This is a genomic window from Ruminococcus sp. YE71, from assembly GCF_900119155.1.
GTDB lineage: Bacteria > Bacillota > Clostridia > Oscillospirales > Ruminococcaceae > YE71.
The window spans coordinates 205565-263235 of record NZ_FPIR01000004.1 but is presented as its reverse complement, the minus strand read 5'-3'; the positions used below and the strand labels follow the sequence as shown (position 1 = coordinate 263235).

Annotated in this window: 51 protein-coding genes (1 of these 51 cut by a window edge); 15 read left to right on the top strand and 36 right to left on the bottom strand. The window is 53.9% G+C overall.

From position 1 onward, the window contains the following. Positions 1-1018 carry the 3' portion of a translational GTPase TypA gene (gene typA, locus BT142_RS05755; protein ID WP_072417253.1) on the top strand. Its footprint begins 800 nt before the window's first position, so only the last 1018 of its 1818 coding nucleotides appear in the window; its start codon lies off the left edge, out of view; its stop codon occupies positions 1016-1018. 701 nt (positions 1019-1719) lie between these two features. On the opposite strand, the gene ileS is transcribed toward typA, so the two are convergent. The 16 genes from ileS to BT142_RS05675 all read right to left on the bottom strand — a co-directional run bounded on the left by ileS (position 1720) and on the right by BT142_RS05675 (position 27186). Next, the gene (gene ileS, locus BT142_RS05750; RefSeq protein ID WP_072417252.1) at positions 1720-4866 is read right to left on the bottom strand and encodes an isoleucine--tRNA ligase; all 3147 of its coding nucleotides are present in this window, start codon (positions 4864-4866) and stop codon (positions 1720-1722) included. Positions 4867-4913: 47 nt separating this feature from the next. Then, positions 4914-5354 (bottom strand): DUF3592 domain-containing protein, encoded by a 441-nt coding sequence (locus BT142_RS05745; protein ID WP_072417251.1) that lies wholly within the window; start codon positions 5352-5354, stop codon positions 4914-4916. A 339-nt stretch (positions 5355-5693) separates the two neighbouring features. After that, positions 5694-6275: a M15 family metallopeptidase gene (locus tag BT142_RS05740; RefSeq protein WP_072417250.1), complete on the bottom strand. Its 582-nt coding sequence runs from the start codon at positions 6273-6275 to the stop codon at positions 5694-5696. Between the two features lie 355 nt (positions 6276-6630). After that, the gene (gene pulA, locus BT142_RS05735) at positions 6631-8583 is read right to left on the bottom strand and encodes a type I pullulanase (protein WP_072417249.1); all 1953 of its coding nucleotides are present in this window, start codon (positions 8581-8583) and stop codon (positions 6631-6633) included. A gap of 27 nt (positions 8584-8610) precedes the next feature. Beyond that, the gene (locus BT142_RS05730; RefSeq protein ID WP_072417248.1) at positions 8611-9483 is read right to left on the bottom strand and encodes a phosphatidylserine decarboxylase; all 873 of its coding nucleotides are present in this window, start codon (positions 9481-9483) and stop codon (positions 8611-8613) included. A 141-nt stretch (positions 9484-9624) separates the two neighbouring features. Further along, positions 9625-10248 carry a CDP-alcohol phosphatidyltransferase family protein gene (locus BT142_RS05725; protein WP_072417247.1) on the bottom strand — a complete coding sequence of 208 codons (624 nt, stop codon included), beginning with the start codon at positions 10246-10248 and terminating at the stop codon, positions 9625-9627. A 29-nt stretch (positions 10249-10277) separates the two neighbouring features. After that, the gene (locus tag BT142_RS05720; RefSeq protein ID WP_072417246.1) at positions 10278-11222 is read right to left on the bottom strand and encodes an MraY family glycosyltransferase; all 945 of its coding nucleotides are present in this window, start codon (positions 11220-11222) and stop codon (positions 10278-10280) included. Positions 11223-11498: 276 nt separating this feature from the next. Continuing rightward, positions 11499-12395, bottom strand: a complete 897-nt coding sequence (prmC, locus tag BT142_RS05715; protein ID WP_072417245.1) for a peptide chain release factor N(5)-glutamine methyltransferase — start codon at positions 12393-12395, stop codon at positions 11499-11501. Beyond that, positions 12389-13348 carry a DUF1385 domain-containing protein gene (locus BT142_RS05710; protein ID WP_072417244.1) on the bottom strand — a complete coding sequence of 320 codons (960 nt, stop codon included), beginning with the start codon at positions 13346-13348 and terminating at the stop codon, positions 12389-12391. Before BT142_RS05710 ends, prmC begins: the two co-directional genes overlap by 7 nt. 624 nt (positions 13349-13972) lie before the next feature. Then, entirely contained in the window at positions 13973-15415 is a 1443-nt protein-coding gene (gene glgA, locus BT142_RS05705) for a glycogen synthase GlgA (RefSeq protein WP_072417243.1), read from the bottom strand. Between the two features lie 691 nt (positions 15416-16106). Next, a complete protein-coding gene (locus BT142_RS05700; RefSeq protein WP_139182185.1) occupies positions 16107-17654 on the bottom strand; it encodes a sensor domain-containing diguanylate cyclase in 1548 nt (515 codons plus the stop codon). A 59-nt stretch (positions 17655-17713) separates the two neighbouring features. Then, positions 17714-19213 (bottom strand): polyphosphate:AMP phosphotransferase, encoded by a 1500-nt coding sequence (gene pap / locus BT142_RS05695; RefSeq protein WP_072417241.1) that lies wholly within the window; start codon positions 19211-19213, stop codon positions 17714-17716. A 51-nt stretch (positions 19214-19264) separates the two neighbouring features. Further along, positions 19265-20836, bottom strand: a complete 1572-nt coding sequence (locus BT142_RS05690; protein ID WP_175545483.1) for a sensor domain-containing diguanylate cyclase — start codon at positions 20834-20836, stop codon at positions 19265-19267. Between the two features lie 479 nt (positions 20837-21315). Then, positions 21316-24585: a fibronectin type III domain-containing protein gene (locus BT142_RS05685; protein ID WP_139182184.1), complete on the bottom strand. Its 3270-nt coding sequence runs from the start codon at positions 24583-24585 to the stop codon at positions 21316-21318. A 218-nt stretch (positions 24586-24803) separates the two neighbouring features. Beyond that, positions 24804-25622: a hypothetical protein gene (locus BT142_RS05680; RefSeq protein WP_072417238.1), complete on the bottom strand. Its 819-nt coding sequence runs from the start codon at positions 25620-25622 to the stop codon at positions 24804-24806. 538 nt (positions 25623-26160) lie between these two features. Beyond that, a complete protein-coding gene (locus BT142_RS05675; protein ID WP_072417237.1) occupies positions 26161-27186 on the bottom strand; it encodes a glycoside hydrolase family 5 protein in 1026 nt (341 codons plus the stop codon). A 273-nt stretch (positions 27187-27459) separates the two neighbouring features. On the opposite strand from BT142_RS05675, the gene BT142_RS18990 reads away from it, so the two are divergent. Then, complete coding sequence (locus BT142_RS18990; protein WP_175444891.1) at positions 27460-27630, top strand: hypothetical protein; 171 nt, start codon at positions 27460-27462, stop codon at positions 27628-27630. Between the two features lie 124 nt (positions 27631-27754). Here the strand turns inward: BT142_RS18990 and BT142_RS05670 are convergent, their stop codons facing one another. Continuing rightward, positions 27755-28726 carry a sensor domain-containing diguanylate cyclase gene (locus BT142_RS05670; RefSeq protein WP_072417236.1) on the bottom strand — a complete coding sequence of 324 codons (972 nt, stop codon included), beginning with the start codon at positions 28724-28726 and terminating at the stop codon, positions 27755-27757. Between the two features lie 225 nt (positions 28727-28951). On the opposite strand from BT142_RS05670, the gene BT142_RS05665 reads away from it, so the two are divergent. The 4 genes from BT142_RS05665 to BT142_RS05645 are packed head-to-tail and all read left to right on the top strand — an operon-like array spanning position 28952 to position 32671. Beyond that, positions 28952-30217: a GDSL-type esterase/lipase family protein gene (locus tag BT142_RS05665; RefSeq protein WP_072417235.1), complete on the top strand. Its 1266-nt coding sequence runs from the start codon at positions 28952-28954 to the stop codon at positions 30215-30217. 12 nt (positions 30218-30229) lie between these two features. Continuing rightward, positions 30230-31375, top strand: a complete 1146-nt coding sequence (locus tag BT142_RS05655) for an alpha/beta fold hydrolase (protein ID WP_084659339.1) — start codon at positions 30230-30232, stop codon at positions 31373-31375. 38 nt (positions 31376-31413) lie between these two features. Beyond that, positions 31414-31881 (top strand): GNAT family N-acetyltransferase, encoded by a 468-nt coding sequence (locus BT142_RS05650; RefSeq protein ID WP_072417234.1) that lies wholly within the window; start codon positions 31414-31416, stop codon positions 31879-31881. Between the two features lie 4 nt (positions 31882-31885). Further along, positions 31886-32671, top strand: a complete 786-nt coding sequence (locus tag BT142_RS05645) for a nucleoside phosphorylase (protein WP_072417233.1) — start codon at positions 31886-31888, stop codon at positions 32669-32671. Between the two features lie 384 nt (positions 32672-33055). Here the strand turns inward: BT142_RS05645 and nrdD are convergent, their stop codons facing one another. The 19 genes from nrdD to ruvC form a co-directional block, all read right to left on the bottom strand. Next, on the bottom strand, positions 33056-33325 hold the full coding sequence (gene nrdD, locus BT142_RS05640) for an anaerobic ribonucleoside-triphosphate reductase (RefSeq protein ID WP_072417232.1): 270 nt from the start codon (positions 33323-33325) through the stop codon (positions 33056-33058). 234 nt (positions 33326-33559) lie between these two features. Continuing rightward, positions 33560-34777 (bottom strand): DUF5711 family protein, encoded by a 1218-nt coding sequence (locus BT142_RS05635; protein ID WP_072417231.1) that lies wholly within the window; start codon positions 34775-34777, stop codon positions 33560-33562. Beyond that, on the bottom strand, positions 34774-35547 hold the full coding sequence (gene truA / locus BT142_RS05630; RefSeq protein ID WP_072417230.1) for a tRNA pseudouridine(38-40) synthase TruA: 774 nt from the start codon (positions 35545-35547) through the stop codon (positions 34774-34776). Before truA ends, BT142_RS05635 begins: the two co-directional genes overlap by 4 nt. 93 nt (positions 35548-35640) lie before the next feature. Further along, positions 35641-36447 (bottom strand): energy-coupling factor transporter transmembrane component T family protein, encoded by an 807-nt coding sequence (locus BT142_RS05625; RefSeq protein ID WP_072417229.1) that lies wholly within the window; start codon positions 36445-36447, stop codon positions 35641-35643. A 57-nt stretch (positions 36448-36504) separates the two neighbouring features. Next, positions 36505-37365 carry an energy-coupling factor transporter ATPase gene (locus BT142_RS05620; RefSeq protein WP_072417228.1) on the bottom strand — a complete coding sequence of 287 codons (861 nt, stop codon included), beginning with the start codon at positions 37363-37365 and terminating at the stop codon, positions 36505-36507. 55 nt (positions 37366-37420) lie between these two features. Next, entirely contained in the window at positions 37421-38206 is a 786-nt protein-coding gene (locus BT142_RS05615; RefSeq protein WP_072417227.1) for a hypothetical protein, read from the bottom strand. Positions 38207-38210: 4 nt separating this feature from the next. Continuing rightward, positions 38211-39071, bottom strand: coding sequence for an energy-coupling factor transporter ATPase (locus BT142_RS05610; protein WP_072417226.1), 861 nt, complete (start codon positions 39069-39071; stop codon positions 38211-38213). After that, the gene (locus BT142_RS05605) at positions 39071-39319 is read right to left on the bottom strand and encodes a hypothetical protein (protein WP_072417225.1); all 249 of its coding nucleotides are present in this window, start codon (positions 39317-39319) and stop codon (positions 39071-39073) included. Before BT142_RS05605 ends, BT142_RS05610 begins: the two co-directional genes overlap by 1 nt. A 122-nt stretch (positions 39320-39441) precedes the next feature. Next, the gene (locus BT142_RS05600; RefSeq protein WP_072417224.1) at positions 39442-40314 is read right to left on the bottom strand and encodes a class I SAM-dependent methyltransferase; all 873 of its coding nucleotides are present in this window, start codon (positions 40312-40314) and stop codon (positions 39442-39444) included. A gap of 38 nt (positions 40315-40352) precedes the next feature. Further along, positions 40353-40931: a hypothetical protein gene (locus BT142_RS05595; protein ID WP_072417223.1), complete on the bottom strand. Its 579-nt coding sequence runs from the start codon at positions 40929-40931 to the stop codon at positions 40353-40355. Next, the gene (locus tag BT142_RS05590) at positions 40928-41548 is read right to left on the bottom strand and encodes a hypothetical protein (RefSeq protein ID WP_072417222.1); all 621 of its coding nucleotides are present in this window, start codon (positions 41546-41548) and stop codon (positions 40928-40930) included. The genes BT142_RS05595 and BT142_RS05590 overlap by 4 nt, the downstream gene beginning before the upstream one ends. Beyond that, positions 41545-41982, bottom strand: a complete 438-nt coding sequence (locus tag BT142_RS05585) for an HD domain-containing protein (protein ID WP_072417221.1) — start codon at positions 41980-41982, stop codon at positions 41545-41547. Before BT142_RS05585 ends, BT142_RS05590 begins: the two co-directional genes overlap by 4 nt. After that, a complete protein-coding gene (locus BT142_RS05580) occupies positions 41979-42473 on the bottom strand; it encodes an NAD(+) diphosphatase (RefSeq protein WP_072417220.1) in 495 nt (164 codons plus the stop codon). The genes BT142_RS05585 and BT142_RS05580 overlap by 4 nt, the downstream gene beginning before the upstream one ends. 33 nt (positions 42474-42506) lie before the next feature. After that, on the bottom strand, positions 42507-43850 hold the full coding sequence (glmM, locus tag BT142_RS05575) for a phosphoglucosamine mutase (protein WP_072417219.1): 1344 nt from the start codon (positions 43848-43850) through the stop codon (positions 42507-42509). Between the two features lie 26 nt (positions 43851-43876). Continuing rightward, the gene (locus BT142_RS05570; RefSeq protein WP_242871925.1) at positions 43877-44365 is read right to left on the bottom strand and encodes a GNAT family N-acetyltransferase; all 489 of its coding nucleotides are present in this window, start codon (positions 44363-44365) and stop codon (positions 43877-43879) included. Between the two features lie 22 nt (positions 44366-44387). After that, on the bottom strand, positions 44388-45428 hold the full coding sequence (gene ruvB, locus BT142_RS05565) for a Holliday junction branch migration DNA helicase RuvB (protein ID WP_072417218.1): 1041 nt from the start codon (positions 45426-45428) through the stop codon (positions 44388-44390). Between the two features lie 15 nt (positions 45429-45443). Then, positions 45444-46532, bottom strand: a complete 1089-nt coding sequence (locus tag BT142_RS05560; RefSeq protein ID WP_072417217.1) for an alpha/beta hydrolase — start codon at positions 46530-46532, stop codon at positions 45444-45446. 59 nt (positions 46533-46591) lie between these two features. Then, a complete protein-coding gene (ruvA, locus tag BT142_RS05555; RefSeq protein ID WP_072417216.1) occupies positions 46592-47191 on the bottom strand; it encodes a Holliday junction branch migration protein RuvA in 600 nt (199 codons plus the stop codon). A gap of 11 nt (positions 47192-47202) precedes the next feature. Continuing rightward, entirely contained in the window at positions 47203-47709 is a 507-nt protein-coding gene (gene ruvC / locus BT142_RS05550; RefSeq protein ID WP_072417215.1) for a crossover junction endodeoxyribonuclease RuvC, read from the bottom strand. Positions 47710-48315: 606 nt separating this feature from the next. On the opposite strand from ruvC, the gene BT142_RS05545 reads away from it, so the two are divergent. The 9 genes from BT142_RS05545 to BT142_RS05505 all read left to right on the top strand — a co-directional run bounded on the left by BT142_RS05545 (position 48316) and on the right by BT142_RS05505 (position 57597). Beyond that, positions 48316-49617, top strand: coding sequence for a hypothetical protein (locus tag BT142_RS05545; RefSeq protein WP_072417214.1), 1302 nt, complete (start codon positions 48316-48318; stop codon positions 49615-49617). A gap of 78 nt (positions 49618-49695) precedes the next feature. Next, on the top strand, positions 49696-50394 hold the full coding sequence (locus tag BT142_RS05540; protein WP_072417213.1) for a response regulator transcription factor: 699 nt from the start codon (positions 49696-49698) through the stop codon (positions 50392-50394). Between the two features lie 36 nt (positions 50395-50430). Continuing rightward, positions 50431-51984 (top strand): sensor histidine kinase, encoded by a 1554-nt coding sequence (locus BT142_RS05535; protein WP_242940023.1) that lies wholly within the window; start codon positions 50431-50433, stop codon positions 51982-51984. A 4-nt stretch (positions 51985-51988) separates the two neighbouring features. Further along, the gene (locus tag BT142_RS05530) at positions 51989-52483 is read left to right on the top strand and encodes a DUF3592 domain-containing protein (RefSeq protein ID WP_072417212.1); all 495 of its coding nucleotides are present in this window, start codon (positions 51989-51991) and stop codon (positions 52481-52483) included. Between the two features lie 12 nt (positions 52484-52495). Further along, positions 52496-52966, top strand: coding sequence for a DUF3592 domain-containing protein (locus BT142_RS05525; protein ID WP_072417211.1), 471 nt, complete (start codon positions 52496-52498; stop codon positions 52964-52966). Positions 52967-53123: 157 nt separating this feature from the next. After that, positions 53124-53966 (top strand): CheR family methyltransferase, encoded by an 843-nt coding sequence (locus BT142_RS05520; protein WP_084659338.1) that lies wholly within the window; start codon positions 53124-53126, stop codon positions 53964-53966. After that, positions 53963-54979 (top strand): chemotaxis protein CheB, encoded by a 1017-nt coding sequence (locus BT142_RS05515; RefSeq protein WP_072417210.1) that lies wholly within the window; start codon positions 53963-53965, stop codon positions 54977-54979. The genes BT142_RS05520 and BT142_RS05515 overlap by 4 nt, the downstream gene beginning before the upstream one ends. 3 nt (positions 54980-54982) lie before the next feature. Next, positions 54983-55420 (top strand): chemotaxis protein CheW, encoded by a 438-nt coding sequence (locus tag BT142_RS05510; protein WP_072417209.1) that lies wholly within the window; start codon positions 54983-54985, stop codon positions 55418-55420. A gap of 563 nt (positions 55421-55983) precedes the next feature. Beyond that, positions 55984-57597 (top strand): ABC-F family ATP-binding cassette domain-containing protein, encoded by a 1614-nt coding sequence (locus tag BT142_RS05505; RefSeq protein ID WP_072417208.1) that lies wholly within the window; start codon positions 55984-55986, stop codon positions 57595-57597. The last annotated feature ends 74 nt before the right edge of the window (positions 57598-57671 follow it).

The window sequence follows — 57671 nt, the reverse complement described above, 5'->3', positions numbered from 1 at the left end:
CTGCGACAGCGCAAAGGCGGGCGACATCGTCTGCATCAGCGGTCTGGAGAACATCACTATCGGTGATACCATCTGCGCATTCGGTCACTTCGAGCCGCTGCCCTTCGTGAAGATCAGCGAGCCGACCGTTGAAATGACCTTCTCGGTAAACGACTCGCCTTTCGCAGGCAGAGAGGGCAAGTTCGTCACCTCCCGTCAGCTGAGAGACAGACTCTTCAAGGAGCTTCTCAAGGACGTTTCGCTGAGAGTTTCCGAGACCGACACTACCGACAGCTTCCGCGTTGCGGGCAGAGGCGAGATGCATCTGTCCATCCTCATCGAGAATATGCGCCGTGAGGGTTACGAGCTTGCGGTATCGACCCCGAGAGTTCTGTACAAGGAAGTCGAGGGCAAGCTCTGCGAGCCTATCGAGCGTCTGGTTATCGACGTTCCCGAGAACTGTGTCGGCTCTGTAATGGAGAAGCTGGGATCGCGCAAGGGCGAGCTCCAGCAGATGACTCCTGTAGGCAGCCGCATGAGAATAGAGTTCCTTATCCCTTCGAGAGGTCTGTTCGGTTACAGGTCTGAGTTCCTGACCGACACCAAGGGCGAGGGCATCATGTCCAGCGTGTTCCACAGCTACCAGCCGCACAAGGGCGACATTGAGCGTCGTTCGAGCGGTTCGCTGGTCGCTTTCGAGACTGGCGAAGCTGTTACCTATGGTCTGTACAATGCGCAGGAGCGCGGCGAGCTGTTCATCGGCGCAGGCACACCTGTTTACGAGGGAATGATCGTGGGCGCATCGCCGAAGTCGGATGATCTTGTGGTAAATGTCTGCAAGAAGAAGCATTTGACCAACACTCGTGCGAGCGGTTCGGATGACGCGCTGAGGCTTATCCCGCCGAGAAATCTGAGTCTTGAGGATTGTCTGGAGTTCCTTGCGGATGATGAGCTGCTTGAAGTAACACCGAAGAGCATGAGAATCAGAAAGCGCACCCTTTCCAACTCACTGAGAATGAAGGAAAGAGCAAAGATGTAATAAAAAAAGAACAACCAAACGAAGCGGGTTCGCCAGAGACTAAAAAGTTTAGGAGGGGTCTGGGGAGACCCTTTTCAAAGGGTCCCCCAGCAGGGGCTCGGGGACAGCGTCACCGCCCCGAGAGGTCGCTTTGAAGAAAAGAGCGCCAACATCCCTCACCAAACATAAAATCGGCAAATCCCGAAAACCCGTCACGAAAGACATCAAAAGAAAAGCCCCCACAATCTATCAAGAACAACCCGATTTGCCGATTTTTTTTTCGCGAGAGAGCGTAAGCGATTCGAGTGAAACACCCCATCGCACCGAAGGTGCGACAAGAAATCACGAGGGACAATGTAAAAAACACTAGGTTTGTGCAGGGCTGGTGAATCGCTGACGCGATTTGGGGACTTTGCCAAAAATCACTTCGCTCTTTTGGCAAAATAAAATCGGCAAATCGAGGGTTCTTGTTATGTTGGTTTGGTTTTTCATTTTGCGCCTTTTTGGACGTTATTCTTGGGATTTGCCGATTTTATGCTTGGTGGGGACGTTTGCGTGTTTTTTTTCAGAGCGACCTCTCGGGGCGGGGACACCGTCCCCGAGCCCCTGCCGGGGGACCCTTTGAAAAGGGTCTCCCCAGACCCCTCCTAAACTTTTTTCTGCCCTGGCGAACACGCTTCGTTTGAAAAAGAAGCCCCGAAGTTTTGCTTCGGGGCTTCTTATTATAGCTTCTTAACTGCTATTGTTACCTTTTCACCGTTGATGTCCCACTCCTTGCCGCCGTCGGCAGTGTAGGTCATCTCCTCGGCAAGAACATCATGACAGATGCTCTCCTTATTGCGCTCGCAAAGCGCGGCCAGCTTCTCGCTTCCCGCAATGGCAACACTGATGTGATCCATTACCTCAAAACCGCTCTCCTTACGCATCGTCTGGATCTTCGAGATGATCTCGCGCACAAAACCTTCCTCGATCAGCTCTTCGGTCAGGTTCGTGTCCAGAACTACCGTCACACCATTGTCGGTCAGACTGTAGAATCCTTCCTTCTGCTCGGTCTCGATCAGCAGATCTTCCTTCGCAAGCGCGATCTCGCCCGAAGAAATGTTCAGCTTCAGACTGCCTGTGCTCTCAAGCTCGGCATAAGCCGCACTGCCGTCAAGCTCCGAAAGCAGCGTCCTGATCTCGTTCAGATAACGTCCGTACTTCGGTCCCAGTGTCTTCAGCTGCGGCTTGAACTTGTAGCTTACGAAGCCCGCAGTGTCGTCCCTGAACTCAACGCCCTTGAGGTTCAGCTCGTCGCGGATGATGTCCACATAGAAGCTGTCAAGAACGTGGTCTGCCTTCACGTACATAACGCTAAGTGGCTGACGGTTCTTTCTGTTGGAGCCGTTTCTTGCCGAACGTCCCAGAACAACGATGTCGAGAACTTCGTCCATGTCGCTTTCGAGCTTCGCGTCGATGTGCGCTTCCTCGGAAGTCGGGTAATCGCACAGGTGGATGCTCTCGGGAGCGGTGGGGTCAACACTTCTCACGATGTTCTGATAGATCTCCTCGGTGATGAACGGAACCATCGGAGCCGCACACTTGCAGACGTTCACAAGCGCAGTCCACAGTGTCATGTAAGCGTTGATCTTGTCCTGAGTCATCTCGGGCGACCAGTAACGCTCTCTGCCGCGGCGGACGTACCAGTTCGAGAGGTCGTCCACGAAGTCCTGCATAGCCTTTGCAGCTTCGGGGATGCGGTAGTTTGCAAGGTTGTCGTCGGCAAGGCGGATCATGGTGTTCATCTTCGAGAGGATCCACTTGTCCATTACCGACAGCTTGTCGTAGTCGAGTGTGTACTTTGTCGGGTCGAAACCGTCGATGTCGGCGTAGAGCACATAGAATGCGTAGGTGTTCCACAGGGTGCCCATGAACTTGCGCTGACCTTCGGTAACGATCTTGCCGTTGAACTTGTTCGGCAGCCAGGGCGCGGAGTTGGTGTAGAAGTACCATCTGATAGCGTCCGAACCGTAGGTCGAGAGCGCCTCGAACGGGTCAACTGCGTTGCCCTTGGACTTGGACATCTTCTGACCGTTCTCGTCCTGAACGAGACCCAGCACGATAACGTTCTTGTAAGGTGCCTTGTCGAACAGCAGGGTGCTTATCGCCATCAGCGAGTAGAACCAGCCTCTTGTCTGGTCAACAGCCTCGGAAATGAAGTCAGCCGGGAACTGGCTCTCGAAGAGTTCCTTGTTCTCGAACGGATAGTGGTGCTGTGCGAAGGGCATAGCGCCCGAGTCGAACCAGCAGTCGATAACCTCGGGAACGCGCTTCATCTGCTTGCCGCAGTCGGGGCACTTGATGGTGACAGCGTCGATGTACGGGCGGTGCAGCTCGATATCGTCGGGGCAGTTGTCGGACATGGACTTCAGCTCCTCGATGGAGCCGATGGAATGACGGCAGCCGCACTCGCACTCCCAGATGTTGAGCGGAGTACCCCAGTAACGGTTACGGGAGATGCCCCAGTCCTGAACGTTTTTCAGCCAGTCGCCGAAGCGTCCCTCACCGATGCTGGGCGGTATCCAGTTAACGGTAGCGTTGTTTGCGATGAGTCTGTCCTTAACGTCGGTCATCTTGATGAACCAGGTGTCTCTCGCGTAGTATATCAGCGGAGAATTACATCTCCAGCAGTGAGGATATTCATGCTCGAACTTCGGGGCGGAGAAGAGCTTGCCTTCCTTGTCGAGGTCTTTGAGCACCTCGGGGTCAGCCTTCTTCACGAACAGACCTGCATAGGGGGTCTCCTCGGTCATGCAGCCCTTGCCGTCAACGAACTGAACGAAGGGCAGGTCGTACTTTCTGCCGACATTTGCGTCGTCCTCACCGAATGCAGGTGCGATGTGAACGATACCCGTACCGTCGGACATGGTAACGTAGGTGTCGCAAACGATGTAGTGACCCTTCTTGCCCTGCTTTGCAACGAAGTCGCCTGTGCATTTGAACAGCGGCTCATACTCCATGCGCTCAAGGTCGGTGCCCTTATAGGTCTCGATGACCTCATATGCGGGCTTGCCGTCCTCGGCGAGCGGAGACAGAACAGCGTCCAGCAGAGCCTCAGCCATGATGTATACCTTGCCGTCAGCAGCCTTTACGCGGCAGTAAGTCTCGTTCGGGTTAACGCAGAGCGCAACGTTCGAGGGAAGAGTCCACGGTGTGGTCGTCCATGCGAGGAAGTAAGCGTTCTCCTCGCCCACGATCTTGAAGCGAACGACAGCCGAGCGCTCCTTAACGAGCTTGTAGCCCTGTGCAACTTCGTGAGAGGAAAGGGGAGTTCCGCATCTCGGGCAGTAGGGCACGATCTTGAAGCCCTTGTACAGCAGACCCTTGTCGTAGATCTGCTTTAAAGCCCACCATTCCGACTCGATGAAGCTGTTGTGATAGGTAACGTAGGGGTTCTCCATATCAGCCCAGAAGCCGACAGTACCCGAGAAATCCTCCCACATACCCTTGTATTTCCATACCGATTCCTTGCACTTTGTGATGAACGGCTCAAGACCGTACTCCTCGATCTGCTCCTTGCCGTCGAGACCGAGCATCTTCTCGACCTCCAGCTCAACGGGCAGTCCGTGAGTATCCCAGCCCGCCTTTCTCGGCACCATAGCGCCTTTCATGGTGTGGTATCTGGGTATCATGTCCTTGATCGCACGGGTCAGAACGTGTCCGATGTGCGGCTTGCCGTTAGCAGTCGGGGGGCCGTCGTAGAAAACGTAGCTCTCACCCTGCTTTCTGGTCTCGATGCTCTTTTCAAAGATCTTATTCTCGTCCCAGAACTTCTCGACCTGCTTTTCTCTCTCAACGAAGTTGAGATTCGTATCGACTTTCTTGTACAAAGCGATCATTCCTTTCGGTATATATAGATTATAATTGTTCCCTTGATTTATCCCAGCCTGTTCAGCAGGACAGCCGAAGCTATCGTCCCCGCGATGAAGAACCCTGCCATTATCCAGAGTATAGTTGTCGCGAGAGTGAATGCGCGGCTCTTTACCAGCACGAATCTCGTGGGGTCTGCGGAGCTGACCTTTATCGGCACTTTCTGCCCGACCTCAAAGGTCTTTTCGGTCATACCCACATGGCTCTTGTGGACGAACTTATGTCCGCCGCAGCTGTAAGTGAAGGTCGGCACCCACATCCTCGTCTGAGGACCTACATGAGGTTTTGCCTCCATCGACTGAAGATCCATACTTGTGACCTCAGCGTCGGTCTCGTAATCATATTCTTCGAGCTTTTTCCTGCGGCTGACGGTCATAAGCGTCGGCACCAGCACCAGCACCAGATCGACCGTAGACATTAAAAGCAAAATAATAGCATTGATCGGCATATCGTTTCTCCAAAATCGAAAATCTAAAAAAGCCCCCGTCCTCGTAAAAAGGACGGGAGCGTAAAATAATGCTCTCGTTATACCACCGTTTTACAATGTACCGACATACACGCTCCCGATAACGCAGGAAATGCGGCGCAGCCTACTTTCTTTCGGTGCGCAGCTCGGGAGTGATCTTCGAGAAGCTCCTACTCACGCCGCGCTCACACTCTCCGCAGCTCGCTGTAGCTTTCAAAAGCAGCCTACTCTCTCCGTCATAGCCATTATACCATATACCACAATTATATCACCGACATTTCAGTTTGTCAAGCGATACCGAAAAAAATTCACATTCTCCCGTTATATCCTGCGGACAGCCCTGACAATCCGCGCCTCGGGCTTGTAGAAGTGCTGGTAGTCAACATCGTCCGTCCAGTCGCCGCCCCACTTCCAGCCGTACTTCGCGAAGGTCTTGAATGCAAGGTCGTCGTGGTCAATCTTGAAGGGGAACGGCTTCGTGCGGTCGGCGTAAGGCTCGCCGTTCGGCGGCATTATCACCCCTTTCTGGATGTAGGGGTTGTACAGCGGATTGATGTCCACCGCCCGACCCAGCGCATGAAGCGACAGCGTATCGGTGTTCGCAACGGTGCGGTAGTTGAAGCACGAACTGATATTTCCCGCCATAAGCCTGTCGTCATCGCCGTCAAACTCGCTCGAAAGCGCTATCCGCTCTATCGGATAAGCCGCCTGCGCAAGCTCCCTGAAAATGAGCGTCAGCTCCGCAGCAAGCGACTTCGCACATATCATCCTGCCTTCGTGCGCCGCCCCGTCAAACCCGACGTACGTCACGTTTATCAGCCTGAGCCCCGCCGGCGAAACCTTCGCCCCACGAGGCAGCGCCGCCAGCGCCTCGTCTTCGATCCTCTCAATCTCAAAAGCCATATCTAAAACTCCAGATCTAAACGTAATTTTGGGGGAGAAAATTGGGGGAGACCCTTTTGAAAAAGGGTCTTCCCCCAAACCCCCTCACTAAAACTTTTAATACTTTTTGGCTTGTGGTGCTTCTGCCTTACTTTGTATAGGTCGGGAAGATTGTAGTTCTTCTACTATATAGCACGTCCCTTGCCAAAAAGACGTTCAATGGTGGGTAACGCACAATTTGAGCGTATTTTCAGTTGGCATCTCATGTCACAACAAACGTCCAACATATTAAAAGTCTTTGGAAGGGGGCTGGGGGAGAATCTTTCTTCTAGCCGTAGGCGGCCGTGCGAAGCTAAGGCGGGTTTCCCCGGAAAAATCAAAGCCGTTTGTAGACAGCGCAGCTGATGGGCGGGACGTGGACGCCGCCCTCGAAGCGTTTGTATTCGGGCTTGCCGTCTTCGCCGAGGCGTTTGTAGAAGCGTCCGTGGGGCAGGTTCACGTAGCGTTCTTCGCGGCGGTGGTTGAACACCACGAAGTAACATTCTTCGGTGCCGATGAGCTCGAACGCGATTATGTCGGTGTTGTTGTGGAAGTGCAGGTGAGCGTCGAGTTCCTCGCAGGTGCGCAGCCTGAACAGCGGCGACGAGCGGCGGAGTGCGATGAGCGCCCTGTACCACAGGAACACGTCGTAGTTTTTCTTCTTTTCCTCCCAGCGCACCATGTTGGTCTCGTCGGGGGCGTTGTAGCTGTTTTCATCGAAGGTGTTGAACTCGTTGCGTTCCACGCCTTCGGGGAGTATCTTCGGTTTCGAGCGCAGGAAATCCTGACCCAGCTGAATGAACGGCACGCCCTGTGAGAGAATCACGATAGCCGCCGCCAGCTTATCCATCTTTCGTCGTTCTTCGGGGGTGCGGTCGGCGGCGCTGATGGAGAGCTTGTCCCAGAGGGTGTTGTTGTCGTGAGCTTCGCAGTAGTTTATCGCCTGTGCGGGTGTGAACGCCCAGCAAAGGTCGTCGGCTATGCCCTGCAAAGCGCGGTAGCGGCTGTTTGCGGCGATACCTCTCTTCACCGAGATTATCGCGTGGTCGCTGCCGCTGACGAAGCCCGTGGAGCGCAGCTCAAAAGTGCTGCCCTTGATGCCGTCGCGGAGGTTGTCGTTGAAAAGTCCCACGCGTCCGAAGCTGTAGCTGTTCCACTTGTACGCGAGCCTGTCGGTGGGGTAAGGCGATTCGCCGCCCGTCCAGCCCTCGCCGTACATCAGCAGGGGCGGATATATCTTGTCCAGCTCGTCGCGGATGATGTTGACCGTGTCGATGTCATGCAGACCCATCAGATCGAAGCGGAAGCCGTCTATTTTGTACTCGGTCGCCCAGAATTTCAGCGCGTCGATCATATACTTGCGGTACATGGCGTGGTCGGAAGCAGTCTCGTTTCCGCATCCCGAACCGTTCGAGAACACGCCGTCGCGGTTCAGACGGTGGTAGTAGTAAGGCACGGTCTTGTGGAACGCGCTGTCCTCGGTGAAGTAGGTGTGGTTGAACACCACGTCGAGGATGACGCCGATGCCTGCCTTATGCAGAGCCGTCACCAGCTCGCGGAATTCGAGGATGCGCTTTTCGCCCTCTTCCGCGTCGGAACAGTAGTAGCCTTCAAGGCACATATAGTTCTTCGGGTCGTAGCCCCAGTTGTACTTGCCTGCGTAGGGCTTCGACTCGTCAACGGTGGCGTAGTCGTTGACAGGCTGGAGCTGAACGTGCGTAACTCCGAGTTCTTTGAGGTGGTCGAGACAGGTCTTTATGTCCTCGTATCTCGTCCCCTCGACGGTAAATCCCTCGAAGCGTCCGCGCTTTTCAAAAGGCACACCGCTGTTTTCGGAGATGGAGAAGTCGCGGACATGACATTCGTAGATAACGGCGTCCACCGCGTTCTCACAGACGGGACGGGGAGTCTCGTTCCAGTCCTTCGGTTCAAGCTCCGAAAAATCGGGGATGAAACCTCTGTCGCCGTTGACACCGCAGCCCTTTGCGTAGATGTCGATGGTCTCCACGTACTCCCTGTGCTCGTATTCGAGGGTGTAGGTGTAGTAATACCCGTAGCAGGTGTGCATGAGCTCCACCGACCACACGCCCCTGTCCTGTCTGCGCATGACCAGTGTCTCTATCTTGTTATTGCCTGTGCCGCCTGTGTAGAGGTTGAGGTACACTCCCGTGCAGAACGGCGCCCACACGCGGAAAGTCGTTATCTCGCCTATGGTAACTGCGCCGAGGTCGTCGCCGTAATATGCATTTTCCCTGTCGAACCGACCGAAGTCGGATATGTATCGCTTCATCTTTTTCTTTCCTTTTTTATCGGGATTTCATGGTTCCTGTTTGCAGACCGCGATGGCTTCGCCGAGTTTCAGCTTCATCTCGCAGCCGTTCTTCGTGGCGTCAAGTATGTCCTCGCAGACCTTTACCTTCCCGCCCAGCAGCAGTATTATCGTCGAACCGCCGAACTCGAACCTGCCCTTCTCCCTGCCCTTCGACACGGGTGAAGCGCCCTGCTCGTAGTTGGTTATCCTGCCGACCATCGTGGCGCCGACTTCTATCATCGCCACGTCCCCGAACACTTCACTGCGGATCAGGCAGTACTCGCGGGAATTCTCCTTGTAAACGGGCACGCACTCGTTTATCAGCGGTCTCACCGCGTGGAGCGAGCCTTCTATCTTTCGCTGACGGCTCTTGAGTCCCGAACACGGATAGATGTAGCGGTGATAGTCGTCGGGAGTGAGGCGGATGATGACAGCCGTCCCCCCTGCGAACCTGTCCGCGAGCTTGCGGTCGCGCAGCAGCGAATGCACACTGTAAACGCTGTTCTTCACCACGAACATATCTGATTTCGCTATCTCGTAAGCCGTGACCTTGCCGTCCGACGGGCAGACCAGAACGCTCGGGTCGGAGTCGATGAGCCTTCTGCCTCTCTTTATCTTTCTCGTGAAAAAGTCGTTGAAACTCTTGTATTCGGCCGTTTCGTAGTCGAACAGGTCGATGCCGTTCTTCTCCGCATAGTAGTCAACAGCCGCCGCCGAGATGCCCGTGCTGAGCGCCCATCCGCCGATCTTGCTGACTATCGGGTTGGTGACAGCCTTCATAACGGCTCTGCCGCAAGCCGAGCCGTACATCTTCCCGAGCTTGTCCTGCAACTTGTCGGCGCTGTCGTATTCGTTGCCCTGTCTGTCGATTATACGCATAAGTAGACCTCCTGTTGTGGTGTACTGCGGGTATTCTTGGGGGAGACCCCTTCACTAAATCTTTTAATACTTTTTGGCAAGGGGAGAACCTTTCTTCAGAAAGGTTTCCCACAGGAAAGACTCCCCCGGTGATCAAAGCGCTCAGTGATGGAACTTGATGTAGCTGAGGACGATGAGGGCTGCCATCATGAACATGAGCACTATGGTTTTTACCGAGAATTTTTTTACGTTTATGTTCAGGACGAACAGAACCGAAATAATTATCATGAGGAGCTGGAAAACGTATGGGAATGCCTCACGGGGGATGTTTTGTCTGCCGAGGTAGAGGAGGGGCAGGAACATGGCGACAGTTGTAACGGGGAGACCCTGATATTTGTCGCGGGGTTCTGCGCAGACGCGCTGGCGTTCCTCTTCGGTAACGTTGAAGTAGCCGAGTCTGATGACCGCGGCCTGTACGATCATATACGATGAAATAAGACCGAGACCGTGATTAAAGCCGTAGCTGTATCCGATGATCGCGGGGAACACGCCGAAGCACACCAGGTCGCAGAGCGAGTCTATCTGTATGCCGAAAACTTTTTCATCGGGGGTGCGGTTTTTCATGGCGCGGGCTATTTTTCCGTCGAACATATCGCACACGCCCGACACCAGCAGGCAAATGAAAGCGAGCGACGGATGATGCTCGAAAATGCAGGTGATGCCGAACACCGACGAAAATAATCCGACATATGTCAGCACGACCGACCAGTTATAAAATCCTATCATTTTGTTTACGACCTCTTCTTTTCGTTATATCAGATGAAATAAACTGCCGCGAGACCTATCGCGAGCTGGATTATAGTAAAGCGGATGACGACCTGAGTGTCGCTCACGCCGAGATTTTTCCGCCAGTGGTCATGGATAGGAGTGCGGATGCCGTCCATGAAATCGGTGACTTTCAGGAAGCGTCTTACCGAGAGTTTCAGCAGTCCGAGTCCGCCGTCCACGATTATCACGCTGGAGAAGAAGATGAACAGGAACGGGTCGCCGCTGTTGAGTGCGAGCAGAGCCAGGTATACGCCCAGCGCTCTCGAACCCGCGTCGCCCATGAGTATCTTGCTGGGCGAGCAGTTGTACCACAGGTACGCGAGGAGCACCATAAGGAGCACGTCCGACTGCAAGCGCATGGAGTTTGACAGTCCGTGCAGCATGAACAGCGCAACGGATGAAGCCGTGAGCATTCCGCAGAGGCCGTCAACGCCGTCACAGCAGTTGGTGACGTTGATGCTTGCCCACACGAGCACCATGCAGAGCACCGCGAACACTGCCGCAGGCACATGGAAGCTGTTTCCGAACATCGTGATATTAGTCGAGTGATGGCACATGAAGTTCGCGGTAACGCCGATGGTTATCACCAGGTCGAGCAGACCTTTTTTCAGTTCGCCCCAGGGGTTCTTTGCCGCGTCGTCGAAGAAGCCTGTCAGCATGGCGGCGTAAATCAGCACCATATTGATGGCAGTCTCGGCATTGAACGGCACGAACAGCGCCGCGCACAGCACGAAGGATGTGAACATGATGATACCCGCGCCTCTCGGCTTGCCCTCGCTGAGCTTGCCGTTGACAGCGAATTCTCTGCCCTGGTCTTTCGGCAGAAATCTCATGCCGTATTTAAAAGCGAAGAACGGCAGCAGGAAACTGACGCCGAACAACAGTATCGAATAGACCCTTGAACTTGAACCTGAAATTAAAGAATAAAGCATATAGGCACTTTCCCGTCTTTTGAGTTTAGGATAACTGCGTCTGCTCACAGTATGTCCATTATATAATTATACACTATAACGCTTAAAAATGCAAATGGGATAAAGTGTAATTTTGCACAAACTTTTCACCCAATATCGTCCGATTATTCAACTGCGACCTATTTGGTGAAGATTGTGTAAACTTTGTGTAAATGAAGAACAGCTGAGCTGACCGCACACAAAAGCACTCCTGTCAGAGCCTGACAGAAGTGCCTGAAAATACTTGTTTGTCCGATGTTATCTTTTGTCCAGCTGGTCGTAGAGGTTCACATGACCCTTGCTTTCGATGCGTCTGCCTGTAACGCAGCGGTTGATGCCTGCCATGTCGCGGCGCACGCGCACGTCTTTCAGTCCCGACTGTATCATTATCTCCATGACCTCGTCTTCCTGACCTGCGCCTATCTCGAACATCATGACGCCGCCGTCCTTGAGCTTATCCTTCCACAGGCGCACGATAGCCCTGTAGAAATCGAAGCCGTCCTCGCCGCCTGCAAGGGCTTCCTTCGGCTCGAATGTGACCTCGCGCTGAAGATGCTTCATGTCCTCGGCGTTGATGTAGGGCGGATTCGACACGATAAGGTCAGCCTTCGGGAACTGCTTTACGCTTGCGGGGTCGGTAACGTCAGCGTTGACCGCCTTGACTGCCGAGCCGTGCTTTTCGATATTGCGGTTCAGGAAGTACATCGCCGTTTCGTACTTCTCCACGCAGTACACCTCTTTGCAGTCGAGTTTTTCGCCGAGGGTGATGCCGATGCATCCCGTGCCTGCGCACAGGTCGATAACTGTGATGCCGCTCTCGTCCTTGAACTGTTTCAGAGCCGTATCAATGAGCGTTTCTGTGTCCGAGCGCGGTATCAGCACACCGTGACCCACCTCGAAGGTGCTTCCGCAGAAGTCCCACTCGCCGAGGATGTACTGCAACGGTTCGCCCGTCAGTCTCCGTGCGAGGAGCAGGGCGCACTGCTTTATCTGCGACTCATCCGCGAGGGTCTTGCTGTCGAATCTTCCGCGGCAGTTGAAGCCGCAGGCAAAACCTGCCAGCTCTCTTGCTTCCCAGTGTGCATTCGTGATGCCTGCCGAAGCAAGCTTGTCGGTCAGGCTGAGTATCATATCGTTGTAAGAATAGTTTACCATTTGTCTGCTTCACCGTCCTCGGGTATTACCGCTTTCATCGCGGCTATGGCGCATTCTACCTCGCTCTCGTTCGGCTCGGACGTGGTTATCCTCTGTATCCAGAGACCGGGAGCGGAGAATATTCTTGTGAAAATGTTGTCGTGCTTTCCTGCGAGCATTATCGCCTCGTATGCGATGCCCGTTACAACGGGTATCAGCAGAAGTTTGAAGCCGACTCTCAGCAGGTAGTTATCCCAGGTGACATGGAACACCGATGTCACGAGTATGCTGATGAAGAGTACCAGAAAAATGAAGCTCGTTCCGCATCTCGGGTGGAAACGGGTGTGCTTCATCACGTTTGCGGGGGTGAGCTCGTCGCCGCTCTCGTAGCAGGCGATGGTCTTGTGCTCGGCGCCGTGATACTCGTAGGTCTTTGCGATGTCGGGCATCAGCGAAGTCAGCGCTGTGTAGCCGATGAATATCGCTATCTTGATAAGACCCTCGATGACGTTCTTGAGTACGGCGTTCAGTTCGCCCGTCAGCTTCTCGATGAGCTTGACTATCGCCGCAGGACAGAACACGAACAGCACGATCGCGAGACCCACGCCGAATATCATCGAAACGGTGGTCAGCACAGGCATTATCTTCTCGCCGAACTTGTCGTCCAGCCATTTCTCGAACTTGGTCATTTCCTCTTCGCCGTCGTCGGTCATCTGCTTGTCGGCGGCACGCGAAAGACACTTGTAGCCGTCGATCATCGACACCACAAAGTTGAAGATCCCCCTTACAAAAGGCGTTTTCCTGTACCAGGGAATCTGCTTTCCGGACTTCATGTCCCATTCGTCTATATCGATCGAACCGTCGGGCATACGGTTTGCCATCGCCATCTTGTAAGGGCCTTTCATCATTACGCCCTCGATGACCGCCTGACCGCCGATCTTGGTCTTAAAACACTTCTTTTCGGTATCTGACATCATGCTTTCCTTTCTGAAAGAAATATCATTCTTATTGTACCACAAAAAAACGCAAATGTCCAGTACTTTTTAAAGATAATATTAAGATATCGGTATAAAATTTTTAACCCGTCTGTTGGTATTTCTGACATAAAGAGTGCGGCAGGCATTGGGGGAGACCCTTTTGAAAAAGGGTCTTCCCCAAACCCCCCTCACTAAAACTTTTAATACTTTTTGGCAAGGGGTGATTTTCTTCTGAAATATGGTGTTGGTCGGGAAGTTTGAGATCCTTCCATTACATGGCTTGCCCCTTGCCAAAAAGACGTTCAAGAGTGGTGAAACACTTCGTTGAGCTGTTCAATATATGAGAGCAAAAAAAAGCGGCGGGAGCAAGCCCCCGCCATACATATCCAAATTACCAAAAATAAAAGAATACACCTCTTAAAACGGTGATAGTCTATCTTCCCAACCACAACCCCCTTCCAACATATTAAAAGTCTTTGGAAGGGGGGCTGGGGGAGAACCTTTCTTCTAGCCGTGCGAAGCTAAGGCGGACGTGCGAAGCTAAGGCGGACGTGCGAAGCTAAGGCGGACGTGCGAAGCTAAGGCGGGTTTCCCCCCAGTCAAGACCCGCACTCTGAAAAGTTATCGCGTCATCCAGTCGTACATCTCCTGGTACTTCTTTGCGGAAGCCTGCCATGAGAAGTCCATTTTCATGCCGCGTCTGACTATTTCGTTCCAGTCGGCGCGGTTCTTTACGTAGATCGAGTGGGCGTACATTATCGTGTTGTACATTTCGTGGGCGTTGTAGTTCATGAAGCTGAAGCCCGTGCCCGAGTGGTTGTACTCGTCGTAAGCCCAGACCGTGTCGCGCAGACCGCCAGTTTCACGGACGATAGGCACTGTGCCGTAGCGCAGGCTCATCAGCTGTGAAAGTCCGCAGGGCTCGAACAGCGACGGCATCAGGAAAGCGTCGCAGGAAGCGTATATCCTGTGGGACATAGCCTCGCTGTAGTAGATATTCGCGGAGACCTTGTCGGGGAATCTCCACGCGAAGTGGCGGAACATATCCTCATACCTGCCCTCGCCCGTACCCAGCACCACGAGCTGGATGTCCTGATAGCAGAGCTGTTCCATCATGTACGCGATGAGGTCGAAGCCCTTCTGGTCGGTCAGGCGGCTGACGATACCTATCATGAACTTGTTGTCGTCGTGTGCGAGCCCGAGCTCTTCCTGCAAAGCGCGTTTGTTTTCGAGCTTTTTCTCGATAGCGTCGTTCACGTTGTAGTTGACGGTTATCTGCTTGTCGGTCACGGGGTCGTACTCGTTGTAGTCGATACCGTTGACGATGCCGCGCAGGTCGTTGCTCCTTGCCCTCATGAGACCGTCAAGACCCTCGCCGTAGAACGCGGTCTTTATCTCCTCGGCGTAGGAATTGGAAACGGTGGTGATGGCGTCCGCATACACAAGTCCGCCCTTGAGCATATTGCCGTCGATGCCGACTCTGAGCTTGTCGATGGTCATGTAGTAAGCCGACAGACCCGACAGGTACATGAAACGCTTGGCGTTGTCGTTGCCCTGGAATTTCAGGTTGTGGATGGTCATGACCGTCTTGATGCCGCGGAAGAAATCGCCGCCCTGGAAACTGTCGTGCAGATACACGGGGATGAGTCCCGTCTGCCAATCGTGGCAGTGGATGATGTCGGGACGGAATTCGAGCAGAGGCAGCGCCGACAGCACCGCACGGTCAAAGTACATGAACTTCTCAACGTCCCAGTGGTGGTCGGTGTAGGGCTTGTCCCCCGTGAAGTAGTGCTCGTTGTCGATGAAGTAGAAGTGTACGCCCTCGTATTCGCACTCAAGCACGCCGACATACTGGCTCTGACCCGCAAAATCCATGTAGAAATGTGTGACATATTGCATCATGTCTTTCCATTTCTGCGCTATGCAGGAATATTTCGGCAGGATAACGCGGCAGTCAAAATGCTCTTTGTCGAAGTATTTCGGAAGCGAGCCAACAACATCAGCAAGCCCTCCCGTTTTTATAAAGGGTACAACTTCGGAAGAAGCGAAAAGTATTTTTTTCATGCAAGTACCTCCTGAATCAATTGCAGAATTTACACAAACCTGTTATACAAATTATAACATATTTTGTCACAATCGTCAATACATATTTAAACTTTTTTGACGATTTTTTTCGCTTCACGAGTGCGGGGATTCTTGTGGGAACCCCTTTCCTAAAACTTTTAATATTGTCATCCGATAGATGTGATTCAGAAGACAGGCTCTCGACATTTAAGGCAATACCGCACGACCATTGTGCGTCAGATGCGCCGCACCAGCGAAGCTGGTGCCACAGATTTTTCGTCAGATTGTCTAAATTCGACGCAGGCTTGCTGACGCAAGTCAAGGAGAATTTGGGCAATCTGACGGAATAATATGTGTATCAAGCTTATGCTTGATACGGCATATGACGTGCAAAGGCGCGAGCCGGTTGTTGTGCGGTGTTGCCTTAAAGAGACGGATATCTTTTGGATAGGTGTGATGTGCGTTTTCAAGGCATAAAAAAACGGCGGGAGCAAGCCCCCGCCCTACATAGCCATCTTGGAAAAATAGAACATATCTCTTGAAGCGGTGAAAGTCAGACGTTCCCTCCACATCCGACAAATGATATATTAAAAGTCTTTGGAATGGGGTCTGGGGGAGAACTTTTCTTCTAGCCGTGGACGTGCGAAGCTAAGGCGGCTTTCCCGCAGTCAAGACCCGCACTCTCTATGCGTCACTTGGGTTTTGAGCGTTTCTGGGTGTACATACGTTCGTCGCTTTCGTGGATAAGTTCGTCGATGTTTTTGGTTGTGCCGTCGTTGTAGCTTATGCCGATGCTCACGGACGTCCCCTGGTCGTACTCTGCGAAGGAGTTTTCGACATCGTCTCTGAAACGTTCGCACTGGACTGTCAGGTAGTCTGCCGAGTGAAGGTCATCCACCAGCGCGAATTCATCGCCGCCGAGACGGGCGGAGATAGCGTCGGGGAAATGTTCGTGTATCAGCTCGGCGGTCTTGACGAGCACCTCATCGCCGACTGTGTGACCGTAGTTGTCGTTTATCTGCTTGAAGTGGTCGAGGTCGAGATATATGAGGTGATATCTCAGTCCGCGTCTTGTGCCGAGCAGCTGATAGAAATACCTGCGGTTGTACATACCCGTCAGTATGTCGGTATTCGCCGCCTTGATTATCGAATTCTCGTAGGCGCGCTGATAGGTCACGTCCTGCATCGTGCAGAGATAGCCCGTGATATTGTCGAAGAAGTCGTGTATCTCAAGCTCCGTGAAGATATACGAGCGCAGTTCGCCGCCGACTTCCACGCGGTATTCGCGGGTCACCGAATGTTTTTTCGGGTCGGCGTGCTGAGTGCCTGCGGGTATCGGCTTTGTGAGTTTCCAGCTCTTGTAGTCGAAATCGTCGGTGTAGTCATCCCCGAGTATTTCCCTGAAAAGGGAGTTCATCCTCAGTATCTTCCAGTCGGAATAGAATATCGTCATCGGGAACGGCATATTCTCGATGAGTATCGACAGTTCGATGCCCATCCTGCTGAAATTGGTGACATCGTGACCCACGCCCACCGTACCGAAAACCGTGCCGAACTTATCGTACAGCGGCGTTTTGTAGGTGACGAGCTGCATCATGCCGTCGCGGGTCTTGACGGGTTCGTCGCAGATATAGGTCTGACCCGTGCTGATGGCTATCTCCTCGCTCTCGGCGCAGGTGAATTCGTTGCCTTCGGTGGGTCGGGGAGCGTCCCAGATGTAGAAATGGTCTTTGCCCGCCACGTCCTCCTTTGATTTGTGGACGATGTTTGTGAAGGCGTCGTTAACCATCATGTGTATGCCGTCGAGACGCTTGTACCAGAGCATATCGGGAACGGTGTCGATGGTGGTCTCGAGGGTGTGTCTGTAGAACCACAGGTCGAGCTCGCTGCGTATCTTTCCGACGGCGTTTGAAACGCTTATCGCCAGCAGTTCCGCGGGTTCGTCGGGGTGGCGGATGTCGAGCAGTTTGCCTGCTATATCCTTAACGTCGGCATACGCCTCGACGAAAATGGTATAGACCTTTCCCGTTTCGTCGGAAACGGCTTTGCGTGCGGTCTCGTGGTCGTTGGTCACGACGAGAAGCACGCCGTCGTCGGGCGGTGTGAGCGTTTTCGTGTCAGCGAAAGCCGCACCCGAGAGCCCGCCTGCCTGCCCGAGCAGGCTGTTTATATCGGAAATGATGATCTTATGCTGTATCATCGGTCTGCCCTCCTTGGGAGTGTAGAGATTGTCAGTCATATACAATTATATAACAAGCGGAGCAATTTGTCAACATAGTATCATATTTTCCGCGTTTTTTATCTGATGCGTTCTTCGAGAGCGCGGCAGATGGTCTTCAGCGCCTTGACTCTCGCGTACTTCTTGTCGTTGCCCTCGATAACCGTCCAGGGCGCGAAATCTGTGGAAGTCAGCTCTATCATCTTATCGACAGCCTTTTCGTATTCGTCCCACTTCTCGCGGTTGCGCCAGTCCTCGTCGGTTATCTTCCACTGTTTCGAGGGGGTGTTCTGACGTTCGGTGAAGCGCCGCAGCTGTTCGTCCTTGTCGATGTTTATCCAGAACTTGATAACGACCGCGCCCCACTCGGTGAGCATCTTCTCGAACTCGTTTATCTCCTGATAGGCCATCTCGGTGCGTGTTTCGGGGGTGAGGTGTTCGAGCACTTCGACCATCACCCTGCCGTACCATGTGCGGTCGAAGATGGTGAAATGGCCGTCCTTCTCCAGCCTGTTCCAGAAACGCCACAGGTAGTGCCTCGCCAGCTCGCTCGGTTCGGGAGCGGCTATCGGCTTCACTTCGTAGCCTCTCGGGTCGAGTGCCGCCGCAACGCGCTTGATGTTGCCGCCCTTGCCGCCCGCGTCCCAGCCCTCGTAGCAGATGACCACGGGTATCTTGCGCTGATAGCAGATGTTCTGCAACTCAAAGAGCCTGTCCTGATACTTGTTGAGCTTTTCGCCGTACTCCTTGTCGGTCAGCGACTTGTCCATGTCCGTATCTGCGAGCTTCTTGGTCTTGACGAGCCTGAACTTCTCGGGCTTGACATCGCAGGGCGTAAATTCGGGGGTCTCGGCGTACTTTGTGCCTGCCGCCTTTGCGGTGACCGCCCCCTTGACCGCATTGGTCACGATGCGCATTATCTCGAACTGAGCGGTAGTCTTGTCGTTCGAGGGGATGATGTGCCAGGGCGCATATTCGGTGTTTGTGCGGGTCAGGGTCTTGTCGTACCGCTTGAAGAACTTGTCGTATATCTTGTTGTCCGCGAAGTCCTGTTCATCGACACGCCAGGCGGTGTAGGGATTAGCCGCCAGCCGTTCGATGCGCTTTTTCTGCTCGTCGCAGGTGATGTGCAGGAACAGCTTTATCAGCAGGTAACCGTCGTCGGTCAGCTGACGCTCCAGCACGTTTATATCGTCAAGGCGTTCCTTGTAGGTATCCTTGTCGATGTCGCCGTAGACAAGGGGCTTGACGGTGTCGTGATACCAGCTGCCGTCCAGAATGAGGAACTCGCCCTGTTTCGGCAGCCTGCGCCAGTAGCGGTGCAGCCAGGGCATACGCTTTTCCTCGGCAGACGGGGTGCGTATCGACTCAACGTCATAGAATCTCGGGTCCATATACTTTATGAGCTTTGCTATCTGCGAGCCCTTTCCTGCCGCAGACCAGCCGTCTATGGTGATTATAACGGGCAGCTTTGAAGCCTTAGCCGCATTCGCAAGGTCGATAAGTTCCTCGCGCATGGCGTTCAGTTCGTCAGCCGCCTCGGTCTTTTTGGTTTTGCGCTGTTCTATCTGTTCAAGCATTGCCCTGACCTCCTTTGCAGTTGTATCATGATGCGGCGTTTATGTTACGGGTCACAGTTCCTCTCCGTATATCACGCAGCATCCGCCGCCGTAGGATTTCGCTTCGGAGAGTGCCGATGCGCTGTCCTTCATCAGGCGGTCGATGTCGTAGCCGTCGGTCTTTAACGCTGTTGCAGCGCCTGCGCTGCACGAAAGACCGCTGAGACGTTCGTGAGCCGCGAAGCTGCGGCGTGCGTTCTCAAGTGCTTTTTCTATGCGCTGTCTGAGCTCGGTATCGGTGAACTCCGTGGTACAGACCACGATGAACTTGTCGCCGCCCGAACGCAGCACCGTCTCGCCCCAGAAACAGGAGCGCAGAGTCTGCGCCGCGATGACGAGAGCCTCGTCACCGAGGAAGAAGCCGTACTTATCGTTGACATCCGTCAGCCTGTCGATGTCGAAGGCGATGAATGTCAGGCGGTCTGCCTGCCGCAGTTCGCCGATGTGTGCGGTAAGGCACCGCATATTGTCAAGTCCCGTAAGGAAATCGGTGTTGTTCAGTTCTCTTGTCTGGCGTTCGAGGTGGCGCTCGTCGGTCACGTCGCGGTACATACAGATAGTGCCTATCTGCTCGCTGAACACGTCGGTCAGGGGTTCTTCGCCGTAGATCAGCACTCTTTCCTCGCCGCCGACGTTCACACGCGTCTCTTCTCTGCCGCCCGAAGTCGTCACCGAGTAGCCGAGACATCTCTTCTTCCACTCGTTGAAATTCTTGCCCAGCACTGGTTCGTATCCGCCGAAATACTTGTTGAAGTAGGCGTTGACGCTTATGACCGTGCCGTTCGAGTCCTTGATGAACACCGCATAGGGCAGGCTTTCGAGGATTCCTGCCATCTCGCCCTTGACGTTCTTCGATTCGGTAACATCGTGTGCCACGCCGCAGGTGCCGAATACGGTGCCGTCGCGGTCGATGAGGGGGGATTTATAGGTGCGGAACATCCGCAGACCGCTCTTGGTCTTTATCTTCTCGTCGAAAAGGCAGGTTTTTTTCGCTTCGATCACGACCTCTTCCGATTCGAGACAGACGTACTCGCCCTTTTCGTACTCTTCCTCGGGGATGTCCCAGATGTAGTAGTGGCCGCGCTTGTATATCTGCTCCTTGGTCTTTTCCACCGCGCGGCAGAAGGAGTCGTTGACCATCATGTGCGCACCCTCCGTGTCCTTGAACCACATGAGGTCGGGGATGGAGTCGGCCATCGTCTCAAAGCAGATGGTCTGCTTGCGGAGATCGGATTCCGTTTTCATCTGAGACGCAAGAGCGCTGAAATATGCCGACAGAAGTCTGCGGTCGGGGATGACATCGGGCATGACCCACAGCGCATCCGCACGGAAAAGCAGGGCATCGTCGGCGTATTCAAGGCTCGGTGCGTCGGACAGCAGAACGAGCTTTTTGTCGTATGAGAACAGCGTGTCTGCGGCACTGTCGATGCCATCGACGATGACCGCCGAGTCGGGCGGCAGTGTGCCGAGGTCGTATGCCGAGCTTACTGTTGTGAATTCAAATCCGCAGTCCTCGGGCGGTTCGGTGCGGCTGAGCATCTGTTCAAGCTCTTGATCGTTACTTATGATATAGATATGGAGCATATCAAAGTACAAGGAAACCATCTCCTCAATATTTGCTATAATATAATTATATCACCTTTATCAGCGGATGTCCAGCCTTTGTGCAATAATTTTTAAAATAAACACAGATTTTTGTACATCTTAAACAGTTTTGTTGAAATAATGCTGACACATAAACCCACCCCACCCGCTCCTGCGACCCCAAACCCAATGCACTTTTGTCATATCCTGACAAGAAACGGTTTGCTGAGTGCGGGTTTTCTTTTTTGGAAACCCGCCTTAGCTTCGCACGTCCGCCTTAGCTTCGCACGTCCGCCTTAGCTTCGCACGGCTGGAAAAAGGTTTCTCCCCAAAACCCCTTTCCAAAGACGGTCGTGAGTGGGGGACGCTTCGTTTTGCGGGTCGGACAATGGTTTTGTCCTCGTGAAAAAAACCGACAGCTTCCGTGGAAACTGTCGGTCTTTATACTATTGAACATAGTATATTCTTTTGAGGAGGCTTTACTTGATGACTACCTTTACGGCTCTGTTGTTGAGGCCGTTCGTGTCGATCTTGCCGTTTACATACGCGCCGACTGCGAGGTAGTAGGTGCCGTTCGGGATATTCTTGCAGGTGAACGAAGTGGTGTTCGCGTCAACTGCCTTCAATACCTTCCAGGTCTTGCCGTTGGTGGTGTATGCGATAACGTACTTCTGTGCGTTGGGAACGGTCGTCCAGCTGAGTCTGAACGCGTTGCCCTGAACTTCTGCCTTGGCTTCGGGATATACCTCAGCCTTCGGAGCTACGATGATCGCGTTGGAAACATCGTAATACCACTTTCCGCCGACCTGTGCGATGACAGCGACCTTATACTTTACGCCAGCCTTCAGGTCTTTGATGGTATAGGTATTGGTGTTGCCCTCAGCGAGCTTTGTCCAGGTGCCGTTCACATATGCGATGACTGCATACTTATCAGCGCCCTCGACTCCTGTCCAGCTGAGCTTTACAGCGTTGGCGCCGTTTTCAGCTGTGATCTCGGGAGCGGTATAGTCTTCTGTCTCGTTGACGGTGAGAGTATCGGTATACTGCTTACCTGCTACGGTAACAACAGCGGTATAGGTGATCTTGCCGTCAGCGGTCTCGGAAGTAACGTCAGCGTCATAGCTGATGATCTCGCCGCAGTCCTTGCAGGTGAAGTTGAATTTTGCGGTATATGTGTTGCCGTTCTTCTCCCATTTGCACTCGGGTTCATCGAAGTAGTGATGCTTAGCGGGGATGATCTCTGTCTTTGTCTCGCCGCATACGGTGCAGGTGTAAGTGATCTCGCCGTCCTCGTCGAGAGTAGCTTCCTTAGTCACAACGCCCTCATCCCAGGAGTGGCCGAGTGCGGGGATCACTGTTTCGTCCTTGGTCTCATCGCAGCGCTTGCAGTGGTGGGACTTGATACCGGGCTCTGTGCAGGTCGGCTCAAGGTCGATAGTCCACTTGTCGCTGAAATCGTGGCCGAGCGCGGGGATAACTTCGGTATAGGAATCGCCGCAGTCGCAGGAATAGGTGATGATACCGTCCTCGGTACAGGTAGCAGGCTTTGTTACCTTGTCGTGATAGATGTGAACGTGAGTCTTGTCAAATACCGCTGATACGGTAGGATCGGTGTCGGGCATGGTGAGCTTGTAGGAGCTTCCCGAGCCTTCGAGTTCGCCGATGTTTACGGTGTAGCCTGTGCAGGTCATGCCATCGGGAGCGGTGCTGCCGAGCTTGAGCGAAACGGTCTCGCCCTTGCCTGCGTACTTCTTGCCGTTGTAGAGAAGGCCTGTGCCGTAGGAAGTGATTCCGCTGACATTGTATTCCTTGCCTTCGTTCTCGAATTCAACTTCGGTGTTCTTGCCTGTCAGGATGGTGTGACCTGCGAGCCACTGCTTGCCTGTATCGAAACCGAAAGCAGAGAGGTAGTAGCTGTTGTCGGTATCTACCTTGTTGCGTCCGAACATAGCGCAGTCAGACTGGTTGGAGGTTATCTCGGAAGGATCGAAGATACTGTCTCTGATAACTGCCGCCTTGTTTCTCCAACCGATGAAGCCGCCGCACTTGATGGTCTTGCTGCCGTGGAACTTGCCGTCGAAGAGGCATCCGATGATGTCGAGGGTGTCTTCCGCATCCTTTCCTGCAACTGCCACCAGACCGCCGTGGGAACCGTCGCCGTCAACAGTGCTCTCGATGGTAACGCTGGAACGGCAGTTCTCGATCTTGGTGTTCTTGAAGCTGTGTGCGATCACGCCTGCGCCGTACTTGCTGCTTGTCTTGACAGTACCTGCGGTATGCAGATTCTTGATAACAGCGTCGCTTGTGTAGCGGAACGGAGCAGTGAATTCTTCGGAGGTGTCATAATTCAGGGTCAGGGTATTGCCTGCGCCGTCGAAAATGCCCTTGAACGGGAAGTCGGGATTGCCGACCATGGTATCAACTGTCAGATCCTTTGCCAGCTTGAAATAGGTTTTGCTGGTGTCGACCGACTTGCAGTATTCGCTCATCTGTTCCCACTGGAGGGGGCTTTCGATGCGATAAGGATCATTTTCGGTACCGCTTCCGCTGAAGAACGGAGAGCAGTAATAGTAATCTGCATCGACATCGCAGATCTTTTTTGCATACGTCAGATTTTTGTAAGAACCGTTCCAGTAGGAGAACTTCCAGAATGAGTTGCCTTTGCGAATGTATTTGGGCACGCTCGGAGGAGTTGAAGATCCGCCGTAGTCTACGACTTCGGACTTTAAGGTCTTGCCGTATCCGTCTATGAAGTTTACGGTATAATCAAAAGTATGCACTTTGAAGGATTTTGTTGCCTTATATTCTGAGTTGCTGAAACCGTAGTGCATGGTCTTGGTGACAGTTACCGTGTAATCCTCTTTGGCATTTGCGTCACCTGTAAGGAAGAACGATCCGTTCTGATAGTAAACGCCCTTGTGGTCTGTAGTGTATACACCTGTCTGATCCACATATTCTGCACCATACTGGTCGTATGATACACCGCCGGTAACTTCATAAGTCTGATGTGTTCCGGGGTAGTCGGGCACGTAAACGTCGGTATATTCTGATTCAAGCGCGGTGACACCGTCGATATAGGGACCGTCAGTGACACCGAGTTTGATCTTGTCGAAATACTTGTCGGTCTTGAGTTCGATGCCTTCCCACGATTTCAGCTCGGGAACTCCGTAGTCATTGATTATCATATGGGAGGACATTGCCTTTCCGCCGATGCCTTTGGTCTTTGTACCAAACGTACCTTCCCAGAAAACAACTGATTTCGGCTTGCCGCTTCCCGCAACAATATTAACGGGCTCAACGGTTATCTTTGTGATATACCATTCGCTGACATCTTTGGTTTTTCCGTAACTGCAGTATCCGACTTCATACGGAACGCCCTTTGCTGTAAAGGACCAGCTATGCTTGCCCGTTGTTTTTGCAGCATTCTTGAGAGACTGCGAATCGTATTCCGGACCTCCGCAATACTGATTTTTGAAATTATCTATTTCGGGATATCGTGTTCTTATGTAGATAACATTACCGGACTTAGTGCCGTCATCATAGTCATTGACAACATTGTAATCGACTGTGATTTTATATTCGGGCACAGGGGCTTTGTCTTCGGGCGGTGCGGGCGGATTGGCCGAGGCAGAAGCGTTTATTACAGGCATTCCGCTGACTAACATTGCTCCTGCCAGAGCAGATGCGGCAGTACGCTTTATCGCGAGCGACAGTTTCCCTCCTCTATTTAGTGAACTGGTCACGTTCATTCAAGATTCCTCCTAATACTGTATTCTGATGATCATCGAACTTTTACAATATATCAAAGTAAATCCGAAAAGTCAACACGAACTGCGTGAGTTGACAGAAAATTGCGTGAATTGACAAATCGGTGTCATTCAAAGGATCATACGGAGGGTGAGCCGCCGCCCGCCTTCGGAAAAAAATATGACCAAAGCTTTGGAATGCTTCGGTCATATGATGTAAGTTATTCTGTTACCGAAAGGGTGTTGGGGTCTAACTTGAATTCCTTTTCAAGTGTGGTGCCGTCAGCCGCCTGGAAGGTGAGCCAGAATGTGAAGTCGCCCAGATATTCGGCGCTGAATGTTATCTCGCCGTGAGCGTCCAGCTTCTGACCGTCCTCAAAGGTGGTGTAGTCGAACAGGGAAGGATTGTCTACCTCGTCTATGACCGTGCCGCCTGTGTAGGACAGGAGCGCTGCGTGCGGATACGGCTCGCAGGCTGCGGTATTGTAGTAGAACTTGATTATCTTGCCGTTGTCGAGGGCGATGAAGGTGTTGTTGCCGTTGAGCGCCTGATAGTCGCCTGCCTCAGCCCACTCGCCTGTAGCCTCGGTGCTCCATACCTTGTAGAAAGCATGACCTGCGCCGCCGCCGTTGGAAACGAGGGCGTAGTACACTCCGTCAGCGGTCGTGTTTGCAAGACCTGAGGCACAGAGCTGCTGATAGGAGAAATCGCCGTTCGGGGTCTCGAATACGAAATTCGTCAGCTCGTTGTTGCCGGTGACCTCACCCGTGCTCTCTGTCTCGGGAGCGATGCTTTCCTCGGCAGAGACCGTTCCCTCTTCGTTCGAAGCGGTATCCTCGGTGCTTTCAGCCTCGGCATTCTCGGAGGTCTGTTCCTCGGTCTGTTCCTCGGTCTGTTCCTCCTCGGCTGCGGATGCGGCAGGGGCGTTCTGAGCTGCCTGCTCGTTCGAGCTGCTGCTGTCGGCGTTTATCTCGCCGCAGGATGCCATAGTCAGCGCCGCCATGAGCGCAATGATAAATGCAGTCTTTCTCGTTTTCATATTTTTTATCTCCTGTTAATTTGTATATATATCGGTCTTTTCCCGACCCGTATATATTTTAGCACCGTCCCCGCAGATTGTCAATAGCTTTAGCAAACTGTCATCTAACTGTATCCGTTTTTTCGCCTGTCGGACACAAATCTGTCTCATTTCCCAAAGATTAGTTACGGAAAATAAACATTTTTACAGTCGCTGTTTGTGCGTGGGGCGTTTTTTCTTCTTGGGGGAGACCCCTTTCCTAAAACTTTTAATGCTTTTTGGCAAGGGGAAGTGGTTCTTATGTAAATAGTGTTGGTCGGGAAGTTTGTGATCTTACTCGCAGATAGTTTGCCTCTTGCCAAAAAGACGGTCAAGATTGATACTTACGTTATATTGCGGTATACGTTACGTTCGTCTGCGTGTGGAACAGCGAAAAAAAAGCGGTGGGGGCAAGCCCCCACCCTAAAAGAATATTCAGATCACGTCTTTTGAAATGGTTACAGTCAAACGTCCCCGACTTCTCAAAGTTCCCACGGCCGGGTTCCGCACTCACAACCCCTCAAAGGTACTTGACAAGCTCTCCGATGACGGGCTTCATGCGCTCGTCGCTCAGACCGAAGTCTTTTTCCTTGTAGTTCCATGCCGACCTGCCGATGCCGTACTTCTCGAACACGGGGTTGATGCACTTGTACCAGTGGAGTATCTGTTCGGGGTCAGCGCGGTCGATGACGCCGTATTCGCCGCAGTAGAGGCAAACTCCTCTGTCCTCGCAGAGCTTGACGGCGTTTCTGAATCTTCCTTCAAAATAATTCACATCGAAGCCCGAATCGGGGACGTCGAGGTAATCCTGGATGCGTGTAAGACCTGTCTCGACCATTTTCTGTCTGTAGACCTTGATGTCGCCGGGGAAGTCAACGCGCAGATCCTGCGGCATCTCGTCTACCCAGTAAGCGCCCTGATGGGTGAACAGGAAGGGGTCGTAGCAGTGGAAGTTGTACACGATGTTCTCGTCTGCGGGCAGGTCGAGGTCGTGGAGCGCATCCACCGAGTTGTTCCAGTAGCTGCCGAGGAATATCTTGATATCCTTCGAGTAACCTCTTATCATCGCGATGGTTCTTGCGGCGATGGCGTTCCAGCTGTCCTTGTACTTGGGGTCGTTGACCTCGTTGAGAAGCTCGAATGCGAGCCTGTCTGCGTATTTTGCGTAGCGCACCGCAAGCCTTTCCCACAGCTTGCAGAATCTGTCCTGAAGCTCCGCGCTGTCGAAGAAGCCGACCTCACCGTCGCCCGAATAGAACGAGTAGCCGTAGCACTTGTGCAGGTCGAGCACCATGTTGAGGTTGTATTTCGCACACCATTCCAGTGCGCTGTCTATGTATCCGAAGCCTGTTCCGATGGGCGTGCCGTCATCCTTCTCGAAGATGTTGTAGTCGATGGGCAGACGAACATGGTCGAGCCCCCAGGATGCGATGGTCTTTATATCATTCTCTCCGATGAAGCTGTCGAGATGTTCCTTGGTGTACTCTCCCTGCGAGAGCCATCCGCCTAAGTTTACGCCCTTCATGAAGCCGTTGAGTCTTTTCATGGTATTATCCTCCCTGTATCTCGAAATATATATGTCCTGTACGTCAATTGTAGCATACAAGGCTGACTACATATATCAAAAATGTGTCAATAATGTCAAAATAGTATTCTTTATATCTGCGCTGCTTTATTGTACGGTATTTTGTACTATTAGTTAAAACAAAAAAATTATTCGAGAGACGCTTTAATGTATTGAAATGTACAAAAAAATGTGCTATAATGTTTTCAAGCAACGGAAAAGACCGTGCAGATGTTAAAGAAAGGGTGATACGCTGTGACAAAAAAGTTTTACGTTTCCAAAAGCACCGAGGGCAATCCTGCTCCTGAGCTGGACAGATTCCAGCGTATCGAGAAGCTCAATCTCCTGCTCTCGAACGGCTGGACGATAAAGGACTATCACGAGACCTCCGAGGAAAGCTGGTTCCTTCTCGAAAAACCTAACTGACCCCGCATAGTATTATCAAGGCACTTTTGTCAAATCTCTGACAAAAGTGCCCTTTTTTGTTAGTGAGTGCTGTTTTTCTTTGGGAAGACCCTTTTGAAAAAAAGGTCTTCCCAAAGGAAAAAACTCAGTACGCTATCCTGTTACGCCCGTTTTGTTTTGCGATGTAGAGGCGGGCATCGGCGGCTGAGATGTTGCCTTCGGCGGAGAGGGCGGGGTCGTAGCGGCAGCAGCCGAAGCTCAGGGTCAGTTTTATTTCTTTGCCGCCCACGACGAAGACGCGTTCCTGGATCATGATGCGGAGGCGTTCGGCGACGGCGGCGCATTCTTTGAGCTTGGTCGAGGGCATGACCACGGCGAACTCTTCGCCGCCGAGCCTGTAGACGGTATCTTCGGGGCGGCAGAATTCCGAGAGGGTGTCCGCCACCGAACGCAGCAGGGAGTCGCCTGCCGCCATTCCGTAGACCTCGTTGATGCTGCAAAACTTGTCGATGTCGCAGATGAAGAGCGAGAGGGGGTCGCCGCCGTCGGTGAGCATACTGCCGTACCTGCCGTCGGGGGACAGGTCGTTCATCAGTGCGCCGAGACTGCGCAGTCCCGTCAGCTTGTCAATGCACGCCGAGCTGTTCAGTCCTGCCCTGACGACTGCCGTGCCGCAAAGCATCGCCGCCGAGGAAAGTCGTCGGATGTCCCAGTCGGTGAAGCCGTCTGCGGAGGTCTTGTTTATAAGCCGCACCGCCCCCGAAGTCTCGCCGCTGTCGCTGAAAACGGGCAGAACGAGCACCGAGCGTATGACGGGCACAGCTGTCCTCGGCTCGTCGGAAGTGCCCGTTATCGGCTGTCTTGAAGCGACGGCTCTCCCGAGAAGTCCCGTGCTGTCGGGCACGGTCATGCCCGAGGGCGACAGTCTGCGGAGTTCGCGCCTGCTTTTGTCCAGCAGCCACAGTTCGGCGTATTCGCACTCGGCTACAGTGCGGCAAAGTTCGGTCAGGAGCGAGGGCATATCGCCCGTGCCTGCCGAGTTCATGCAGAGTTCCCTGTATAATCTGATGCTGACTTCTGATATCTGTGAAAAAATATGCTCGTTATTGGCTGTCATATACAAGCCCCCCCTTGTTTTTGCGTAAATTTTAAGTATTTGTTCTGCAAAGTGGTTCCGCAAATATAATTATAACATATAAGACAAAAAAAATCAACACTTTTTGCAAGATTTGACGCGCATTTTACTAAAATCTACTTGATTATGGGAGAAAAATGTAGTATTATATAATAGGTAAAGTATTATCCCGACGCGGATAAAGTTTTTTTGATAAGGACAGAGAGTATGAAAAAAAGGAAAATGGTATGTGTGCTTGCGGCAGTCCTGCTGCTTGCGGGCTGCGGAAAAACGGAAAAAGAGGCTGCTTCGGCTTCGGCGGAGGATACGGCTCAGGCTTCGGCTGATGCTGCTGACGGCGATGTTGTTTCGCAGGAAAGCGCCGCAGAGCCCGCTCCCGAAAACGCGGACAGTTCTTCGGTCACCGACAGCACTTCCGACTACAAGATCAAGTCTCACGGCTCACGCGAGTATAACGGGGCGGCGGCAAACGACGACTTCGCCGACGCGCTGTTCATCGGCGATTCGCGCACGGTGGGTCTGATGCTCAACGGCGACAAGCCGAAAGCCGACTACTTCGCCACAGCAGGTCTTAACGTCATGACCGCGCAATCGACCCCCGTCGTGCCGAAGAGGGATTTCGAGGGGCTTATAGTTCAGCAGGCATATACCGATTACGGCTGGGGCGACAATGCCTGGGATGATACCACCTGGGACGACACTACCTGGGACGACGGCGGCTGGACGGGCGGCGACAGCACCGAGTGGGACTGGGGCTATTCCGAGCCCGACAGCAGTGAGGAGACTTCCTCGGTGGATGAGGACCTCATGACCATTCCCGAAGCGCTCGCCCTCAAACAGTATAAGCGCATCTTCATCAACTTCGGCGTCAACGAGCTGGGATGGCCTTACCCCGACGTGTTCGTCGAGAGGTACAAACTGCTGATACTTCAGGTGCGTGCGGCTCAGCCCGACGCGCAGATATACATAGAGTCGATGCTTCCCGTTTCGCCCCTCGCACTGTCCATAGACAAGTGCTACACCACCGAGAATGTCGATAACTTCAACGAGAATTACGTCAGACGCGCCGCTCAGGAGACAAACTGCACCTATCTGGACGTCAACCAGTTCTTTCGCGACGCTGACGGCGGACTTTTCGCCGATGCTTCCACCGACGGCATACATCTTAACCGCGACTACTGCATGGAGTGGATGGATATACTCTCCTACTACACCGTGGGCGGCGGCGACATCAGCATCCTCTCACGCCGTCACGAGACCGAGAGCGCTCCCGACGGCAGTATCGAGCCTTACTCCGACGGCGGCGACGGCTACAGCGAGGACGGCGGTACCGATTGGACTGACGGCGGCGATAACGGCTGGGGCGGCGACGGCTACTCCGACTGGAACGATGAAGGCGGCTACGGCGACTACAACTACGGCTACGAAGACTATACCTACGATAACGAATACGATTACGATTACGGCTATTAAGGAGCGATTGGCATGAGCAAGGAACTGCTGATGAAGATAAACGTCACGACGGGGGAGCCCGTGACTGTTACGGACGGTCAGACGACCGTCAGCATGGTGCCTTTTTCGGGCGCGGCCGAGTCCGAACTGTTCACGGGGGCTGTGCTTGACGGCGCCTGCGACACTCAGCGTTCCGACAGCGGCGACAGATGTCACCTGTCGGCGAGGTATATGCTGGAGGGCAGGGACATCTCGGGTGAGAGATGCCGAATGTTCATCGAGAACAACGGCGTTTTCGGCGAGGGCGATACCGCCCCCGTGATAGTCTCCGACGGCAGGATGACGGGCTGGCTCAGCCGCGCAAGGCTCTCGGGTTCCGTGGCGGATACCGATGAGGGCGTGACCGTCAGCATCTTCGAGGAGGTCTGCGGCTTTGAGCGCAGGGAACACAGCTTCACCGCTGAGGACGGCAGGATCATTTGCGGCGAGCTCTATCTGCCCGACACCGGTGCGGAGCGTCATCCGCTGGTGATAGCTTCTCACGGTCTGAACAGCAGTGCCGAGGATATGCGCGAACAGCTGGGCGAGATCGCAAAGAGGGGAGTCGCCTGCTACGCCTACGATTTCTGCGGCGGCGGTAACCGCACGAAAAGCACGGGCGAGACCACCGAAATGAGCATCCGCACCGAACAGCGCGACCTGCGTGAGGTATTCCGACACATCACGGCTCTGCCTGAGATAGATCCCGAAAGGGTGTACCTCTTCGGCGAAAGTCAGGGCGGCTTCGTGTCGGCACTGACCGCTCCCGAGCTGAACGGCAGGGTCAGGGAGCTGTTTCTTGTGTACCCCGCCTTCTGCATCCCCCACGACTGGCTCGGCAGGCTTGAGGAATTCCCCGACGGCCCCATCGAGTTCGCAAACGTCATGCTCAGCAGGAAGTACGCCGAGGAAGTGCCCGACTACGATGTTTTCGCGCACACGGCGAAGTTTCAGGGGCACATCACCGTGTTTCACGGCGACAAAGACCCGATGGTGGACATCGGCTATTCGCGGAAGCTGACGGAGACCTGTCCCGACGCGGAGCTGTTCGTGTGCCCCGAACAGGGACACTGGCTCAGCAGTCCCTTCAAGAAGGCGGCGGCAGGCATCATCGCGGACAGGATAAACGGCAATACCTGACTCGGTATCGCTCATAAAGACAGAAACGGAGACAAAAAATGAAAAACGGCATCTGCAACATGGAACTTGAACAGCTCGGCGAGTACGCGGAACTGTTCACCGAGGTGTTCAACGCCGAGCCTTGGAACGACTCGTGGACAAAGGAACTCTCGGCGGCGAGGATAAAGGGCTTCATGACTACAAGCACTTTCCTCGGGAAGGCGATCTACGCGGACGGCGAGCTGAAGGGCATCATCTTCGGGCAGAAGGAACAGTACTTCAACGGTATACATTTCCAGATACAGGAATTCTGCGTCAGGACGGATGAACAGAAAAAAGGCTACGGCAGCGCACTCCTCGAAGCCCTCGAAAGGGAACTCGATGAGATAGGCGCGGTGAACATCTTCCTCATCACCTCGAAAGGGGAGCGGACTGAGGGCTACTACAGCAAAAAAGGTTTTCAGACATCGGATTTCATGGTGCTGATGACCAACGGCGATTTCAAGAAAAACGAACCAAAGGAGTGATTTTATGGCTTCGATCATGGACGGCGAGAGACAGTTCCATATCCGTGCGGCGAAGGGTGAGGTGGGCAGATACGTTATACTGCCCGGCGACCCCGGACGTGTGCCGAAGATAGCGGCGCTTCTCGACAATGCGGTGCAGATAGCACAGAACCGCGAGTACAACCTCTACACGGGCGAGCTGAACGGTGTTAAGGTATCGGTGTGCTCGACGGGCATCGGAGGCCCTTCGGCGGCGATAGCGGTGGAGGAGCTGATAAAGTGCGGCGCCGACACATTCATCCGCATCGGCACATCGGGCGGCATCAGGATGGACGTTGTGGGCGGCGACCTGTGTATCGCGTCGGCGGCGGTGAGAGCCGAGGGCACCACGAGGGAGTATCTGCCCGATGGGTATCCTGCGGCGGCTGATTTTGAGGTCGTGAGAGCGCTGGCGGACACAGCGGCGGAGCTTTGCGACGGCAGTTTCGGCAACAATTATCATGTAGGCGTAGTGCATTCTAAGGACAGTTTTTACGGCGAGGTCGAGCCCGAGGGTTCGGCGGTGTCGGGGAAGATACTTTCCGAGTGGGAAGGGTATGTGAAGTGCGGCTGTCTGACCAGTGAGATGGAATGTGCGGCGGTATTCGGAGTCGGTATAGTGCGCGGAGTGAGATGCGGCGCGGTATTGACGGCGATATGGAATGTGGAGCGCAGTAAGCAAGGCTTACCCGACAATATAACCGAGGATTCAAGCAGAGCGATAAAATGCGCAGTAGGTGCAATAAAGCGCCTGATAGAATCAGATAAGTAACCAACAAACAAACGTCCCGTTCATGCAAGAGACTAAAAAGTTTAGGAGGGGATCTGGGGGAGACCCTTTTCAAAGGGTTCCCCCAGTCGCCGAAGGCACATTGGGAACAACGCTTTACCCCGAAAGAGAACCAAATGAACAACCCACACATAAAATCGGCAAATCCAAGCAAACTGTCCCAAAAGGCGCAAAATGAAAGACCATCACGATCTATCAAGAACACAGGATTTGCCGATTTTATTTTCGTGAGAGAGCGAAGCGATTCGAGCGCCCCCCCCAAGATCGCGCCAGCGATCCAATCACACGACCAGCAAACAATAGACGCAAAAAAACCGCCGTACACTACATATAGTGTACGGCGGTACTGTTATATGATATATTGCCTCACGAAACGTTGTGCTTAACTCTGTCCTCGACCTCGCTGCGCTTTGCGTTGTTGAAACGGTCCAGGGTACCAACAAGGTAGCCCGTGATACGTCTGATGCGCTGGAAAGGCACGTCAGCAAAATGATATTCAACGTCAACATAGTCGCCGTCGAGCTTTATATCCATCGACTCGATGCACTTTTCGGGGTACTGCTCCTTTGCATGAGCGATATATGCGTTGATCTCAGCCTGTGAAAGCTTTCCGTTTGTTACATTTACGTTTACCATTTCATTTTCCTCCCAATATATTACTTTACATATCTACATTCGCACTCAACATATTGTTGTGGTGTATTATGTATTATACCACAATATGTTGTGTTTGTCAAGAGAGAAGGCTGTGCTATTAATATAAAAAGGAGGTTCACATTCTTGTGCATACCTGACAATTAGTTAACCGTGATGTGAAATTTCACAAATGGGATGAGCCGAAATTGTAAATATTCACAAACATCCGTTCGCTTACATCTCGAACTTTATCTTGTCGATGCCGCGCTTTCCCGCAAGATATACCGCGCTGTCCGCATAGATGAAGTTCACATACTCCCTGCCGACATCGGCTTCCGCCGCAAGCGTGCCGCTGAATGCGTAGGAAAGCACCTTGCTGTCGGTGAGCATCAGCACCCTGTCGTCCGCGATGGAGAGCTTCTTGACCGAGCTGTCTATCGTCGCAGTCCTGAAGGCTTCTGTGTCCTCGGCACCCGACGCCGCGATGACAAGCGTCGAGTCGTTGTCGGTGGCGTTCGCGACTATCGCCGCCGAACATCCCCTGCCGAGCGCCGCGTAGCTGAGCGTGCCGTCAAACTCGTAGCTCGACACCAGCTTGCCCTCGGGCGAGACCGTGTAAAGCCCCGTGTCGCCTGCCACCAGTATGTCTCCCGCATCGTTGCAGATGCAGTCGATGGCGAGGGTGCGGATGTCCTCGCTGACCATCTGCTCGCCGTCCTGAGAGAAGTCGAGCCTGCGGACCTGCGAGAATATCTCGCCGTCCTGAGAACAGAAGGTGCAGACGTATGCGCTCTTGCCGTCCTCGGTGACCGATACCGCCATCACTCGGGATGTGCAGCCGTAGCGGTAGACGAGCTTTCCGTCCTTGTCGTAGAACAGCACCAGCGAAGCGTACTTGCTGCTCTCGGTAAGGATGGCAGCCGTGCCGTTTTCGGACAGGGAGCCCGAGAGGATTATGTCGTCGGTGGTCTTTGAATATATCTCGCCCTTTTTGCTGTAGAGCTTGAAGCCGTAGGCGCCGCTGTCGAACACCAGTGCGCGTTTTCCGCAGACCCTTTCGACAGGCTTCGAGAAGGCGTGCGCGAAGGAGTCGGTCTTTTCGCCGTCCGAGCTGTAGAGGGTCAGGCTGTGAGCGTCGGCGGTCATCAGCTGGTTGCCGAGCGCCAGGATGTTAGTTGTCTTTTCGGTGGGCTCGATGGGGAAGTTGCCGCCCTCGGCCTTGCCGTCGTTGTGGATGGTGGTGACGGGCTTGTCGAAGATGCCCTCAAGCTTCGGCATCCACATGGGGTAGGTCATGTATATGGCGAGACCGATGAGTATCACCATCAGCAGAGCGAGCAGCCTTTTCATTCGGCGTATAGAGCGTTCGTTGCGCCGCACTGTGTTTATGTCGGTGTGGACGGCGTGGTGTTTATCGGGCGCATCGGGCTTTTTCTTTTTTTCGTCGCTCATATATCTGTTTCTCCTTTCCCTGATATTTCTTTTTCATCGTAGAACACGCGTTTGAGGTACAGACCCTGCGGAGGCGCGGTGCGTCCTGCGAGGGTGCGGTCGCGTTTTTCTATAAGGTCGGGGATGCAGCCCTGCGGCAGCTTGCCCTCGGCTACCGAGAGCAGAGTACCGACCATTATCCGCACCATATTGTACAGAAATCCGTTACCCGAGACGGTAAAGATAACGAGCTCACCCTCGCGGCGGACATCGAATCTGTAGATTGTGCGGACGGTATTTTCCTTAGTGCAGTCAGCGGAGCAGAAACCGCGGAAGTCATGCTCACCGATAAAAGCCTTCGCCTCGCGGTCGAGCATCACGGCGTCGATATGTTTGCCCGAGCGGTAAGCGGTATCCACGTAGAACGGGTCTTTTATCTCGCTGTTGTGGACGATATACTGATACTCCTTGCCCTTCGAGCAGTATCTGGCGTGAAAATCGTCATCCGCCTGTTCGCAGGAGAGGACAGCTATATCGTCGGGCAGCTGCGAATTGCAGCCGTAGATTATTCCCCGTATCGGGATGGGGTTGTCTGTCCTGAAGCTGAAGTAGAATTCCCGTGCGTGAACGCCTGCGTCTGTGCGCGAGCAGCCGTAGATGGTGACAGTCTCGCCCAGCAGCCGTCCGAGGGCTTCCTCCACCGCCTGCTGAACGGTATAAGCGTTACCCTGCCGCTGGAAACCGTGGTAAGCTGTGCCTTTATACGCAAGGCGGACTTTATAGTTTTTCATGTTTGTTAATACTTTCCTTTTATCTGTGAGAGGTGCTTTTTGTTTCGCCCGCGGCGAACACGCTTCGTTTGTCTGGATATCGCTAAGCTATGCTCACTTTATTACTATATTCAGGGTTATTATGGCTGCGAAAAATATCGTTGTGTATATCATCGCTATTACGTCCAGATAGCTTGTGTGGAGCTGCTTCATTCTCGTTCTGCCTTCGCCGCCATGATAACAACGGCACTCCATCGCGGTCGCAAGCTCCTCGGCTCGCCTGAATGACGATACGAACAACGGGATGAATATCGGTATCATTCCCCTTACTTTGTCCTTGAAACTGCCCGTGTCAAGCTCCGAACCGCGCGCTTTCTGCGCGTTCATTATCTTGTCCGTCTCCTCGATCAGCGTCGGGATGAAACGCAGAGCTATCGTCATCATCATCGCCAGCTCGTGAACAGGAACTTTTATCTTCTTCAGCGGCGAGAGCAGATGCTCGATAGCATCCGTCAGGTCGATGGGCGAGGTCGTGTACGTCAGCAGCGACGAGCCGATGATGAGCAGGATTATCCTCGCTACCATGAAAAGTGCCGTGTCTCTGCCTTCGGTGGTTATCCGGAGTATCTTCCACTTCCAGAGGGTGTCCCCCGTCTTGATAAAGAACAGGTTCAGCACCGAGGTTATCAGGATGAGGGGGATGATGGGCTTTAAGCTCTTCACCATCAGCGTCGCGGGTACTTTCGACATCGCGAAGCTGATGAGGCAGAAGAGTGCGCCCACGCCGATGCCCCACATACTTTTCGCCGCGAACAGCATCACGATGAATTCCACCGTCAGCACGAGTTTTATGCGGGGGTCGAGTTTATGTACGGGTGAATCACCCGGGAAAAATTGTCCAAGTGTAATATCCTTCAGCAAAATACTTTCCTTCTATCATTATGTCCTGCCGTCAGAAGCAGGCTTTCGGCAGTGAGCTTACTGTACCTTCTCGCCGAGACGTGCCCGTATCAGCTTTTCGGCATATCCTATCGTGTAAACATCGCTGCCGAGGTCGAATCCCATGTCGTTCAGTCTGCCGATGACCCGAGTTACCTGCGGCACGGCAAGTCCTATCTGTTCAAGTTCGCGGCTCCTGCCGAACACCTTCGGCGGCGTGTCGAAACAAAATACACTGCCCTCGTTCATCACAAGTATCCTGTCCGCGAATTTTGCTATATCCTCCATCGAGTGCGAGACTACGATGACTGTGTTCTTCTTTTCGGTGTGGTAGCGTTTGAGCATATCGAAAATGCGGTCGCGTCCCTGCGGGTCAAGACCCGACGCAGGCTCGTCCAGTATGAGTGCTTTCGGCTCCATCGCCATCACTCCCGCGATAGCGGCGCGGCGTTTCTGACCGCCCGAAAGCTCGAAGGGCGATTTTTGCAGCTGTTCCGCCGTCAGTCCCACAAGCTCGGCGGCGTCATGTACGCGCCTGTTTATCTCGGCTTCGTCGAGCCCCATGTTCTTCGGACCGTATGCGATGTCCTTCGCCACCGTCTCCTCGAAGAGCTGATACTCGGGATACTGGAACACCAGCCCCACCTTGAACCGCACTTCGCGGAGTTTCTTCTTATCGGCGAAGAAATCCTCGCCGTCAACGAGCACCTTGCCCGAGGTCGGCTTCATCAGTCCGTTGAAATGCTGTATCAGCGTGGACTTGCCCGAACCCGTGTGTCCGATGAGTCCTATCATCTCGCCTTCGTTTATCTCGATGCTCACCTTGTCGAGCGCGACCTTTCTGAACGGTGTATTCTCGCCGTAGACGTAGGTCAGCTCTTTAGTTTCAATTATTGCCATTTTACTTTCCTTTTGGTAAATGTGTCTCCCGAAAGCACATCTCTTCCGTGCTCAGTCATCTGCATTTCTTCCGCAGATATATCATCGGGAAAATGCTCCATACAGGCAGGAGCGACAGCAGTCCGCAAATGACCGCTTCGGCTTTTTCAGCTCTGTGCGAACGGTACGCCCTCACCGATGCCGCTATCCCGAATACTGCCGAGAAGGCGTACAGTGCGGTCAGCGCCGTAGTCGCCACGGAGAATATGATTATCAGCGGAGCGTTCCCCAGCACCGCGAGAGCGATAAGGGGGATGAACGCCAGTCCGAACGTGACGAGAATCAAGAACAGCACCGTTACTGGGTTGAGTATTATCACCATCGCGATAAACTGCGACCAGAACGGTATCGTAGCCAGTATCGACGCGACAAACGTCACGCCTGTCACCTCTGCCGCGATCATCGCCATGTGTGCGTGGCGTTCGGCACAGCGCGACTCAAAGACCGCATCGTTTTCAGCGCCCTCCCGTTCGAGGGGGCGGCGAACCATCGTCACCAGTATGTATATCGCGGCGATAGCGAGCGGTATCATCAGTATCGAGGATATGGCAAGGTTTATGCCCGAAAATACTTTCGAGCTGAATACCAGTACGCCGAGGTTCCCGAACATATCATCGACCTTGAAGAACGAATTGAGTATGGACAGCAGTGAACGGATAAAGTCGAACACCGCTATGCCCACAGCCGCTGATGATATCAGCATCATCGCCGCAGAGCTATTCACGCCCGAGAGCGTGAGCTTTTTGTTCTTCTCTTTCAGTATCAGCACGGCGAGTATCACCGCCGAGATAAGTGTGAGCATACCGTCAGCCCCCTTTTTTCAGAAGAGCGGCGATAGCTTCGGCACATTCCTCCTCGGTTATGATGTCTTCGGGTATGTCATACCCCGCTTTCCTCAGCCGCCATGCCAGCTCTGTCACCTGCGGAACGTCGAGCCCGAGGTTCTTCATCGTCTCCACCTGTGAGAATATCTTTCTCGGCGTGCCGTCCAGCAGTAACTCGCCGCCGTCGATAACGACGATGCGGTCAGCCTGCGCTGCCTCTTCCATGTAGTGGGTTATCAGCACGATGGTCACGCCCTGTTCGCGGTTGAGCCGCTTGATGGTGTCCATGACTTCCTTGCGTCCGCGGGGGTCGAGCATGGCGGTGGGCTCGTCGAGAAGTATGCAGTCGGGATTCATCGCAAGTATCCCCGCGATGGCGACCCTCTGCTTCTGTCCGCCCGACAGCTTGTGGGGGGCGTGCATACGGTACTTGTACATTCCGACCGTTTTCAGCGCTTCATCAACGCGGCGGCGTATCTCCGAAGGTTCAACGCCTAAGTTTTCGAGCGCAAAGGCTACGTCCTCCTCGACAATGGTGGCGACTATCTGGTTGTCGGGATTCTGAAAAACCATTCCTGCCGACTTGCGTATCGGCAGGAGATTGTTTTCATCGTCGGTGCGAAGCCCCGCTACCGTCACCGTGCCGCTGTCGGGCAGATTGATGGCGTTGAAACACTTCGCAAGGGTGGATTTGCCCGAACCGTTGTGCCCGAGCACCGCCGTGAACTCGCCCTTTTTCACACGCAGGGTAACGTCTTTCAGCACCTCGGTGCGAACGGGCGGTTCTTCGGCTTCGTTTACGTAGGAAAAACGGACGTTTTCAGCGTCAAGAAAAAATTCCATTACTTCTTGACCTTGTCGATAAGACCGCCTGCAACGTCCTTGACCTTTTCAAGGTTCTCCTTGGTGGCCAGCTTTTCGATGTTCTCGGCAGTCGCCGCCTTCTTGACTTCCTTGACAACTTCGCTCTTCACAGAGTCGGGCACGGGTACTTTTACCTTGTCCGCAACAGCGTCAACAGCCTTGTCAACTGCTTTCGCGATGCCGTCTCCGCCTACTGCCTTCGTGATGTCCTTAACGTCGAGTCCCATGATGTGTTACCTCCTGATTTTATTTATCCTAAGAAATCCCACCGATCCGCTCGGTCGGCGTTTCTTGCTTATTATGTTAATGAGTGCGGGTTTCCACAGGTAATATCCGCACTCTCCCCCCCTCAGACAGTCCATATGGCGGTCGAGCCGCAGGGGAGTGCGCTGCCGGCGAGTTCAACGGGGAGACCTATCTCGTCGGCGGTGACGTGACCTCCGAACTTCGGCACTATGACCTCGTTCAGGATGTACGCCATTACCGAGGGTGAGAGACCTGTGGTGTAGCTGTTGAGCAGGAAGAAGCAGGGCGAATCGGAGAGCACCTGAGCGCAGGTGTTGACCAGTTCGTAGACGCAGTCTTCGAGTTTCCAGACTTCACCGCCGGGACCTCTGCCGTAGCTGGGTGGATCCATAACGATGCCGTCGTAGCGGCTTCCACGGCGTATCTCACGCCTTACGAACTTCTCGCAGTCGTCCACCAGCCAGCGGACGGGGCGGTCGGAGAGACCGCTTGCGGCGGCGTTGTCTCTTGCCCAGCTGACCATACCCTTTGAAGCGTCAACGTGAGTGACCGAAGCGCCTGCTTCGGCGCAGGCGAGGGTAGCGCCGCCCGTGTAGGCGAAGAGGTTGAGCATTTTGAACTCCTTCCCCTGCGAGGTCACTTCGCGGATCTTATCGCCCATGAAGTCCCAGTTCACCGCCTGTTCGGGGAACAGACCCGTGTGCTTGAACCCTGTCGGACGGATAATGAATGTGAGAGCGCCGTAGCTGACAGTCCAGCTTTCGGGGAGACGTTTTCTCAGCTCCCATTCGCCGCCGCCCTTTTTCGAGCGGTGGTAAACGGCGTCCGCTTTTTCCCAGAGGTCGGTCTTGTGCTCGGTCTTCCAGATCACCTGCGGATCGGGGCGGGAGAGTATCTTGCCGCCCCAGCTTTCAAGCTTCATGCCGTCCGAGGTGTCGATTATCTTGTAGTCCTGCCATTTATCGGCTATTCTCATATATTTTCTTCCTTATCTGTAATTTATGCTTGATATATCTAAGACATTGGTATATCCGAAATACTTGCGTAGTATGCCGTTAGCATTTTTTCGCAGTCGGCGGTGTACTCGCCCTCTGCTATCTTCTTGTCTTTATCGTTTAAAAGTATCACTCTGCCGCCGTTTACCGCATATCGTATCTCGACAGGTTCAAGGTGATGATATTCGTAGTACACCCCGTCCGGAAGTATGCAGACCAGGGGTTTCTTTTTGAGCCAAAAAAGTTCGTTTAAAAGCACCGCGACATAGAAAACAAGGACGAACACACAGCATATCCTGTGCAAGGAATACCGTGAGAGCGATTCGGCGATTTCCGTCCGCATATGATACGACAGGTCTGTTTCGAGGTATTCTTTTGCGCGGCTGATTTTTTCAGCGGTAATGCTAAGGTCGAGTATTTCGATGATGATCCACGCTGCCGACATTCTCAGTCTGAATTTTCCGCCGACGCGCTTATACGGAACAAACGCTTTTTCGTGTGAATTTTTTATAAGCCTGCCGAACTTTATCTGCCTTACGATTCTTGATATCTCGATGATGATTCCGGTAAATACTGTTAAAAATAGTAATCCATTCATAGCTTTTTATTACGTTTTATTTCATCCGTATACGGCTCATAATATGTCATGAGTATCCTGTCACACTCGTCCGCATCCGATGTTATCAGCGGCACGGGCTTGTCATATCCCGTTATCCTTATCATCGCGGCGTGACTGCCCGAAAACTCATATCGGATATACTCGGGCTTGATGAATCTGTCGCCGAATATCAGCCCCACGCTTGACAGATAGTAGAACCTGTCCGCGAATATCAGCAGTATCTGCATTACCAGCACGGTGATGAAAAATATCACCGCTATCTTCCCGATGAGAAGTTCCTTGTCAAGCGCTGCCTGACTTTTAGCGAGCATCTGCGCTTTCTGCTCTTCGGTGAGGTAGTCGGGGAAATGCACGTCAAGCGTCTTTTCCGACAGCTTCCGATAAGCACCTGACAGCTTGCAGATATGTGCCGTCAGCAGAGTGCCCTCGAACGCCATCGGCTTCAGCTTATGGGCTATGCCTGTTTTTACGGCGACCTTTTCGGGCAGTTTTGCGACGATGCGCCTGCATTTGACCATCCCGAAAAAGCTCTTTATCACCGCGAAAAGCATGACCGCCGCTATCGCTATCACGATATAGCTGAATACCGTGTTCATTCGTCGAGTATTTCCAGCGCACGGCGGTACTTCTCCATGCGCTTCACGACCTTTTCGGGCAGCTTCCCCTGCGGGAGCCGTCCCTTGTCGCTGTTGTGTATCAGGTCGGCACGCTTGACCGCCGCCGCAACAGGGTTCGCTTTCAGCCTGCGGACGTACTCGAAGTAGTCCTCGTCCTTGTCATATCGGGTCAGCAGCTTCACCGCTTCGACAACTTCGGGCGAGATACCCTCGTCAAGCAGCTGCTCTGCGGTAACATCCGTGTCCTCGATGACGTCGTGCAGCAGCGCGGCACAGCATGAGACCTCATCGGTCATCTGCTCCGCCAGATGGTAGGGGTGGAAAATGTACGGCACGCCGCTTTTGTCTATCTGCCCGTGATGCGCTTTGTAGGCTATCCGCATCGCGAGCGTTGTCTGTTCGGTGTATATCATTTTAACCTTTCTTCCGCTGTGATGATGAGCTGCTGGATGATGCTGCCCTGACGGACGGTTGCCGCCGCGTCTTTCGGCGGGAACCACCTTGCGCTCTTCACCTCGCCCGAAAGCGAAGTCTCGGCGTGCTTTACCCTCGCGAGGAATCCCACCATGAGCATCTGTTTGCTCTCATACCATATGCTTTCGAGGAACTCGGCGCTCTCGGCGGCGAGCCCTGTTTCTTCGGTTATCTCGCGGACGGCTGCCTGTTCGGCGCTCTCGCCGGGCTTTATGTAGCCTGCCACGCCCACGAATTTCGAGGTGTCGCCGTAGCTCTGCTGTATCAGCAGTATCTCGCCGTTCTCGTCCGCGACCACGCTGAGCACGCAGGTGGGGAACATATCGAACAGCGGCATATTGCAGTTCTCGCAGAAGGGAACTTCGCCCTCGTCGCCTATCCTGCGGGGAACAGCCTTTGTTCCGCAGTGAGGGCAGTATGTGAACTTCATGAGTTTACCATCATCCTTTCGGCCGAAGCGGCATCACATCTTCTCGACAAGTGCCGCTATCTCGTTGGCGTATGCGGTTATCTCCTCGGTGTTCCTGCCTTCGAGCATCACGCGCACCAGCGGCTCCGTACCGCTCTCACGCACGAGGACTCTGCCCTCGTCGCCCAGCTTGCCTTCTACCTCGGCTATCTTGTCGGTGACAGACTTGGTCTTGTCCCACAGACCCTTCTTTTCGGCGGTGATGCGGACGTTGACCAGCACCTGCGGGAACACTTCCATGCAGGAAGCCAGCTCGGAAGCCTTCTTACCCGTGTTTGCGAGTATCTCAAGGAGCTTTGCGCCCGTAAGCTCGCCGTCGCCCGTGTTTGCGTAGTCGAGCATGATGATGTGACCCGACTGCTCGCCGCCGATGTTGTAGCCGTTAGCCAGCATATTTTCCAGAACGTAGCGGTCGCCTACAGCTGTTATCTCGGCGTGCAGGCTGTTCTTCTCGCAGAAGCGGAAGAAACCGATGTTCGACATGACGGTGACAACGCAGGTGTCCTTTTTGAGCTGACCCTTGTCACGCATATACTGCGAGAAGATGGCGAGCAGCTTGTCGCCGTCGATGAGCTCGCCGTTCTCGTCCACCGCGAGGCATCTGTCAGCGTCGCCGTCGAATGCGAGACCGACGTCCGCGCCGACTTCCTTCACCTTAGCCTGCAAAGCCTCGATGTGGGTGGAGCCGCAGTTCTTGTTGATGTTGGTGCCGTCGGGCTCGTGGCTGATGAATGTACACTGAGCGCCGAGACCCTCAAATATCTGGTGTGCGGTGGCGCTTGCCGAACCGTTCGCGCAGTCGAGAACGACCTTGAGGCCGTTCACATCGGCGTCGATAGCCGACTTGATGAACTCGATATAGTCATTTGCAGCGGTATCGCAGCGGTATATCCTGCCGATGTCGCAGTGGTCTTTGAGGGCTATCTTCTCGGGGGTGTCGAGGATGAGCGCTTCGATCTCTTCCTCAACAGCATCGGGCAGCTTGAAGCCCGTGGAGGAGAACAGCTTGATGCCGTTGAACTCCACCGAGTTGTGCGATGCCGATATCATAACGCCTGCGTCGGCGTTGTACTTCTTGACGAGCAGAGCCACCGCAGGGGTCGGCACTACGCCGAGGATGTGTGTGTCAGCACCCACCGAGCAGATACCTGCCGCGAGAGCCGCTTCGAGCACGTCGCCCGAGATACGTGTGTCCTTGCCGATGATTATCTTCGGGGTATGGTCGCATTCCTTTGCGAGCACCATAGCCGCCGCTCTGCCGATATTCATAGCTGTCTCACAGGTGAGTTCCGTGATGGCTACACCCCTTGCACCGTCAGTACCAAATAATCTTCCCATAATAATTCTCCTTAAATATAAAATGTTTATTTTTTGCGTTTGAAATATATCATTTCAAGGTCGGTCATGCCGTTTTCGCAGAGTTCCTTTCCCGTGAACTCAAAGCCCATCGCCTTGTAGAACCATGCTGCATTATCGTTGCCTTTCAGGACGAAGAGGGTTATCTTGTCCCTGCCGAGAGCGTCCGCCGCGGCTTTCACGAGGGCTTTTCCCACGCCCTGCCGCTGAAATCTTTTCAGCACGTAGAGCGCGACTATCTCGCCGCTGTCGGCGTGAGTGCAGAACTCCCGCGCCTGCGGAAGAACAGCGACCGTCCCAGCGGCTTCACCGTCGGCAAATGCGAGCCTGTAGTTACCGCAGTTCTCCCGCGCTCTGCCGACGCACCGTTCGAGCGAACGCCCGTCGAGCACATCATCGGGCATCAGCCCTCTGTAAGTCTCGCCCCAGGCATCGTAAATTATCCGTCCCGCGATCTCGGCGTTTTCCGCTGTCACAGGTGTTATCGTAATATCCATATTTCTTGTTTATTATCTGAAGTCAAAGGTGGGTCTGCCCGTCCTTCAGTATCCCGAGGTGGTCGTAGGCAAGCTGAGTCGCCACGCGTCCGCGTGGGGTCTTTGCCACGAAGCCCAGCTGCATCAGATACGGCTCGCACACATCCTCTAAGGTCACGGCTTCCTCGCCGATCGCCGACGCTAACGTCTGCAATCCCACGGGACCGCCGCCGTAGCCCTTTATCATCATGCTGAGGAAACGCCTGTCGAGCTTGTCGAGCCCGAGACTGTCGATGTCCAGTTTGCTGAGCGTGAACGCGGCTATTTCCTTGGTTATCTTTCCGTCGCCCACCACCTGTGCGTAGTCTCTCGCACGGCGAAGCAGTCTGTTCGCGATTCGCGGCGTTCCCCTCGAACGCGAAGCCAGCTCGAATGCGCCATCGCGGTCGCAGTAAACGCCCAGTATCATCGCCGACCGCAGAACTATCTCGGTCAGCTGTTCGGGCTTGTATAGCTCCAGACGTTCGATGATGCCGAAACGGTCGCGGAGCGGCGCGGAAAGCTGTCCCGAGCGTGTGGTCGCACCCACCAGCGTGAATTTCTCCAGCTCGATGCGTATCGACCTCGCCGCAGGTCCCTTGCCCATGATGATGTCGAGGGCGTAGTCCTCCAGCGCAGGGTAGAGTATCTCCTCCACCTGCCGCGACAGACGGTGTATCTCGTCGATGAACAGTACATCGCCCTTTTTAAGGTTGGTGAGTATAGCCGCCAGGTCGCCCGGCTTTTCTATGGCAGGCCCCGAGGTCGTGCGGATGTCCACACCCATCTCGTGCGCGATTATCATCGAAAGGGTCGTCTTGCCCAGCCCGGGAGGGCCGTACAGCAGTACATGGTCAAGCGCATCGCCGCGCTGCTTTGCCGCTTCGATGCATATCTTTACGTTCTCTTTTACGTCGTCCTGCCCGATGTAGTCCGCAAGGGTCATTGGTCGGACGCTTATGTCAAAATCGTCGGTGGTATCAGGCGGCTGCTCCCTCGGAGACACCGCCCGACCCTCAAATTCAAGGTCGCCTTGTTCTATCATCTGTATTCTCCAATATCAGTTGGTCAGGTTCTTTTTGTAGAATGTGTCTATCTTTTCGAAAAGCTCGTCGTTCAGCGTGCTGTTCCACTCGTGCTTATCCATGACATTGCTCATGTAATAAGCCTTGTCCTCCTTCAGACGCTCTGCGTTTTCGGGAGCCTCGTAGTCGTAGCCGCGGGCTTTCAGCCATTCCTCGAACTTGCCGTTGAGTATCTCGCGCTTTTCGTTGCTGTCGTAAACGTGATTGTGCCCCGCGTCCTCGAAGCGGATAAACTCAAAGCGTGGGTCGCTGCCGAAGCTCTTGTATATCTTGTCGTAGCCGTAAGCTATAGGCACCACGTCGTCGTCAGCGCTGTGTATTATCATGGCGGGGGTGTCGCTTTGCGCAAAGCCGTCGAGCGCGCCGTTTGCCGCGTACTTGCCGAACTTGATGCGGTCGTAGAGCTTCACGTAGGGGAGCATGGCGTATATAAACGCTCCCGCCTGATTTTTGCCCTCGATCTCGAACATATCCGAAGCGGCGGCGAAGCCCGAGCATTCTGCGACAGCCTTTACCTCGGGGTGATATTTCAGAACGCTCATGACGCTGTAGCCGCCCCAGCTGTGCCCGAAGAGAGCTATGGGCATATCGGGGTATTTTTCTTCGACGAAGCTGATTGCGTGGTCGAGGTCGATAACGCCCTGGGGCAGACCGCCCACGGCGTCGCCCCCGCTCTCGTCGTTGCCCGTGGCGTCGTAGGCGAAAACGAGGTAATCGTGAGCCGCGAACCAGTCGGCAATGTTCATATAGCTTTTATGTCCGCCGCCGAAGCCGTGAGCCATAACGATGATACCGTGAGGGGGCTGATGTTCGTTTCTCTCGGGGTAGCGGTACATATAGCCCGTGAGCATCTGTCCCTTATCCGAGGGAAAGGTATATTTTGTAGCGCCGAGCTCCGCGAATTCCTCGATATGGGGGAAGGGCTCGGGCGTAGTGAAGCGCTTGTCGAAATTCTCCTTGTATATCACCACCGACATGACGCAGTCCGCGATGTTGAGTACAAACAGCACTATGAGGATTATCAGGATTATCTTTTTCTTCTTTGAGGTCGTTTTTGTTTTCATTGTCGTTATCTTCGTTTTCTTTTTTATATGTCTATGTCGGTCTTTGCGGGAATGTTCGTCTAAAATCTCGCGAGCCCGATCAGTGCTTTCTTTATAAGCTCCTCGACGGGCAGCGACGGGTCGAGTTTGCCGAGGACGGACAGAGCCTCGCCCTCGGTGTAGCCGAGGACTTCGAGGGCGGTGACTGCTTCGGCGATGTTCGATCCTGCGACTGCGGCAGTCGGGACTGTGCCGCCCTGACCGCGCACCGAGATAGTCTCGCCTGCGAGTTTGTCTTTAAGTTCAAGGATTATTCTCTGAGCGGTCTTGGCGCCGATACCTTTTATCTTGGTGAGCGACTTTGAGTCGGCAGTCGCGACGCAGAGTGCGAACTGCTGAGTGCTCATCCCCGACAGTATCGAGAGCGCCGCCTTCGGGCCCACGCCGCTTACCGATATGAGCAGTTTGAAGCATTTTAGCTCCTCGCGCTCGGCGAAACCGAACAGCTCCACCGCGTCCTCTCTCACGCTCATGTATGTGTAGAGGAACACCTCATCGCTGCCCGTTATCTTTTGCAGCGTTGACATGGTAGTCTTGCAGGCGTATCCAACGCCGCCGCATTCCACCACCGCAAGCTCGGCTTCGGTGTGTGCGAGCCTGCCCCTTAAAGAATATATCATCTGTCTGCTCCTTAGTATCTGCGTTTCTGACCCTCAACGAGACGCCGCGAATTCACCGAGTAGGCGTGGCACATCGCCATCGCCACCGCGTCGGCGGTATCGTCGGGCTTGGGTACGTTCTTGAGGTGAAGTATCACACGGGTCATCTCCTGCACCTGCTGTTTTTCGGCGTTGCCGTAGCCTGTGATGCCGCTCTTGACCTGTGAGGGGGTGTATTCGTATATCGGCAGCCCGAACTGTGTCGCCGCGAGGAGGATGACCCCTCTTGCCTCGCCGACCCCGATGCCCGTGGTCTTGTTGTTGCCGAAGTAGAGTTTTTCGATGCTGAGCTCATCGGGCTTGTAGTTTTGCAGGAGAACGCGCATATCGCTATAGATGGCGAGCAGGCGTTTTTCAAAAGGCGTGCCTGCTTCGGTAGTGATGGCGCCCATGCCTATCAGCTGCATATCCGAGCCGTCGTAGTCGATGACGCCGTAGCCCACAATTGCGTATCCTGGGTCTATCCCGAGTATCCTCAAACCCTCACTCCTCTCCGTGTTCGTACAATCTATACTATTATATCACATCACGAAAAGGATTTCAAGCCCCAAAATATCAAATTATTTAGGCATAAGCGCCCGTAAATTGTACGTCGGATGCACCGGGGGCTCCGAGGGGGTATGTTCCTGTCACATTTGTCACTAAGGCAGCACCGCACGACCGCCGACTTCGCCTGCTTGCATATTTTCCGTCATGTTGTCCAAATTCCCCTTGACTTGCGTCAGAAAGCCTGCGTCGGATTTAGGGCAACACCGCGCAACCACCGGCTCGCGCCTTTGCACGTCATATGCTTGCATAAATTCCGTCATATTACCCAAATTCGGCTTGATGGGCGCCAGCCCATCTGCGCCTCATTTAGGTAATCTGACGAAATTTCTGACTTCGCATCTGACGCACAATGGTCGTGCGGTGTTGCCTTAGACGATCTGACGAAAAACGGTTGTGCGGTATTGCCCTAAAATTTCTCTTGCAAATTTTTGCGGAATGTGTTATAATAAAATAGATTATAATGAGCAGACTGTTGTCTGCTGAACCCTCGGAGGTGTGTACAGACGTTTGACCGCATAAAGCTCGCTGCCGTTTCGATGGCGGCGGCGATGATACTTTCGGGCTGCACAGGTGTAAATCTTACGGTAGACAGTCTGCTGGCAGCACCAAAACTTACCGATGAACAGTCGCAGATACACGCGGCGCTCATCGCTGCCGTCGGCAGGAACATCACGCTGAAATATCCGCGGGGCGGTGCGAACCGCTCGGCTTACGTCATCGCGAACGTTGACGGCGAGCCTACGGAGGAAGCGCTGGTATTCTACGAATATACGGGCGCGGAGAATGAGGGCGTGCGCGTCAACCTGCTTGACAGGCGCGAGGATGGCAGCTGGTACTCGGTGAGAGAGATAGCAGGCGCAGGCACGGAGATAGACAAGGTGGTGATCTCGGCGATGGGTTCGGGCAGTGACCAGGACATCCTCGTCGGCTACCAGAACATCACTGGCGAGAACGCCCTTGAGATATACAGCTACTCGGGAGAGACCTTCCAGCGCATCGGCGCGGACAGCTACTCGCTCCTCGAAACGGTGGACATCAATTCCGACGGCAAGGAGGAGATAGTCACCATTCAGCGCATACAGGATTCCGAGACGGGCACGGCTTTCACCAAAGCCTACCTGCTGAGGATAAGCGACGGTGAGATAGTCAAGGACGACGGCATCGACATGATGCCGAGCGTTCAGAGCTACGTGAAGGCGTACAAGGGCAGGCTGAAAAGCGGCGACCCCGCGGTGTACATAGACGAGCTCGACCCCGACGGTCAGCTTCGGACGGAGCTGGTGTTCTACCGCTATTCGGGACTTCAGAACCCCGTACGGCTCAGAGCCGAGAAGATGGCGGCGATGGTCACGAGACCTGCGGGCTACAACTGCGCAGACCTTGACGGCGACGGCGTTTACGAGATACCTTCCTGCAAGCCGATGCTCGGTTACGAGGACGCGGTGGCGGAGGAACAGGTGCTGAAAACGACCTGGAGCGTTTATGAGGATTTCTATAAGCTGACCCCGAAGATATCGGGCTACCACAGCGTTGCCGACGGATACACGCTGGAGTTCCCCCAGAGATGGACGGATACGGTGACGGTCAAGACAGACGCCGATACGGGCGAAGCCGTGTTCTACAAGTACGAGGGCGATATCAACGCCGAGATGCAGGAGCTCATGCGCATCAAGACCGTCCGCAAGGACGAGGCGGAAGAGCTGCTCTACAACGGCTACAGGCTCATCGTTTCGTCGGGACAGATAGACTATCTGGTGAAGCTGCCCACAAACAAGCGCGAAAAACTTATACTGACGATAGACGAGGTACAGAACAACTTCTATCCGATAACGAACTGAACCCCTGAGTGAACGGCTGAGATACGTGCATGCGTTCGGAAAAAATTACAGAAAAACCAAAGAAAGGACTGGGATATAATGAAAAAAGTACTGGTATGTGAGGACGAGGAGTCCATAAGAGATTTTGTGGTGATAAACCTTAAAAGAAGCGGCTACGACGTGGTGGATGTCTGCTGCGGCGAGGACGCGATAAAGGCATACGATAACGAGGACGGCGGATTCGACGTGGCTCTGCTGGACATCATGATGCCCGGTATGGACGGTATGCAGGTATGCAAGAAGTTCCGCGAGAGAAGCGAGACTATGGGCATCATCATGCTGTCGGCTAAGTCGCAGGAGATGGACAAGATATCCTCGCTTATGATGGGCGCGGACGACTATATCACAAAGCCCTTCTCCATCTCGGAGCTTATCGCGAGAGTCGATGCGGTATGCCGCCGCGTAAGCATGGTACACTCGAAGGCAGAGACTGCTTCGGTCATCACGAGCGGCCCCTTCACTCTTAACCTCAAGAGCCGTACCGTGTTCAAGAACGGCACGCAGATAGACCTGACACAGGTGGAGTACCAGATAATGGAGTACTTCTTCAAAAACCAGAACACCGCTCTCGACCGTTCCAGCATACTCAACCATATCTGGGGCGAGAGCTACTACGGCGACGACAAGATAGTGGACGTTAACATCCGCCGTATCCGCATGAAGATCGAGGACGAGCCCTCCAACCCGAAGTACATCCTCACCATCTGGGGCTTCGGCTACAAGTGGAGCGCCAGCTGAAGCGGAGACGGGAAATAAGTGATAAAAGATATGGGTGTGACCTTATTCAAATTTAAGGCAAAGCCGAAAAACAAGGCAAAGAAGGCAAAGTCCGAACGCAGGGCAAGGAACCCCTTCGGCAGGCGAAGCATCGTCACCCACTGGCAGACGACCTCGATGGGCATGGTCGTGGCTCTGCTGGTGATAACGGGTGTGCTCATAGGCGTGCTGCTGAGGAGCTACTACTACGGCTCGGCAAGGCAGTACCTCACCAGCCGAATGAACATAATCACGGGCTCGCTTGAGAACTACTCGGGCGACACCGCCATCAACTACTCGGCACAGATACGCTCGATAGTCGAGGGGTATGAGGACAAGGACAAGATAGAGCTTATGGCGATAACCGCCGACGACAGGGTGGACATCACCTCGTCGGGCTTCTCACCGGGAGAGGATATGAGCTTCTCCGACTATGAGGCCGCAAAGATCGCCGACAACGGCATGGCTTACGACATCTTCGAGCTGCCGAGCGGCGAGAAGGTCATAGCCGTGACCTCGATGATATCGCTGGCGGGCTGCGAATACAAGGCTCTGCGTATGGTCAGCTCCATGAAGAACGTTGACCATCAGCTTCTGATACTCATGCTCGGAGTGGTCATGCTGTTCCTGCTGATAACGCTGCTGATATACCTGTCGGGCAGGTTTTTCATCCGCTCGATAGTGTACCCCGTTATCAGGATAGGCGAGATAGCGCGAAAGATAGCGAAGGGCGACTTCTCGGAGCGCATCGACAAGACCTCGGACGACGAGCTGGGCGACCTCTGCGACTCGATAAACTACATGGCTCAGGAGCTTTCGCGAACCGAGTCCATGAAGAACGAGTTCATATCGTCCATCTCCCATGAGCTGAGAACGCCGCTCACCGCCATCAAGGGCTGGAGCGAGACGCTGACGGCGATAGACGACAGGGATACCTTCGTCAAGGGTATGCGCGTGATCACATCCGAGACCGAGAGACTTTCGCAGATGGTGGAAGAGCTTCTCGACTTCTCACGCATACAGGACAACCGCCTGACGCTCATCATGGACAAGATAGACATACTCGCCGAGATAGGCGAGACGGTGCTCATCTATCAGGAGCGTGCGAGGGCGCTTGGCATCACCCTCAACTACTACGAGCCCACTATGCTGCCCTTCGTTTACGGCGACAAGAACAGGCTCAGACAGGTGTTCATAAACATCGTGGACAACGCCATCAAGTACTCCGACAAGGGCGATACCGTGTCGGTGGAGGCGTATGAGGAAAAGGGCGACATCTGCATACTCGTGAGCGACACGGGCATCGGCATCAAGAAAGAAGACCTTCCGAAGGTCAAGACGAAGTTCTTCAAGGCGAACCATACGCGCCGCGGTTCGGGCATCGGACTTGCGGTGGCGAACGAGATAATCACCCGTCACAACGGCACGCTGAACATCAACAGCGAAGAGGGCGTGGGCACGACCGTGCTGATAACCCTCCCTGCGATAAACGACGGCAAACAGCAGACCGAGAACAAGCCGACGGTAGACGCTCAGCTCATTTCGTCGGACAGGACCAAGACGGAGGGATAACGGAATGAGACCGAACGGCGGAAAGATAATCATAAGAGTGATAGCGGCTTTTTTCGGTGTCATTCTTATACTGGTGGGACTGGTATTCGGAGGCGTGTCGCTGGCGTTCCGCATCTCGCAGGACAAGCTCCGCGACAAGTGCAGCGGTACTGCCGAAGCTGAGGTCATAAAGCTCGTTTCCGACAGCGATAAGGCTTCGGCGCCGATCTTCCTGTTCAGCGTTGACGGCAAGAAATATCAGGTCACCTACTCGAACTACTCGGATCCGCCGCGCTATTCGGTGGGTGAGAAAGTGCAGCTGAACTACGACCCCGACGCCCCGACGACGATATTCGTGCCTGGCGACAAGACTCTCCGCACCATCATCACGGTGTTCATCGCGGTGGGCGGAGGACTGGTGCTTATGGGGCTTGTTGTGATAATACTCGGCTTTGTGCTGACGAGAAAGCTCGGGCGCACACCGCCGCCGCAGTATCAGTATCAGCAGTACGGTATGTAAGGAGCAGATAAAATGGATCGTTCGGCAGGAACAAAAAAAGTCACGGCGTTTTTGACAATAATCTCGGTGGTATTCATAGCCATCGGAGTGATAATAGGTGCGTTGGGCGGCATCATGTATTTTGCCGACAAGCAGGAAAGCGACAGATGCACCGAGATCGTCACCGCGGTAGTCACGGATATGCGTCAGAGCAGTTCTTCCCACGCGCAGGCGCCTGTGTTCAGCTTCACGGCGGACGGGAAGGTGTACACGGTAAAGATGAACACCTACAGCTCGCCCCCGAAGTACAGCGTCGGCGACACCGCCGAACTGCGCTACGACCCCACCGACCCGAACAGCGTCTACGTCGATTCGGACAACTTCCTGCGCTACATGGCGATAGGATTCGGCGGCGGCGGAGTGCTTGAGATAGCCGTCGGCATCATCACGATGTTCGCGAAAAAACGCTACAAAAAGAACCGTGAATCGATAATGTATCAGTGATAAGAAATACGAGATGAGAAATAGGGAATAAGAATTATGAAGTCCGCCGTGCGGACAATTAAAAAAGATACTGCACAAACCGCTGGAATAACGTCGCCGAAGGCGATACCGCATCTCCTGTCTCTCATTTCTTATCTGATAAAGAAGGTGTGATGTTATGAACGCATTCTTCCCTCAGCGACTCGCCCCGATGACGGACGAGGATTTTCTAAGGCTTGCTGACTGCATCAAGACCCGATACGGGCTGAATCTCGACGATAAGAAAAAGCTTGTCGAGAGTCGGCTTTATAACTATGTCCTTGACAGAGGCTTCTCATCGTTCGCGGAGTTCACCTCGGTTGCGCTCGCCGCGGATAATGAGACGGAGATGGCGAACATCATCAACCGCCTGACGACAAATTATACATACTTCATGCGCGAACAGGAGCATTACGACCATTTCAGGAAGGTCTTTCTGCCGAACGCGGAAAAGACCCTCAGGGGCGACCAGCTCTGTATCTGGAGCGCGGGCTGTTCCTTCGGGCATGAGGCTTACACCTTCGCCGCCTGCATGGAGGACTACTTCGAGGGGCGGAACAACAACTGGGACAGGCGCATCCTTGCGACCGATATATCCCACAACGCCCTGCTGACTGCAAAGCGCGGCAGCTACAGTGAGGCGACTCTCGATGCGCTCCCGAAGATCTGGAAACGCAAGTATTTCACCGAGAAGAACGGCATCTACACCGTTAATGAACGGCTGCGCTCACAGGTGGTGTTCAAGTGCCATAATCTTATGGATCCTATCACCTTCAAGAAGAAATTCGACCTGATAGTCTGCCGAAACGTAATGATATATTTCGAGAGAGATACCATCTCACAGCTGATACGCCGCTTCTACGACGCTACCAATGAGGGCGGCTATCTCTACATCGGTCACGCCGAATCGCTGCCAGACGACTGCCCGTATGTCCGCGAACAGGCGGCGGTCTACCGCAAACTGAGGAGGGATGAAAGATGAAAAGACGCATACTTATCCTTGATGATTCCCCCCTGTACACACAGCTGGTGAAAAGCATAGTGAACGGCACCGACGGCTTCGAGATATGCGGCTGCGCCACCGACCCGTATGAGGCGGTCACCCTTATCGAAAAGCTGAAACCCGATATGCTCATCCTCGACGTTGAACTGCCCGTGCTGGGCGGCGCAAAATTCCTGCGCAAGCTCATCCCTCAGTACGCTATCCCCGTCATCGCCTGCACCACCCACAAGGGTATGGCTTCGACGATGCTGACGGCAGGAGCGGCGGATTTCGTGCTCAAACCCGACGGCAGCGCGATAGAGGAATTCCGCGGTGCGCTCAGGTCGGCGATGGCAAACGCCGCGAATCTCCGCGAGATAACCTGCGAGGGCAAGGTCTACAAGCTCAGACGCACAGCCGAGAAGATAGCCGCAGCCGACCGCAGACTCATTCTCATCGGGGGTTCGGCAGGCAGTACCGAGGCTCTGCCCGTGGTGCTCAAAGGCTTTGACAGCTCGATGCCGCCCACAGCCGTGACGCTGCATCTTCCGCCGGGATATACCTCGCTTTTCGTGGAGCGGCTGAAAAAAGAGTGCAGTCTGAAAGTGTGTCAGGCGGTAGACGGCATGGCTCTCGAAAAGGGCATGGTGGTCATCGCCGAGGGCGCGAAGCATATGCGCATAGTACAGTCGGTGACTGGCTACGCCATAAGCTCGAAAGAGGGCGAGAAGATATCGGGGCACTGTCCTTCGGTGGACGCGCTGTTCACGTCGGCGGCGGAGCTGAGAGCTGACCGTTTCATCGCGGTGCTGCTGACGGGAATGGGCTACGACGGCGCCGACGGTATGCTGAAGCTCAGGAAAGCAGGGGCATACACAATAGGGCAGGACGAAAAGACCTCGATGGTATACGGTATGCCGAGAGCGGCTTTTGAAGCGGGCGCGGTGGAGAAGCAGAGTGCGCTGGGCAGCATCAGCTTCAACGTCCGCAAGAAACTTGGGGAGTGGAAATAAGATATGAAAAGCTACCTGACCTTTAAGACAGCAGGCGTGGATTTCGCCTGTGATTTTGACGACATCATCCGCATCGAGGCTGCCGCGGACAAGACGGTGACAGCGGCGCCCTCATTTCCCGAGTATATGCCCGGGACGTATGTTTCGGAGGGCGAAGTAGTGCCTGTCATCGACACTGCGCGGCGATTTGGCTTGGGCAGGCGAGTGAGGGGCGAGTACAGCTGTTTCATCGTTGCGAAGCTGACAGAAGGGCTTGACGGCAGGTACGACCGCTGTGCCGCGCTGACCGATGAAGTATGCGGTTCGGTGAAGCTGGAAGAGGAGCTGAGTCCGCCGCCCGCGGTGAATTCGGAGAGTTTTGCGAAGTATGTATCGGGCACATTCGTGCATGACGGGAAGATATACTACGTAATAACCCCCGGACTGTTATGCGGAGAATAAACAGGAAAGAGAGAATGACTATTCATTCTCTCTTTTTTTATCAAATGAAAAGCCAAGACACCCCCCTCGTGTTCGCCGGAGACTAAAAAGTTTAGGAGGGAGGGAGACCCCCGCCTTAGCTGCGCACGGCTACAAAGGGTCCCCCAGCAGGGGCTCGGGGACAGCGTCCCCGCCCTCGGAACACCGTTCTGCCCCGAAAGCGCACAAACGACCCCACCAAACATAAAATCGGCAAATCCCAAGAACAACGTCCAAAAAGGCGCAAAATGAAAAAACCAATCCAACATAACAGGAACACACGATTTGCCGATTTTATTTTCGCGAGAGAGTGAAGCGATTCGAGTGAAACACCCCCTCGCACCAATAGGTGCGACAAGTCATGACTCAAAAGAACTTGTAATGCACAAGCGGTACAACACCCCAACCAGCACACCCCACAGGGTGAATTTACAAAATATTATAGAATAGCGCGTGGTTTTATGATATAATAAACTTTGTATGATTTGACGGCGCACAGACTTCGCGCTGCGAAAAGGAAAAAGGAAAGAAAAAGGAGAAGAAAAATGATACAGGTAAATGACTTGACAATGCAGTTCGGCGGACAGATGCTGTTCAAGGACGCGGAACTGAAATTTGTGGGCGGTAACTGCTACGGTATCATCGGCGCGAACGGTGCAGGCAAATCCACATTCCTGCGCATTCTCTGCGGCGAGCTTGAACCTACAAAGGGCGAGATCGTCATCGACAAGGGCACACGTATGTCCGTTCTGAGACAGGATCACTTCGCGTTCGATGAGTATACCGTGCTCGATACCGTTATCATGGGCAATAAGCGCCTTTACGATATCATGCAGGAAAAGGACGAGCTCTACGCTAAGCCCGATTTCTCAGACGAGGACGGCGAAAGAGCTGCGGAGCTCGAAGGCGAGTTCGCTGAGCTCAACGGCTGGGAGGCTGAGAGCGAGGCTTCTAAACTTATACAGGGTCTCGGTCTCGACGAGGGAATACTCTATCAGCAGATGAGCGAACTCGACGGTAACCAGAAGGTCAAGGTTCTGCTTGCACAGGCACTCTTCGGAAGCCCCGACATCATCCTGCTGGACGAGCCGACTAACCACCTCGATATCTACGCTATCCGCTGGCTGGAGGACTTCCTCGCGGAATACTTCGGCACCGTGCTCGTGGTATCACACGACAGACACTTCCTCAATAACGTCTGCACCCACATCGTCGATTTCGACTACGGCAAGGTCAAGATGTACGTCGGCAACTACGAGTTCTGGTATGAGTCCTCGCAGCTGATGCAGAGACTTATCAAACAGCAGAACAAGAAGACCGAGGAGAAGATAAAGGAATTGCAGGAGTTCATCTCGCGGTTCTCCGCGAACAAGTCCAAGTCCAAGCAGGCGACCAGCCGCCGCAAACTGCTCGATAAGCTGACCGTTGAGGAAATGCCTGCTTCTTCGAGAAAATATCCCTACATCGGCTTCACACCCGACCGCGAACTCGGCAAGGATATCCTCAAACTCGACGGTATCTGCAAGAAGGGCGAGAACGGTGAACAGCTGCTCAACAACGTGACCTTCACTCTCGGACGCACCGACAAGGTCGCTATCATCGGCAAGAGCGAACAGGCTATCACCATGCTGTTCAAGATAATGGCTGAAGAAGTCGAGCCCGACAGCGGCACGATGAAGTGGGGCGTTTCGACATCGCGCTCTTACTTCCCGAAGGACAACAGCGAGTACTTCAACGGCTGCGAAATGACCATCGTCGAGTGGATACGTCAGTACTCGACGGGCGAGGACACCGATACGTTCCTGCGCGGATTCCTCGGCAAGATGCTGTTCTCGGGGGACGATATCTACAAGAAGGTGGACGTTCTCTCGGGCGGCGAGAAGGTGAGATGTATGTTCTCGCGCATGATGCTGTTCGGCTCGAACGTTATACTGCTCGACCAGCCCACCAACCACCTCGACCTTGAATCCATCACGGCGGTGAACAATGCGCTGACCGACTTCAAGGGCGTGGCGATCTTCACGACTCACGACCACGAGATAATGCAGACCGCCGCTAACCGCATCATCGAGATAACCGAGGACGGCTGTATCGATAAGGTTGGCACGTATGAGGAATATCTCGACTGGAAGAAAGAACGCGAAGCAAACGCAGAATAAGAAGAATGCGATGATCGTTAAACCGCGCAAATGACCTATCCGAGCTCCAAGATCCGCCGCAGGCGAATAAAAAG

Excerpts from the sequence above, each read along its gene's own strand:
- BT142_RS05690 (WP_175545483.1), bottom strand. The coding sequence starts at position 20,836 with ATGCTCCATATCTATATCATAAGTAACGATCAAGAGCTTGAACAGATG.
- truA (WP_072417230.1), bottom strand. The coding sequence starts at position 35,547 with ATGAAAAACTATAAAGTCCGCCTTGCGTATAAAGGCACAGCTTACCAC.
- BT142_RS05570 (WP_242871925.1), bottom strand. The coding sequence starts at position 44,365 with ATGGATATTACGATAACACCTGTGACAGCGGAAAACGCCGAGATCGCG.
- BT142_RS05685 (WP_139182184.1), bottom strand. The coding sequence starts at position 24,585 with ATGAACGTGACCAGTTCACTAAATAGAGGAGGGAAACTGTCGCTCGCG.
- BT142_RS05585 (WP_072417221.1), bottom strand. The coding sequence starts at position 41,982 with ATGATATACACCGAACAGACAACGCTCGCGATGCGGATAGCCTACAAA.
- prmC (WP_072417245.1), bottom strand. The coding sequence starts at position 12,395 with ATGGTAAACTATTCTTACAACGATATGATACTCAGCCTGACCGACAAG.
- BT142_RS05645 (WP_072417233.1), top strand. The coding sequence starts at position 31,886 with ATGGCTTCGATCATGGACGGCGAGAGACAGTTCCATATCCGTGCGGCG.
- BT142_RS05600 (WP_072417224.1), bottom strand. The coding sequence starts at position 40,314 with ATGAGAATAGCCGATAAATGGCAGGACTACAAGATAATCGACACCTCG.
- BT142_RS05680 (WP_072417238.1), bottom strand. The coding sequence starts at position 25,622 with ATGAAAACGAGAAAGACTGCATTTATCATTGCGCTCATGGCGGCGCTG.
- BT142_RS05545 (WP_072417214.1), top strand. The coding sequence starts at position 48,316 with ATGGCGGCGGCGATGATACTTTCGGGCTGCACAGGTGTAAATCTTACG.
- BT142_RS05720 (WP_072417246.1), bottom strand. The coding sequence starts at position 11,222 with ATGCTTTATTCTTTAATTTCAGGTTCAAGTTCAAGGGTCTATTCGATA.
- BT142_RS05665 (WP_072417235.1), top strand. The coding sequence starts at position 28,952 with ATGAAAAAAAGGAAAATGGTATGTGTGCTTGCGGCAGTCCTGCTGCTT.
- BT142_RS05670 (WP_072417236.1), bottom strand. The coding sequence starts at position 28,726 with ATGACAGCCAATAACGAGCATATTTTTTCACAGATATCAGAAGTCAGC.
- ruvA (WP_072417216.1), bottom strand. The coding sequence starts at position 47,191 with ATGATATATTCTTTAAGGGGCAGGCTCGCACACACCGAAGCCGAGCTT.
- BT142_RS05610 (WP_072417226.1), bottom strand. The coding sequence starts at position 39,071 with ATGGAATTTTTTCTTGACGCTGAAAACGTCCGTTTTTCCTACGTAAAC.
- BT142_RS05635 (WP_072417231.1), bottom strand. The coding sequence starts at position 34,777 with ATGAGCGACGAAAAAAAGAAAAAGCCCGATGCGCCCGATAAACACCAC.
- BT142_RS05525 (WP_072417211.1), top strand. The coding sequence starts at position 52,496 with ATGGATCGTTCGGCAGGAACAAAAAAAGTCACGGCGTTTTTGACAATA.
- BT142_RS05655 (WP_084659339.1), top strand. The coding sequence starts at position 30,230 with ATGAGCAAGGAACTGCTGATGAAGATAAACGTCACGACGGGGGAGCCC.
- BT142_RS05725 (WP_072417247.1), bottom strand. The coding sequence starts at position 10,248 with ATGATAGGATTTTATAACTGGTCGGTCGTGCTGACATATGTCGGATTA.
- BT142_RS05745 (WP_072417251.1), bottom strand. The coding sequence starts at position 5,354 with ATGCCGATCAATGCTATTATTTTGCTTTTAATGTCTACGGTCGATCTG.
- BT142_RS05580 (WP_072417220.1), bottom strand. The coding sequence starts at position 42,473 with ATGAAGTTCACATACTGCCCTCACTGCGGAACAAAGGCTGTTCCCCGC.
- pulA (WP_072417249.1), bottom strand. The coding sequence starts at position 8,583 with ATGAAGCGATACATATCCGACTTCGGTCGGTTCGACAGGGAAAATGCA.
- BT142_RS05520 (WP_084659338.1), top strand. The coding sequence starts at position 53,124 with ATGAACGCATTCTTCCCTCAGCGACTCGCCCCGATGACGGACGAGGAT.
- BT142_RS05700 (WP_139182185.1), bottom strand. The coding sequence starts at position 17,654 with ATGACTGACAATCTCTACACTCCCAAGGAGGGCAGACCGATGATACAG.
- pap (WP_072417241.1), bottom strand. The coding sequence starts at position 19,213 with ATGCTTGAACAGATAGAACAGCGCAAAACCAAAAAGACCGAGGCGGCT.
- BT142_RS05590 (WP_072417222.1), bottom strand. The coding sequence starts at position 41,548 with ATGAACACGGTATTCAGCTATATCGTGATAGCGATAGCGGCGGTCATG.
- glgA (WP_072417243.1), bottom strand. The coding sequence starts at position 15,415 with ATGAAAAAAATACTTTTCGCTTCTTCCGAAGTTGTACCCTTTATAAAA.
- BT142_RS05510 (WP_072417209.1), top strand. The coding sequence starts at position 54,983 with ATGAAAAGCTACCTGACCTTTAAGACAGCAGGCGTGGATTTCGCCTGT.
- BT142_RS05595 (WP_072417223.1), bottom strand. The coding sequence starts at position 40,931 with ATGAATGGATTACTATTTTTAACAGTATTTACCGGAATCATCATCGAG.
- BT142_RS05650 (WP_072417234.1), top strand. The coding sequence starts at position 31,414 with ATGAAAAACGGCATCTGCAACATGGAACTTGAACAGCTCGGCGAGTAC.
- BT142_RS05710 (WP_072417244.1), bottom strand. The coding sequence starts at position 13,348 with ATGTCAGATACCGAAAAGAAGTGTTTTAAGACCAAGATCGGCGGTCAG.
- BT142_RS05505 (WP_072417208.1), top strand. The coding sequence starts at position 55,984 with ATGATACAGGTAAATGACTTGACAATGCAGTTCGGCGGACAGATGCTG.
- BT142_RS05615 (WP_072417227.1), bottom strand. The coding sequence starts at position 38,206 with ATGCTCACACTTATCTCGGCGGTGATACTCGCCGTGCTGATACTGAAA.
- BT142_RS05605 (WP_072417225.1), bottom strand. The coding sequence starts at position 39,319 with ATGGGACTCGACGTTAAGGACATCACGAAGGCAGTAGGCGGAGACGGC.
- BT142_RS05530 (WP_072417212.1), top strand. The coding sequence starts at position 51,989 with ATGAGACCGAACGGCGGAAAGATAATCATAAGAGTGATAGCGGCTTTT.
- BT142_RS05540 (WP_072417213.1), top strand. The coding sequence starts at position 49,696 with ATGAAAAAAGTACTGGTATGTGAGGACGAGGAGTCCATAAGAGATTTT.
- BT142_RS05560 (WP_072417217.1), bottom strand. The coding sequence starts at position 46,532 with ATGAAAACAAAAACGACCTCAAAGAAGAAAAAGATAATCCTGATAATC.
- BT142_RS05515 (WP_072417210.1), top strand. The coding sequence starts at position 53,963 with ATGAAAAGACGCATACTTATCCTTGATGATTCCCCCCTGTACACACAG.
- nrdD (WP_072417232.1), bottom strand. The coding sequence starts at position 33,325 with ATGGTAAACGTAAATGTAACAAACGGAAAGCTTTCACAGGCTGAGATC.
- BT142_RS05730 (WP_072417248.1), bottom strand. The coding sequence starts at position 9,483 with ATGCGTATAATCGACAGACAGGGCAACGAATACGACAGCGCCGACAAG.
- glmM (WP_072417219.1), bottom strand. The coding sequence starts at position 43,850 with ATGGGAAGATTATTTGGTACTGACGGTGCAAGGGGTGTAGCCATCACG.
- BT142_RS05620 (WP_072417228.1), bottom strand. The coding sequence starts at position 37,365 with ATGGCAATAATTGAAACTAAAGAGCTGACCTACGTCTACGGCGAGAAT.
- BT142_RS05675 (WP_072417237.1), bottom strand. The coding sequence starts at position 27,186 with ATGAAAAGACTCAACGGCTTCATGAAGGGCGTAAACTTAGGCGGATGG.
- ruvB (WP_072417218.1), bottom strand. The coding sequence starts at position 45,428 with ATGATAGAACAAGGCGACCTTGAATTTGAGGGTCGGGCGGTGTCTCCG.
- BT142_RS05740 (WP_072417250.1), bottom strand. The coding sequence starts at position 6,275 with ATGGCTTTTGAGATTGAGAGGATCGAAGACGAGGCGCTGGCGGCGCTG.